Genomic DNA, 57,671 nt, shown 5'->3' on the forward strand with positions numbered 1-57,671 from the left:
TTGAGGGTTTTTGTTTGTCTGGGGTTTATCACTCTGCCGGGCTCACCTCATTACAAGGTAGCGGAATTAGCGCCAGAGACCCCCAGGGTTTAGTGAAACGCCCCCATCCCTGCCAGTCTGCTGCCCGCTCGCAGGTGGAAGCTGCGCAGCACTGGCAGGCTTCCGTCCGGCTGACGTGGCGCATCCCACCCCGTCTCCGAGACATCCTCAAAGTCTGCAGCGGTTACCGGCGTTGGCAATGTCCAGGAGTTGTGTGCCATATCCAGTCCTTCGGTGTTAACGGTCAAGCGTCCCTTGTAGGCGATGTTGTTGAACAGGTTACCGAGAGGGATCAGCGAACCATCCGGGGCGATACCTGCCATGTTGTAGTTCACGCCATTTGCAAAAGCCGTGTTGTTGATGAAGTCCAGTGCCAGGGTATGGTGATTGGCATAGAAACCAGCGGACTTATTGTCGAAGGCAACGGAATTACGGACGATATGCTTCACGCCGTCAGGCACATACTTGCCACCGTATCCGCCCGCTTTGATGCCATTACCATTGCCGGCTTCAAGTTTTGTGCGCGTGCCAGGCAGGTAACCTTGCTGCCATGCCCATGAGCTTTCGATGGTCACTGGCGAAAAGGCATTGATCAGGTCAAAGCCGTCGTCGGAATTGGCCCACGCTCTGCAACCGCGGAATACATTACCTGGATGGCCTGCCTTGATATGTGCACCGAAGCCGTCTGCACTCTGACCTGCGCCGTTTGAGGTGTAAGGATCGTAGTTGTGGTGGGAATCTGTATTCAGCACCAAGTTATAACCGCCGTTCTGAATGAACAGGCCTGGTCCCATGTTGTGATGCAGATTGAGTTGCTCGAAGATATTGTGGCTGCCGCTGTTCCAGATGCCCCATGACTCGTGGTTGAGATGGTTTTCGGGCTGTTGCGGTACGCCGGTCACCTCCAGTCCCTTCAGGTGTAGCCAGCTCCCGGTAACGTTGAAGCCTTTGACGCGACAATCGTCTTTCATGGCCGAGAAATCGAAAACCGGTGTTTCGCCCGGATAGGCCCAGTAGCGTATGGGTTTGTTTTCGCTGCCGCTATTGTTCAGGGTGATGGCATTCACGGTATCTGTACGGCTAGCGCAGCGGTTGATGCCGGCTGTGTAGGCATAGAGGCCGCCGCGAAAGTACACCGTGTCGCCGGCTTTTGCGGCTTGCTGCGCGCGCATGATGGTGCGCAACGGTGAGGCTTTGGTACCCGCAGCGTGATCATCGCCATTGGGGGCCACGTAGTAGTCAGTTGCCTGCGCTGTTGCAGCAACGACCAGCAAGACCGTCAGCGATATCGTTCTCATGGGGTCACTCCAAGCCTGCCTGGTGTAATCGTATGCGTGTTTGCTGCCCCTTATTATGAATTCGATGAATAAAGAGTCTGCTCGCCGAGGCCTGCAACAGGGCCTCACTCAATTCAAAGACAATAAAAAAGGCCGCATTCTCATGCGGCCTTCTGTTCACAGCAATCAGCCTTTAAGAGGCCAGTTCCGGGACCTCTGGTTTCACATCGTCACGACGCTGAATGTATTTCCAGTCCGCTTCATCAATGTAAATACCATTGGGTCCGCTGCCGCCTTCCAGGTCGATGGCAACGTGAGCCGAGACCTGTGGCTTCACACTGGCCAGAATTGGAACGAAGCCCAGTTGCAGGCTGGTTTCCAGCAGGGCTGCCTGGTTCTTCTCGTCGATGTCTGCGGCTTCATCGAGGTAGTAAGGCAAACGCACCCGACCGGCCTGGTCGCGATCCATCAAGTGCAACAGCAGGTACATGTTGGTCAATGCCTTGATGGTCATCGTGGTGCCGTTGGAGGCCGCGCCATCGATATCGGTGTGGATAACCGGTTGTCCATTGACCTTGGTGATTTCGAATGCCAGCTCGAACAGGTCCTTCAAGCCCAACTGGTTGTGGTTGGCAGCCACAAGCCGGGCCAGATATTCCTTGGCTTCTTCGTTCTTGTTGTCCTGCTCTGCGCTCTGGCTCAGGTCGAAGACCGACAGCGTCTCGCCTTCTTCGTACTGCCCGGCGCTGTGGATGATCTGGTCGATGTGCTTGAGCGCTTCCTTGTTAGGGGCGAGCACGATACGGAAGCTTGCCAGGTTCGAGACCTGACGCTTGTTGATCTCGCGGTTGAACAGCGCCAGTTGATGCTCAAGGCTGTCGTAGTCGCTACGGATGTTGCGCAGGGTACGCGCGATATCCGTGACCGCAGCGCGACGAGCCTTGCCCAGCGTAAGCGCTTCGTCGGTACGGTGTGCGTAGGCATTGATCAATAGCTGCAGGCGACGCTCCATGTCGTCCTCGCTGTCGAACTTGGCCACACCCTTGAGGCGAACCTGTGCGTACAGCGCCTCAATCTGTCCATCGCTGCGCAACAGACCCTGCCAGCTGTCCTGGTAGTCGTTGAGCAGCGGCAACAGGTTATCCATGGAATCGTCGATCGGGTCCATGAACGGTGTGCCGAATGGCAGGTCTGCTGGCAGCAACTGACGGCGACGTAGCGCGTCGTCCAGTGTGCGTTGCTTGGATTCCATATCGCCGATCTGACGTGCGATCAATTGCAGCTTGGCGGACAGTTGCTGCACGCGCTCGGTGAACGCGTCGCTGGAGCGTTTCAGTTCATCCTGAGCGGCTTCCATCTGCGCCAGCTCTTCCAGCTTGGTGGATTCCTCCGCGCTCAAGGTCTGGCAGCGGCGGAAGTCTTCAAGCGCTTTTTGCGCATCCAGCACTTGTTGATAAAGCGCTTCGGTCTGGGTCTTGCTCGCCGAACGGTCGGCAGCGACAGCCTGCTGGGTTTTCAGTTGTTTGAGTTCTTTCTCCAGTCGCTCTTTCTGATCGCGCAACGCGGCGCGATCGGCCAGCGCCTGCAGGGCAGGAGGCTCGATGCTCGACAGGTTGATGGTCAGCCCCGGTACTGAAAACTGATCGCCCTTGAAGCCATCCAGAATGGTCTCCAGCGACTTGACCCACGCATCGCCATCATCCAGCGCAATGCCTTGCTCACCCAACGGCAGGCTGAACAGCGCGCTGTTGAACAGACGCATCAGACGTTCGACGTCCGGCTGGGAAAACTCTTCACGCAGACGGGCATAGCTGTTGTTGTCCGCATGATCAAGCTGTTGCTTGACCGACTTGAGGCGTTTTTCCAGATCGCGCAGGCGCTCGTCCAGGTCTTCGGCGCTGAACTGCCGGGACTGGGCCAGCGCACCGGCCAGCTCATCGTGAGCGTCCTTGGCGGCGAGCAGCTGTTGCTCCAGCACCTTGACGTCATCGACCAGCGCAAAACGATTCTTCAGTACCGACAGCTCGCCGACCCAGCGCTGGATGCTGCTGATCTCGCGCTCCAGGCGCATCAATTCCTGAGTGCTGCTGCGCTGATCGTTCTGCATCTCATCCTGCTGGGCACGGTAATGCTCAGCCTGAATGACCAGCTCTTCCTTGCGCGCACCGGAGTAATCCGACCAGGTGCCGAGCAGCGAATCAAGGATCGGTGACAGACGATGCAGCTTGCCGCGCAACACATCGCGCTGTTTTACGCCAGCGGCCAGCGCCTCGACCAGAGGGCCGGCCAGCACCAGCGAGTTGTAGTCCTGTTCCATACGCCGCACATCGCGGAAGGCTTCTTCACAGGCGGCAATATAGTCGACGCTGCCCGAACGCAGGCTGTGCTCGAAAGCATCCAGAAACAGCTGCTTGAGTTTGGCGGCGGTGATTTCACGCATGTGCAGCAGGTTGATGAACAGTGCGCGGAAGGTCTTGAGGCTCTGCTCGCTGGTGGAGCGCAAAGGGATCAAGGTCAGGTCCAGCGGAATCGACGTGTGGCCGCCGACCAGCAGACGGCGCAGTTCGTCAGGTTTCAGCTCGTAGGCTTTCAGGCCCTGGCTTTCCAGGTTGCTGAACAGCTCTTTCTGACGCAGGCAGGTGTCGTTCTTCTGGTAATGACCCAGATCCAGCTCGCCGGCATAGGCGAAGAACTGATGGCCGAAGCCGCCGCCCGGACCGCGACCCACGACGCCGATGACATGCGGGCCGTGAGGCAGGGAGACTTCCACCAGAATGTAGCTGGTGTCGGAGGCGAAGTAGAAGCGCCGCGATTGCTCCAGGCTGTATTTGCCGAAGCTCATGTCCGACATGCGCGCCAGAATCGGGAACTGCAGGGCGTTGATCGAGGCGCTTTTGCCGAGGTTGTTCGCGCCATATACCGACAGCGGATTTTCCAGCGGGAACAGGCCGAGACTGTAACCGGCAGTGTTCAACAGGGCAAAGCGGCGGATGCCATAACGTTCCTGGCTCATGTGTCCATCTCCTGTCGTTGCTCATCGGCGATTGCCCGGGCCAGCGCCTCTTCCTCGGTCTCTTCGCCGAATTCAGCCAGGTCCAGCGGGTCATCGGTTTCCAGCAGCTTTTCGTCGCTGTCGTCATCGATGAGCACGGGCGTCGGCAGGGGCAGGGCGCTATGCAGGCTGGCTGCCAGATCGCGGTCCTGTTGCACCGACAGGCACACATCGAGAAAACGGTACATCGGTGGCAGGAAACGGTAGATACCCACTTCCTCACTGGCAAAGCCCAACTGCGTCATGCGCCGCATGATCTTTTCTTCAAGCTCTTCCGGGGTCTGTACTTCAGCCTGGAGAAACAGGTCGCGGTACTTTTCCAGCATCGAAGGCAGCTCGTCGCGGCCCAGGCTGCCACCGTCGAGCACCGACATGGGGTCACGGCCCTGATCTGCCAGATGTTCAACGAGGATGAAGGTGAACAGCGCCAGGCGCTGGGCGGTCTTGTTGACCTGCGCGGCAGCCAGTTCAGGCACGAAGTAATAAAAGCCACGCGTGTCGCAGACCAGCTCGAAGCCCAGTGCCTTGAACAGCGTGCGGTACTGGTCCTGGCAGTTGGAGAGCTGAGCGTACAGCTCCGGGTCGCGGCGGCTGATGTGATAGCCCTTGAACAGCTCGCGAAAGATCGGCGCGAGCTGGGACATTTCGGATAGATCAAGATGCATGAACGGTGCTCTCGGAATGCTCGGCCTGCTCGTCTTTTGCAGCGAGCAGGGCAAAGGAGCGCAGGCTGACGCGGTGCTCCCGGGTGAAATATTCGCGACGCTCGAGGCGTTCACGGGCGAAGCGCTTGTCTCGCGACAGGCGCGAGAACCAGTAGAGCAGCTCGTCGGTCTCGCCGGTCGGCTCCTGCTCCAGCAACCAGACCATGAGGTCAGGCATCGGCAAGGCGTCTTCACAGCGTTCGAGCATCTCCTTGACCGTACGCGGTGCGCGTGGCGCCTGGCCCTTGCGGGTGCCGCTGGCCTTGGGGAATCTCGCGGGTTTGGGTTCGAAGCGCGCCAGGGCATACACGTAGGCCTCGACCTGGCTGGCACTGCCCAGGAACGTGCTTTGCGGACGGGTGAACATCGGCATGGCAGCCTGAGGCACTGCATCCAGCCCTTTGCGGCGAATCGCAGACAAGGCCAGCGCCGCGCCGCGGGTCACCGCGTTATGGCGACGCGCTTCTTCACGCAGTGGCAGCAGCAGTTCGCGCGCATGGCGCAAGGTCAGCTGGGCGCTGGTCTGCATTTCCAGAATGCGCGCGTGGGTACGCAGCAGCATATCGTCGTCGACCAAGTGACCGAGACGTTGTTGCTCGGTCAGCAGGCGCAGCAGGACGTTTTCGACCTTGCGCACGCCCTGCTCGAACGCACCGTCTGCGTTGACCAGTTGAATCATCGGCTCGACGTATTCGTCCCACGTCGCCAGCACTTCGGCATAACGCTGGCGCAACGGGATCTGCCGGTCACTGGTCTTGGCCCGGTCGGCTACGGCGACCAGCGCCTGCTCGTCGTTGGCGAGCTTCTTGAGTACGTCGCGCACGCGCATGTCCAGCAGGCGCAGCTGTCTGGCCAGGTCGTTGGCGTCGCGAACCTCGAACGCGTCCTGAATGTAGCCGGCCAGTCGCTCCAGGTGGCGCAGGTAGGCTTCGATTTCCAGGCACAGGCCCAGACGGTGCTCGCGGCGCAGGTACGACAGGAAGTCATGGATCTGTGCGTTGAGCTCGAAACGGTTCGGGCTTTTCGCGACGGGCACCAGAATGTCCAGACGGATCCACACGTCCAGCAGATTGGTGATGTCTTGCGGAGTGCTGTCCTGCTGCTGAGCGCCCAGTTGCAGGCGCAGCTCGCTCAGGCTCAACGTACCCTGGTCGAAATGTTCGCATAAGGGCTCAAGGAGCGCCCAGTGCTCGGCAAGGGCGCGCAGAACGCGCTTGGGTTCGATCATCGTTAGGCCGACTGTTGGCAAGTGAAAAGCGGCAATTGTACTGCATCAGCCGACTGATATTTCACCTGCGGGCGATATGCTGCAGCGCAAAAAGGCGAACAACGCTAGAATTGCGCGCTTAACTTATCCACAGGTGGCTGACCCTTGCTCAACGAGTCCCGTCGCCGCGCTTATTTGACCGCCATGCAGGTGGTCAACTGGCTGCCGCGCACAGAACTGCCATTCGCCGCGCCGTCGCGTCCGCAACTGCTTGTGCCGTTGCCGCCGCCGGTCGAGGTGCAACGTGTCGCGCCTGCTGCTTCGCCAGCGGAGCACACTGCGCCTGCCGAAACGTCGAACGTCGAGCCGATTGCCCGGCAGCCCGAGCGCCCGAGGGTCGAGGTGCCGCGCCCCTCACTGGCCAGCACGCGCACAGCCACCCCGGCCGCCGAAGAGGCCGAGCCGGCGCCGCCCAAGGCGCCGGTGGTACCGCCACCGCGCTTTGCCCTGCAATTGTTGCGCGCCGGACGCTGCCTGTTACTGGTCGAACTGACCACGGGGCAGCCGTTTCAGAGCCGTGATCCTTCCTACCTGCTGCTCAAGGACATGTTGCGCGCCGCCGGTCTGCCCGACAGTCCGCAGATCATTGGCGAGCCCGTGCGCTGGCCGTTGCTGGTCCGCGGCCAGATGGACCAGGGCCCGGAAGCTGCGCGTGATTTCGTGCAGGGCTTCGTCGGCGCGCGGCTCGAGGACGAGCCCTGCGCCTGCCTGTGGCTGATCGGTCTGCCGTCGATGAAGTACGCCGGTGAAGCCGATGCCGAGTCTTACCACCGTGAACTGCAGATTGAAGGTCTGGGCACGGCCTGGGCGCTGCCAGGTCTTGAATTACTGATGGACGAGCCTGAGCGCAAGGCGGATGTCTGGAAAGCCATGCGTCGGCTGATGACGCGCTGGAAATCGATCGATGAGTGATGCCGTAACCTTCCGCCGCATGACCGAAGCCGACATGGACGCGGTGCTGAAAATCGAATATGCCGCGTTCAGTCATCCCTGGACACGCGGCATCTTTCTCGACGGGCTCAAGTCCTACGAGATCTGGCTGATGTTCGAGGGCGCGCAGCAGGTCGGGCACGGCGTCATTCAGGTCATCATCGACGAAGCGCACCTGCTCAACATTACGGTCAAACCTGAAAACCAGGGTCGCGGTCTAGGCCTGTTACTGCTCGACCACCTGATGAAGCGCGCTTACCAGCTCAATGCACGGGAATGCTTTCTGGAGCTGCGTGACAGCAACCGCCCAGCCTATCGTCTGTATGAAAACTACGGTTTCAACGAGATAGGCCGGCGTCGTGACTACTACCCGGCATCCGACGGCGGCCGTGAAGATGCAGTAGTGATGGCCTGCACGCTGCTGGACTGAGTGTCCGGATCAGCGCTGGTTGCCGTCCAGCGGGTCGATGAGTGCCAATTCTTCCTCATCCAGCCCGTTGCCACCGCCAATGTCATCTTCATCGACTACGGTCAGGTCCAGGTCCGCCGGGTCGCCATCGCCCTGTTCGGACGGTGAACGGGCACCGTCTTCACGGATCAGGGTTTCCGGAGACAGATCATCGTCAGTCGGATGGTGATCATCAGTGGATGCCCCCGTCAGGCCTGCCTCACGCACGCGCTGATCGGGAATTTCATGTTGCAGCTCGCCTTCAGGGATAAGATCGCCGATACGGCCCGGTTCTTCCTCGTCGAAATCGAGTGTCTCCATGGAGCCCATGCGGTCTTCGTTATCGTCGATGGGTTCCGGTTCGGTAGCACCGAACGGACGGCGTGAATCATTCATGGGAAATCCTCATTTCAGGTGGTCGTAAAAAGTGGACCGGCCATGACTTTGAAGATTCCTTTTTGTTGACCGACGAGCCTTGGTGAATTTTGCCAGTAGTGGCAAACAGGCGTGACTTGAAGGATTCGACTCCAGTCCAAGGCTGGGCATCATTATCGAGGCGTCAAAGCATGAACGAGCTACAAGACCTGATTGATAACAATGCACGTTGGGCCGATGCGATAAAGCAGGAAGACCCTGAGTTCTTCGCCAAACTGGCCCGCCAGCAAACCCCTGAGTTCCTGTGGATCGGTTGCTCCGATGCACGCGTGCCGGCCAACGAGATCGTCGGCATGCTGCCGGGTGATCTGTTCGTTCACCGCAACGTGGCCAACGTCGTGCTGCACACCGACCTGAACTGCCTGTCAGTGATCCAGTACGCAGTGGATGTGTTGAAGGTCAAACACATTCTGGTCACAGGCCACTACGGTTGCGGTGGCGTGCGGGCGTCCATGCAGGACCGCCAGTTCGGCCTGATCGACGGCTGGTTGCGCACGATTCGTGACCTGTATTACGAAAACCGCGAGTTGCTGGCCAAGCTGCCGACCGAGGAAGAGCGCGTCGACCGCCTGTGTGAATTGAACGTGATCCAGCAAGTGGCCAATGTCGGTCACACCAGCATTGTGCAGAACGCCTGGCACCGTGGGCAGAGCCTGTCTGTGCATGGCTGCATCTACGGCATCAAGGATGGCCGCTGGAAAAGCCTCGACGTGACCATCAGCGGTTTCGAGCAACTGCCGCCGCAATACCGTCTGCGTCCGCAGGACTGACAGCCGCTCATCGCCAGCCAGCCTGTTGTTGCAGGCTGGCTGGCGAGTTTCGGCCCATCACAGCACGAAACGCTGCACCATCAGGTTCAGATCAGTCGCCAGCATCGACAGTGCGTTACTCGCGACAGTGGTCTGCTGCGCGCCCGATGCGGTCTGGCTGGACAGGTCGCGAATACTGCTCAGGTTGCGGTCCACTTCGGTTGCCACCTGGGCCTGCTGCTCGGCGGCACTGGCAATCAGCAGGTTGCGGTCGTTGATGGTGGCGGTTGAATGAATGATCACTTGCAAGGCTTCGCTGGTCGAGGCGGCCTGTTCCATTGTCAGGCTGGCCTGGGTCGCCGTGTGGCGCAGCGAGCTGGCGGTTTGCTGAGTGCTTTGCTGTACGCCGCTGATCAGCCCTTCGATTTCCGCGGTGGAGGCACTGGTGCGCTGCGCCAGTGAGCGGACCTCATCGGCCACCACGGCAAAGCCGCGCCCGGCTTCGCCTGCACGAGCCGCTTCGATAGCCGCGTTCAGCGCCAGTAAATTGGTCTGATTGGCAATTGCGCGAATCACATCGAGGATGCTGCTGATGCTCTGTGTACGCTCGGCCAGCCCTTGCGCCTGATGCGACGAGTCCAGCACGTTTTCGGTCAGTTCCTTGATCGACAGAATGGTTGCCGACAGCTTGTCCTGCCCTTGTGCTGCCGCCTGGGTCGACGCCTCCGATTCGGTCACGGTATTGCTGGCGTTGCCTGCCACCTCGATGGCCGCCTGACTCATCTGATTGACCGCGACAGCGGCCTGCTCGATTTCAGTGTTCTGCAGCTGCAGATTGAGCGCACTGGCTTCGGCAATGCTGCCCATCTCCTGAACCGACTGCGACAACTGCGTCGCCGCTGCGTAGATCTGGTCAATCGTGCTGTGCAGGTTGGTGCGCATGCGCCCGAGGGTGATCAGCAATTGCGCGGTTTCGTCCTTGCCGTCCGGTATCGGGTGCTCGCTCAGGTCGCCATCGGCAATGGTGCTGGCGATGTGTAGAGCCTGCCGCACCGGATGGATGATGCTGACGCTCAGGCGCCAGGCCAGCAACAGGGTCAGCGCCAGAACCAGGCCGATGGCGCTCAGCGCGATGATCCGCGTTTGCTCGTAGCTGGCGCTTGCGGCCTCTACAGCGGTGGCCGCACTCTGTTTGTTCAGTTCCCGCAACAGTTGCACCTGCATGTCCATCAGGTCGCCTTGCAGCGAGAGCATGGTGTTGGCCAGCATCCTGGCCTCGTCCAGCTTGTTCTGCTCGATCAGCGCGATCTGATCCTGCAAGCCGGGCATGAAAGCCTTGTAGGCATCCTGCAACGCAACAATCGAGTCATGCTCAGTGCCCGACTGAACGCGCGCGAGGTATTCCGAGAAGCCTTTCTCGACCTCGTTCCTGAGTTGTTCGACATTGATCTTGCTGTTGATGACGGCACCCGGATCGTCGGCGTTGGCGATCAGACGGGTGGTTTCGCTGCGCAGTTTGACCAGGCCGATGGCGATGGCATCGGCGGTGGCGATACTGGGCAGGGCGCCGCTCTCGACCGCCTCGCCCTGGGTACGAATAGCCTGCATCTGCAACAGGCAGAACGCGCCCAGCGCGACCATCAGCAGAGAGGTGACGGCGAAGCAGATCACCAGGCGCAGCGTGATTTTGAAGCGGCGCAAGAGTGTTGTCGTTGTGGCTTGCCGACGTAGGAAACGAGGCATCAATCTTTTCACGGCACACAACCCCTATAAACACACGGACCTTCTCGGAGAGCCGTTTATAGGGCAATTGTGTGATGTCTTTATGACATCTAATGAATGATGGGTGGGCAGCCGACGATTCATGGCTGAGGGGGAGCAACTTCCTCCATCAGTTCATCCAGAAAGCGCTTGACCCGGTGGTGCCGGACTTTCGCCAGCTGTGCGCCGGTATCGGTCTGAAAACCGTCGACCAGGTGCAGCAGCTTGGTGTGGAAGTGGTCGACAGCGAAATTTATGTCGTCGTAGGGGCGCTGGCTGGCATACGGATCATTCGGGTCGTACAGCGCTCTGCCGAGCCGCCCTGATACGTAGAAGGTGCGGGCTACACCGATCATGCCCAGCGAGTCGAGACGGTCGGCGTCCTGCAGTATTCTAGCCTCGAGGGTCAAGGGCGTGATCGCCGCCGAGAAGCTGTGCGCTTCGATGGCGTGGGCGACTGAGGCGATGCTCTGCTCGTCCCAACCCATTTCGGTCAACAACTCGCTGGCCCGCGTCGCCGCCAGTCGCGATGCGCTGGCGCGAAACGGCGAGTCTTTCTCGACCGAAACACAGTCATGCAGCAGCGTTGCCGCAATCAGGATGCGGGCATCGCCGCCTTCACAGTCACGAATGGCGCAGACGTTCTTCCAGACACGCAGCAAGTGCGAGACATCGTGCGAGTCGTCGATTCTCTCTGCGTGGGTGTGGGGTATCAGCAGGTTGGCCAGATCCTCAAAGGGGGTGAAGCTGGCGGCGGTCATGCGGTGGTCCTCGGGCGTCTGGTCAGGCCTCAGCATTACAGACAATGCCGCCTGATAAAACCCTGTCACTGATCAAGAATATGGCTGATCTGGCCGGCAAGCAGCCCCGCACCCCGTGCGTTGAGGTGGTTGAAGTCCTTGTAGTACGAATGCAGGTCGCCGATCAGGCATTGTCTGTCCTTGCAGAAGGCGTCATCCAGCGTGATCAGGCTGATGTGTTGCGATTGGCTGGCACGCAGGAACAGCTGGCGGGTGAAACGCTGCAACAGGTCGTGTTTTTCCACCGGCACCGACAGTTCGCTGACCCGCTGCAAGGCCTGCGCATCGTCTTCCGAAGCGTCCCGCGCCAAGCGGTAATAGAGACTTTCAGGGTTGATCATTTGCTGCGGCACCTGCGCGACGATGAACACCTCGGCGCCGATACTGCGGTAGGCCTCGATCGTGTGTTCGAGGGCCTGGCTGAATACCTTGCGCGAGGTTTCGCGGCTTTTCTGCGGATCGGCGCGTGAGGTCAGGAAATATTTGCTCATCGTCCTTTCGCTGTAATCGTCACCGGTATAGAGCGTCCAGCGCGCCACCAGCACGACCTTTTTGATCCGCTGCCGCTTCACGTAGTCGAATTCCCGAGCGGCCAGCGCTTCGCAGACCCCGGCAGCGTAGTTGCCGTTGGCCACGTCCACGCCGAGCAAGGGCAGGCAGCCGCCCAGGCCGATATGCGCGAGGGTTCTGCCCTGATCCCGGGCGGCAGCGTCGAACGTCGATAACAGCGCTTCGGCATGGCTGTCGCCGAACAGCGCCATGTCCGGTACTGCCTCCTTGTCAGCAAGGCCGAACAGGCAAAAATCGACGTTGCCGCTCTTGCCGTCCAGGGGCTGGTCGCATTTGTCGCGTATCAACGGGTCGGCGAATGCCTGATGCAGCTCCGGGTCGACAGCGAAGCGCTGGGGAAAGCCGTTATTCACATAGCCGACCAGCCCCAGCGCGACAAACAGCGTTGAGGCAGCCCCTGCTGTGGTGAAAATCTGACGACGATTGAAGGTGCCGGCCTTGCGAAAAGGCTGCTCGACGAAACGCCAGCTCAGCCAGGCCAGCGCCAAAGACACAAGGGTAAGCGCCAGCATGAGTGGCAGGCCTGGCTCATTCAGGTTGTACTGGCGGGCAAAGGCAAAGACCGGCTGATGCCACAGGTAGGCGCTGTAACTGAGCATGCCGATCGCGACGGGCGCACGTGAGCTCAGGGCGCTCCCCACCCAGGTCTTGCCATGGGCGAAGACGATGATCAACACCGCACCCAGCACGGGCACCAGCGCGTTGAGGCCGGGGAAGGGCGTGCTGCTGTCGAAACCGACCACGGCATAACCGATCAGCGAAATCCCCAGTAAAGTCGCCGCCTGATCGACAACGCTCGCGCGCCCGATGCTGCGCGGTCGCCAGGCAAAGTAGAAGGCGATGAACGAGCCCGCCAGCAATTCCCAGGCACGTGCCGGCAGCAGATAAAACGCGTTGCTGGTGTCTTGATGGGCGCCCAGTTGCGCCAGCGCCAGGCTGGCCAGGGCGACGAACATCAGCAGCACGATCAGCCGCTTGCGGCCCAGGCCCCAGGCCAGCATCAAGAGCAGTGGGAAGAACAGGTAGTACTGTTCCTCCACCGCGAGCGTCCAGGTATGCAGCAGAGGTTTGAGTTCTGCCGTGGCGTCGAAATAGCCGCTTTCCAGCCAGAACAGCACGTTGGATGAAAAGGTCGGCACCGCCACCAGACTCTTGGCGAAGTATTTCAGGTCAGACGGATCGAGCGTCAACCACGCGACAGGCAAGCAGATCAGCATCATCACGAACAGCGCCGGCAGGATGCGCCGCGCGCGTCGTTCGTAAAAGTTGATCAGCGAGAACCGGCCTCTGATCTTCTCCGCGATGATGATCGAAGTGATCAGATAGCCGGAGATCACGAAAAAGATATCGACGCCCACGAATCCGCCGCTGAACAGCGGCAAGCCCGCGTGGAACAGAATGACCGGAATGACCGCGAGCGCGCGCAGACCATCGATCTCGGGTCGATAGCCGAGTGCCGGGTTGTGAGGGATGCCCATGTGATGTGCTCATGCAGTAAGTGGCAAGAGACGGTAAATGCACGCTGCAATAGCTACCGCCAACGCGAGGCGCAGGGGTCGTGTAGGGAGAAGACGAAGGGAGGTTGCCGGACAGAGAGTGCTGTATTTTTTAGTTCAGGTCTTCGCTTCTGTCCAATGACTGAAGCAGGTTTATGACGACAGATCAGTCTCTTCCCACCTGAAACGGGAAAAGCCCTTTATAATGCATGGTTTTACCCCTCCTCGATGCGAGAACCATTGTGAGCTTACCGTCCTGCCCGAAATGCAATTCCGAATACACCTACGAAGACGGCAGCCTGCTGATCTGCCCGGAATGCGCCCATGAATGGTCTGCCGACGCCGCTGGCGCCGATGCGTCCGACGACGTGAAAGTCATCAAGGACTCAACGGGCAACGTGCTGCAGGACGGCGACACCATCACGGTGATCAAGGACTTGAAAGTCAAAGGCTCCTCGCTGGTGGTCAAGGTCGGCACCAAGGTCAAGAACATCCGCCTGGTCGATGGCGACCATGACATCGATTGCAAGATCGATGGCATCGGCGCGATGAAGCTGAAGTCGGAGTTCGTCCGCAAGGTTTGATTCTGCCGGGCAATGGCTTTAGCCTGAACGCCTCGCCGGTCCTTCGACTGGCGGGGCGTTCATGTTTCCGGGCGCGCCAGGGCTGTTTTTCCTGAACAGGTGAATACCGTGCCGAACACCCCCGCCCCGTATCTGAAACCCGATGAATGTGTCGTGCTGTTCGATGGGGTCTGCAAGCTGTGCAATGGCGTGGTGAAGTTTCTGATTCGCCATGATCCGCATCGGCGTCTGCGCTTGGCCGCCGTGCAGTCGGAACAAGGTCAGGCATTGCTGAAGTGGGCCGGGCTGCCGCTCGACGATTTTCATACCATCGCGGTTATCGTCAACAATCGGGTGTTCGTGCGCTCGGATGCCTTTCTGCACATCATGGGCCTTTTGCCTGCGCCGTGGCCGCTGCTCAAAGTGCTGGGGATTTTCCCGCGCTTTCTACGCGACTGGGCCTACAACCGTATCGCGCTCAACCGATATTGCCTGTTCGGGCGCTATGATCACTGCCTGTTGCCATCACCCGAGCACCGGCAGCGCTTCCTTGACGGCTGACGACCGGCGGTCATTTGTAAAGTCTGTCAGGTACGCACGGGTTGTGATCCACTCTTGTGGTCCGTAGAATTCGTGTCATCTTGCTTCACTCCCCATATCCACAATAATCCACTTTGCACACTGCGCCCGATTCAGAAGGTCGAGCGGAGCGTTTTTGCGTTGGTTTTTCAGTGGGGCGAGCCGCGGTTTTGCATACAGGTGTCAGGCGTGCGTGTGCACGCGTGGCGGTCGGCCTTCGGGTCGGAACATTTTCAGGGCGTTGTGATTCTTGATAACTTCACCTCCAAACGAGCAGGCAGGTAGCTGGCTTGGCGTATTCGCGCTGGCCTTGGCGGCCTTCATTTTCAATACCACCGAGTTCGTGCCGATCGGTCTGCTGAGTAACATCGGCCAGAGCTTCGAAATGACCCCGGCCCAGGTCGGGCTGATGCTCACGATCTATGCCTGGGTCGTGTCGCTGATGTCGTTGCCGATGATGCTGGCGACGCGCAACATCGAGCGCCGCAAGCTGCTGATGTTCGTGTTCGGGCTGTTTGTGGTCAGCCACGTCCTTTCCGCGATCGCCCCCAGCTTTGCGATCCTGCTGGTGAGCCGGGTCGGTATCGCGTTTGCACATGCGGTGTTCTGGTCGGTCACGGCGTCGCTGGCCGTGCGTATCGCACCGCCCGGCAAGCAGGTTCAGGCGCTGGGCCTGCTGGCGACCGGTACGTCGCTGGCGATGGTGCTGGGTATTCCGCTGGGCCGCGTGCTGGGTGAAGCACTGGGCTGGCGGACCACCTTTCTGGGCATCGCCGGCATCGCTGCGCTGGTAGTCTTCCTGCTGGTTCGCGCGCTGCCTTTGCTGCCCAGCCAGAACTCCGGCTCATTGCGCAGCCTGCCGATCCTGTTCAAGCGCCCGCGGCTGATGGCGATCTACCTGCTGACCGCCATCGTGGTCACCGCGCATTTCACCGCCTACAGCTATATCGAGCCGTTCACCCAGACCGTGTCCCGGCTCAGCGGCGAAATGACCACGATCCTGCTGCTGGTCTTTGGCGGTGCCGGGATCATGGGTTCGATCATCTTCAGCCTGTTCAGCGACCGCTTCCCCAACGGGCTGTTGATCACCGCCATTGGCACGCTGACCCTGTGCCTGCTGATGCTGTTGCCGCTCTCAGGGGATGCCGTGACGCTTGGCACGCTGACCATTATCTGGGGCATGGCGATCATGTGCTTCGGCCTGACCTTACAGGCGCGCGTGCTGTCGCTGGCACCCGATGCGACCGATGTGGCGATGGCGCTGTTCTCGGGCATCTTCAATATCGGTATCGGCGGCGGCGCGCTGCTCGGCAGCGTGGTCAGCAGCCATCTCGGGGTTGCCAATGTCGGCATCGTCGGCGGCCTGCTGGCCCTCGGCGGGCTGGGGTTGTGCTGCTATACAACGCATCACTTCGGCAAGGTGCGGCCTGCTGCCGAGATGCAGGCCGAGAGCAAATAGGGCACGCATAAAAAAGCTCGCTGACGCGCAATGCGTTCAGCGAGCTTTTTGGTCTGGCTTGCAGGTCAGGCTTTAAGCCGACCCAGCCACTCCAGCGACGTTCTCCAGATACAAATACCCAGGAAATACGCCGACATCGCCAGCCACAGCCCCATAACCACCGGGCCGTTGTGCGGGTGGTTGATGATCAGCAGTGCGCTGGACAGCAACCATACGGTGGTCACCGCGATATTGAGCGGCATGAAGCGGCGCACGCGGAACGGGTGCAGGAACTTCATGCGGGTCATGGTCAGCAGCGCCAGGGCGATGATAGTGATGAACGTCAGCCATGGGGCCGGTGACAGAATGTAGAGGCACAGTGCAACGACGTTCCAGGCGGCGGGGAAGCCCTGAAAGTAGTTGTCCTTGCTTTTCATGTCGACGTTGCAGAAACAGAACAGCGACGAAACCAGAATGACCGAAACACTCAGCAGCAGCGTGTAATCCGGCACCGGTATATAGCGGTAGATGAACAGTGCCGGGATGAACACGTAGGTCAGGTAGTCGATGACCAGATCCAGTACCGAGCCGTCGAAGTGCGGCAGTACCGACGTGGTGTTGACCTTGCGAGCCAGTGAGCCATCGACTCCATCCACGATCAGGGCCGCGCCCAGCCACAACAGGCAGGCTTTGGGTTCGTTGTTGAACAAGGCAATGGTCGCCAGGAACGCAAGGACTACGCCGGTGGCGGTGAAGCCATGTGCCCCCCATGCGTTGAGTCTGGCTATGCGTTGATTGGTTATCACGGGGGCGCTCTCCAGGAAGTAATGCTTGCCAGGGTGTGCCGCAAACCTGACCGGTAGCAACTATCGACCCGGCAATTGCCGATAAGTTTAGCGGTGACTATCCCTTGTTTCCCGGTTGTTTTCCAGAAAGCCACGCTCTTCGTCTGATCGCGGGTCTCTGTATTCTTCCGGTTCGACGAAACAGGTAGGCGCGTCACCGTTGGCATTGAGTTGGTTGATCAGGGTCGGTTGGCCCTGTTCATTGAACAGTACCTGCCCGACACCTGCCGAGTTCCATAAGCGTTCACCGGCCTTGCTGTGCTCGGGCGTGCGCGGAACAACCTTCATCAGGCGGCGCTTGGTGAACCAGTTAAGAGGTGAGCGGGGAGAGTATAACCAGCGATTCAGCCGATCAAAAGTGTCGAGTAGACGACGGGGGAATTCATTCTTGATGCCACTGCTGGTGATCTGCCAGATGTGAGGCCCGCCGCTGCGCTGGCGAATCAGGATTTCGTAGACGAACGAGTAATGCACATCGCCCGACAGGATCACGTAATTGCCCGGGGTTCTGGAGTGGCGAAAGATGTTCAGAATCACGTTGGCAGCACCACGGTGCGCCATCCAGTTCTCCGCATCGACCAGCAACGGATAGCCGCACCAACTGAAGATACGTTGTATCGCCTCGATCAATTTGACGCCGAACACGGGGGCAGGCGAGACGATAATCGCTGATTTATGGTCGATCAGCTCCTGTTGCAGTTCACTGAGCGCTTCCCAGTCCAGCAGGCCGGACGGGTGATTGAAGTTCGACTCGCTGCGCCAGCGCCGGGTTCGGGTATCCAGTACCACCAGTGCCGGGTGGGTCGGCAGCACGTAATGCCATTGCTGAAACTTCAACAACTGATCAATCAACTGGTCCTGGGCCTGGCTGTCCAGCCAGTTGTCGTTCGACACGGCCTCGGTGCTCAGTGCATGAGCCTGTTTGACCAGTCCGTTTAGCGCATCCGGGTTATTGCCCCAGCCCTGGCACAGCAGATAGGCGAGCAGGGCGTTACCGATGATGCGCTTGGAGAAGGGATGGCCGTACGCGGTTTGCTCCCAGTTCGCCGACAGGTTCCAGTCATCGGTGATGTCGTGGTCATCGAAAATCATCATGCACGGCAGATGCGCCATCGCCCGTGCTACGCCGCCCAGGCCCTCGGCAAACGCCTCGACCAGATGCTGCTCCCTGGCGTAGCGCTCGACTTCCCCGTCTTCCAGTTGCGGCCTGCCGGGTTCGATCAGGGTCCAGGGCGTGGGTGACCAGACCAGCAGGTACATCGCCATGACTTCCGCCAGGGTGACCAGATGGTTATCCGCTGTGCTGCTGGTGAATACCGGTTTGCTGGTGCCGCCGAAGAAGCGCTCGCGCAGTGTGTCGTTGCTTTTCAGGGCCGGCAGCAGGTCGGCACGCTGGTAATAGCTGGCCGGATGCGCATAGAGACGAGGGCTGTCATCGACGATGGCACCGTCGAGTCGCTCGTCGAACAACCCCAGCCGTTCGATCAAGACATGGATGGCGCGCAGCATTGGCCCGGCGACATCGTCGGCGTAAATCTGATCGCCGCTCATCATCAACAGCGCAGGGCGTTGCAGCGGCTCCTTGATGTCGGCCAGCAGGCGGTCCACGCAAAGCAGACCTTCGGCCGCGCTGTGGTGCGGCTTGCGGCACGAGCCATGCAGCAGGTGATCAATGCTGCTGCGCACCACGAAGTTCGGGTAGCGGTGGCCCTCGTACAGCAAGTGCGGCGCCCACTCGGCAATACCGCCTTCGTCCTCCACAAGCAGGTCGTAATCGATCCAGGTGTCGCACGGCAGTTCGGCTTCCAGTTGCAGGTCGATCAGGTGAATGAACGCATGGCGCCCAATTGCGATGACCTGACATTGCCGGTCGTCGAGTACGTAATCGTTGAAGCCCGCAGTGGAGTCATCAGTAGCGGCATGACGCAGGCGCACGGTCAGGCGCAATGGACGAGACCCCACCAGCCACAACACCAGGCGGCTGGCTTCCTGACGGCGCAACAGCGGGCCGGCAAGGATGGACGGCAGCGAAGTGAGTTGATCAAAGGAAGAAGCTGACATCCTGACTCATGGCTCTGTGGGATATAGGCGGGGATGGTAACGCAACAGGCCTGGAAAGTTCTTGTTACACCACGCGAACGCGTGTTTCCGGACATTGCAGACCATGCAAAACGGTGCGCTCAGCCTCATTCATATGAAGACTTTGTTAACCGCCTGCAGAGTGCTCTGAAAATGCCGATATACACCTATGCAGAGGGCATCAGAATTCCATAAAGTTTTATGGCGTTATGCCATATTTGCTCATGAGGGTTCCCGCTATGAAATGGTTTTACAACGCAAGGTTATCCGCCAAGTTGTTTATGGCTTTTGCTCTGTGCGCGCTTTTCACCCTCGGGGTGGGCGTAATAGGCAGTCGCGGCATCAGTGCCCTGTCCGGCAGCCTTGATAACGTATTTACCAACAGCCTGCTGTCGGTTACAAAAACCGGCGAGGTCAAGGCCTCGGTCATTGCTCAGAACCGTGATCTCTATCGTTTACTGGCCGCCATGGCAGGCAATGCGCCGCAAAGCGCCAAGGACGATATTCTCGCGAGCATGACCGTTAACAGGACTCAGGCTGAAAAAAGCTACGCGACCTACCGGGCTACGCCGCTTGAAGATGACGAGCGCGCTGCCGGTGATCAGATGGACAGAGACTGGCCTGGCTATCAGGCACTCATCGAGCAGGCCAAAGGCACTGCCCTGTCCGGGGATATTGCGGGCGCGAGAGCGATCATCGACGGTGATGTTCGCAGCGGTTACCTGAAGGTCATGGATCAGCTGACCACCATCGTCAATTCCAATAATCGTCAGGCAGGGGAGGCCGCTGTAGCTTCCGACCAGACACAGGACGCTGCGCAACGAAATCTGTACATCGGCATAGGTTTGTCATTCTTTGCCGCGTTTGTGATGGGCCTGTTCATAAGTCGTGCCATCAGCACGCCAATCAACACTGCGGTGACCAATGCCCGGCGAATTGCCAGCGGTGACCTGACGCTGCCGATTGCCAGTCAATATCACGATGAAGCAGGCATGATGCTGGTTGCCCTGAGCGATATGCAGGACAACCTGAAAAGCACGATCGGGCAAATATCCAGCGCTGCCGACCAGTTGGCCTCGGCTGCTGAAGAGCTGAATGCCGTGACTGAAGAAAGCAGTCGCGGTCTGATACGTCAGAACGATGAGATTCAGCAGGCCGCTACGGCGGTGAACGAGATGACCGCTGCGGTCGAAGAGGTCGCGCGTAACGCCATGTCGACGTCGGAAGCGTCCCGACAGACCAGCACCGACGCGGCTGCCGGTCGTGATCAGGCCCGTGATGCGGTGAATGCGATCAATACCGTCAGTGCCGAGATCAGCAGTTCGACCACCATGGTCGAAGAACTCGCCGGGCGCGTCCGTGAGATCGGGCAAGTACTAGACGTGATCCGTGGGATCGCCGAGCAGACCAACCTGCTGGCCCTTAACGCTGCCATCGAGGCCGCACGTGCAGGCGAGCAGGGGCGCGGTTTTGCTGTAGTGGCGGACGAAGTGCGGGCGCTGGCCGCTCGAACCCAGGCGTCCACCGGCGAAATCGAAACCATGATCGGCAGTGTCCAGGCCAGTGCCGATCAGGCCGTGCGGGCCATGGGCAACAGTCGCACCCTGGCCAGCAACACACAAACCCTGGCTCAGGCCACAGGGCAGTCGCTGGAGCGCATTGCGCAGAGCGTCGCCGAGATCAACGACCGCAACATGTTGATTGCGACAGCCTCCGAAGAGCAGTCCCACGTTGCGCGCGAGGTGGATCGCAACCTGGTCAACATTCAGGACCTCTCCGCCCAGACCGCCGCAGGTGCGCACCAGACCAGTGCTTCAAGCCAGGAGCTGTCGCGTCTGGCCATTTCCTTCAACAATCTGGTGGGCAAGTTCAAGGTCTGACGCAAGTCTCAGGCCGTTGTGTTCGGCAGGCGCTTCTGGAAAAAGAAGCGCTTGTTGCCGGGCGGATAGTCGTCAATCTGGCCGAACTCGGTGTAACCGTGGCGGCGATAGAAATCGGGGGCCTGGAAGTCGAAGGTATCCAGCCAGATTCCCGTGCAGCCCTTTTCAACCGCCAGATCCTCGGCCATCTGCATCAGACGCGAGCCCATGCCTTGCCCACGGGCCTGTTCCGGCACGACCAGCAGTTCGATGAACAGCCACTCATAAAGAATGCGAGCGTGCAGGCCGCCGAGGATTTCCCGGGTTTGATCATCGCGAATGAACATCGCCACTTTCTCGGACTTGCCGTCGCCCGCCTGCTCGGCGTTGAAACGTTTCAGTGGTTCCAGAATCGCCAGACGATCCTCTTCCGTAGGGTTGGTGCTGACGTCAATGTGAATGCTCATGCGATGGCTCCCAGCCTGGGTGTGCGCCGAGATTAAAGTGGCAGGGGCGCGGCGTAAAGCAGGATCCTGCGGTGTTTCATTTCACGCAAAGCACACGCAATTACGTCCGGCGCGCTTGGCCGCGTAGAGAGCATTGTCAGCCGCACCAATCAGGTTCTCGGCACTGGTCAGAGGCGCTGTCGCACAGGCCACGCCGAGGCTGATGGTGACCAGCGCGTTTTCGCCCAGCACCGGATGCGGCAACTTGAGCTCGGCAACCGCGCTCTGCAGGGCCCCGGCCACTTCTCGGGCCTGCACGGCATCGCCGATCATCAGCACCAGCACCTCTTCGCCGCCGAACCGGAACGCCACAGCACCATGGTCATGCGCGCTTTGCTGGACTTTCTGACAGAGCAATCTGAGGCAGGTATCCCCTTGCGGATGCCCGTAGTTGTCGTTGTAGGATTTGAAGTGGTCGATATCCAGCAGGATGATGGCCACGTTCGCCGGCGTATTGCGAGCGTGCTCCCAGACGGAGGTCATCACTTCGTCCTGGTAGTGTCGATTGAACAGCCGGGTCAGCCCGTCGGTACGCGCGAACTCCATCAATTGCACTTGAAGCAGGCGTCCGCGAAGCGCAAACAGGTAGCTCATACGGCCTGCCCGCTCCAGAAAGTAGGAGGCCATCAGCAGCAGTGCCACTGTCGAGACGAACAAAACGGCGTTGGCCTGCCAGATCACGAAGTCGGCAAAGTCGGCGATGTAAGTGGTCACCAGCTGGATGATCAGCATGCACGACATGGCGACAGCGGCATGGCGCAACGGCAATTGCTGGATCATGGTGCAGTAGACCATGATCAACAGCATGCCGAGTTGATAAAAGATTTGATAAGGGCTGTCGCTGTGAATCATGACCAACAGCGGCATGAGCGAGCACGCTACCGTGGCGAATGCAGCGATCGTTTCCATCGCCCAGCGCGTGGAAACCCGTTGAGCCAGCATCAACAGCACGATAAACATCGGCGTCATCAGGCACAGACGGCCCACGGCTACATAGAAAAATACATCCCGCAGTATCAACCAGTCGCTGATCAGGAACAGGTTGTAGATCAGACTGCCGCCAATCCCTACCGCCGTCAGGAACTCGCGCCGCGGTAGCCGGGTTTCGTCCTGATAGCGTTGCTCAAGAACACGGCTGAAGCGTAACGAGCCAACACCTGAAGCGATCGTCTGCTCGACCTCGGCAAGGAGTTGCGCATCTTCAAGATTGGGACGTTCAAGGGCAGAAACGAGCATGTGACACCGGTACATTAACATCGAGAGACGTAGGACATCATGAGTGATGTCTTAGTGCTATCAATGTATCGTGCCGCCAGTCCAAAGTCGACCGATGGTGGCTAACGGCGTGGCCTGGGTGACAAATGGCCGCGTGCTGTCATCACTGAAAACATCTCGCAGCAATGCGCGAGATGGCCTTTAGACGGGCGTTTTTTCTGTCGCAAACGCCCTGTAATTCAATCTGCCACCATCAGACGAAATGTCTTAAACCCGTCTACGCTTGTGTCGATATATACGTACAACCTCACTATGGGTGCCGTCATGTTCAACGCTCGCTTGAAAAAGGAATTACAGGCACAAAAGGCCGAGTTATCCATGTACCGGCAGATGCAGAAAGGGATGGATGCGCAAATGGTCTGTCTGACTCTGGACGCCAGCTACCACATCGTCCACGCCAATGAAAACTTTCTCAGCGCGCTTGGCTACTCGCTCGAGCAAGTGCTGGGCAAGGATCTCGACCACTTGGTGCCTACTTACGTCAAACAGCTGGATTGCTATCGCAGTCTCAAAGTGGCGGTGCAAAAGGGCGAGTCGGTCATCGACAGGTACCGTTTTCTGCATGCCGATGGCCGGCTGGTGTGGATTCGCGCCCTCTGGCAGCCGGTGCTGGATGAGCAGGGCAGGCTGATGACGTTGCAATGCTACGGATCGGACATCACCCAGATTGTCGAAACGGCTGCCGAGAACTCTGCGTTTATTCAGGCATTGTTGCGCTCGACCGCCGTGATCGAGTTCGATCTCAGCGGCCAGGTATTGACCGCCAACGATCAGTTCCTGCGTGGCATGGGTTATAACCTGGCGCAGATCAAGGGTAAGCATCACAGCATGTTCTGTGATTCGGCAGAAACCTCTCAGGCGTCTTACCGGGAATTCTGGGCGATGCTCAATCGTGGCGAGTTCGTAGCCGGACGCTTCAAGCGTATCGACAGCAGCGGGCGTGAGGTCTGGCTGGAAGCAACCTACAACCCGGTCCACGATGCTCAGGGCAAACTCTACAAGGTGGTCAAGTTCGCCACGATGGTGACCGACCAGGTGGCCCGCGAAGAAGAAGTCAGTCAGGCCGCCAGCGTGGCGTTTGAAATCTCCCAGCAGACCGACGTCAGCGCTCAGCGCGGCGCGGATGTGGTGCAGAACACTGTAAAGACCATGCGCAAGATCTCCGAAGAGATGCAGTCGGCCTCCTCGGGCATCGAAGCGCTGGGCAAACAGTCATTGCTGATCAATTCCATCGTGCAAACCATTGGTGGCATTGCCCAGCAAACCAACCTGCTGGCACTCAACGCCGCCATCGAAGCTGCGCGTGCCGGTGAGCAGGGCAGGGGTTTTGCCGTAGTGGCTGACGAAGTCCGCCAACTGGCAGGCCGCACCAGCGCCGCAACCGAAGAAATCGTCAGCGTCGTGCAGCAAAATCAGTCGCTGGCCGATGAGGCGGTACGCGGCATGGCCAACAGCCGCACCCAGGCGGAGCAGGGCCTGGTGCTGGCCAACGAGGCCGGCGCCGTGATCGTCGAGATTCAGGAGGGGGCCAAACAGGTGGTGGGCGCCGTGGGGCGGTTTGCCAATCAGTTGAAGTAGTTGGGAAATGGCCGGTCCTTGCAGTCTGGCCATTCCCCGCTCCTATCCTGTGCCCTATATCAAGCGGGAACTACTTGCCGGACAAACGGGATTTTCTGCAGGAGGTAAACCATCGCTCCGCTCGCTGTAAGAATCGCAATCGAGGTAAGGGGAATCGCAAGCCACGGTGTGGTGAAGTTATAGCTGATGCCATTGATGTCGAACCAGAACATGACCAGGACGTGGACCAGGTACACGCCGAAATTCAACTTGCCTGCCCAGATCAGAAAAGAACGAATTCTCCCGCTTTTCAGAAACACCCGATTGAACAAGGCACGTAACAGGATGAACGAACTCAATGCTGCCAAGACGACAAAAGGCGACGAGTACACATAAAACGTTTCATCCGCATGGCCTACGGAAATCGAGTATTGCCACGTAAGCAGGGCGGTTGCCGAGACACAAACAGCCCAGGTTACAGCAGCCAGCGACACGAGTGCGTCCGAGCTTTTCACTCGGTGATAAATCAGCCCTCCCGCGACGATGTACCCTGCGTACAGAGGCAGAAAGCCCCAATCCACACCCAGATAGCCTTTCTGGTTAAGAACGTAAAACAAGGGCACGATGCTGCTACCGATGAACCATCCTGCCATGGCCAGTACTGTCGAGCTGGTATTTTCAATTTTGAAAAAACCAATAAGGACCGGCAGAAACAGATAGGCCCCGATCAGTGTGTAGAGATACCAGAAGTGCGCTACCACAGGGCCTCTGAGGATCCTTAACACCCAGTCATCGAAGGGCGTGCCCGTGTACTGAAACCAGGCCAGGTAGACGATCGACCATACGAAGAGTGGCAGGGTGACTCGCCAGATTCTTTTCAGGCTGGTTCTCGCGCTGGTTTCCTTGGTCAGCAGCAGGGCGCCACTGACCATGAAGAACAACGGAACAGCGGCTCTCGAAATGCTTTCATAGAAGTTCACGGCCCACCAGTTGAGGCCCATGGACAAGAATCCCTTGGCAGAGACATGAATCAATATCACCATGAAAATGGCCGTGAAACGAACACCGTCCAGTGATAGATCGCGCTCTCTCTGCACATCCGTTGTGACTGAAATCATGCAACCGCTCCCTGGGCCGAGCAGACTCTCGACGCACGCTATTATGAGGGTTAGTCCCGTTGTTTTTTTCCGGGGAGAACAGTAATACATTGTCGATACAATAGCCCGCTATTATCACCGTGGCAGTGCGTTAGATAAAAATAAGGTGCTGTTGCACGACAAGGTTCGAGGTGTCAGTTATCGGTATGTTTTTATAAGTGTACCGTCAGTTACTGTTTTGGCCGTGCCGGTGGGCGCCATCTTGAACCCGAGGTGAGTCAATAACTGCAGTGACCTGACTCATGTGATCGTCTCTTAAGAGCATGTGACGACTCATTTGGTCAGGACGCGACGGGAAAAGAGTGTTCGCTCTTTAACGTGGAAGCCTGCGCAAGCCAAGTGAGTAGCAGCAGTTCATCTCAGCTAACCGCAACAGCCCCCGCCTTGCCAGCCTCCACCACAAAACCCTTGAGCGTCGACACGCTGGCAGCAGGATCCAGCACATCCGACACCACTTGAAAGCGGGTCTGCATCTGTTGCTCGCTCAGGTCGACTGCCACATAGCCGCGTTGACGGCTGTCGAAGAACTTCACATGTGGGTTGAGGCCGAGAATGCTGTTGAAGGCGTCGAACGGTGGTCCGCTGGAGGTTACCGAAGTGCCGACGAATTCGGTGGCGACGATGGCTGAGTCCGGATTGCCGGCGTCGGCGTGCAGGTCGGTGGTCCAGAACGAATGGATATCGCCACCCCAGAACACCGGGTTGCGGGTCTGGTGGCGTTGCAGGGAGGCCAGCACGCGCTCGCGGGTGGTCATGTAGCCGTCCCAGCCGTCGGTCCAGTGGCCCTGCGCCTGGGTCTTGAGATCTCGCTGTTCCAGTGGCGCGACCAGCAAATCCTGGGCAATGACATTCCACTGGCCGGGAGATTCGGCGAAGCTGCGGTCCAGCCAGGTTTCCTGTTTCCAGCCGAGCATGGTGCGTTTCGGGTCACGCAGATCCGGGCAGTCGCTGGGCGCGACATGACCTCGACGGCTGCCGTTGGCCTGGATGCAGGGTTGCTCGGAGCGGTACTGTCGACCGTCCAGCACGTGAAAACGTGCCAGACGCCCATAGTCCAGGTTACGGTAGATACGCATTTCCTGTCCTTTGGGCAGACTGCTGGCGCGCAACGGCATGTGTTCGTAAAACGCCTGATAGGCGGCGGCCCTGCGGCGCAGAAAGCTGTCCACCGGCACGTTGGGGTCCTGTGACCACTGGGCGGCGTAGTCATTTTGCACTTCGTGGTCGTCCCAGGTGGCGACGCTCGGCGCACAGGCATGCAGCGCTTGCAGGTCGGGGTCGGTCTTGTACTGCGCGTATCGGTTGCGATAGCCCGCCAGGTCCATAGGGTCAGGTGTAGCGTGGTGACGCGGGAACCGAGTGTTTTCCGGGGACACGTTCATTTCATAGATGTAGTCGCCAAGAAAAAACACCAGGTCCGGGCGCTCTGCCGCCAGGTGTCGATAGGCGCTGAAGTATCCGGCCTCCCAGTGTGAACACGACACGAAGCCGAACCGCGCCGAGACCATCGCGCTTGCCAGCGGTGCAGTGCAGGCCTGACCGACAGCGCTTTGCGCCCCCAGGCTCTCGAACTGATACCAATACGGACGCCCAGGCTGCAAGCCGCTTACTTCGACATGCACCGAATGGGCAAGGCGTGGGTGGGCGGTGGCCTGTCCTGTGCGGACTACGTGAACCATGGCCGCATCGCTGGCGATCTTCCAGCGCACCTCGACAGGTTTGTTCAGCCCGCCATCACCCGAGGGCGTCATCACCTTGGGTGCCAGACGTGTCCATATCACGAAGCCGTCCGGCAACGGATCGCCAGATGCTACGCCAAGCGTAAATGGATAATCGACCCCCGCGCTTCGCGCAAACGGGCTGAGGATCGACAGCAACGTGGCACCGGCGACTCCGGTAATGATGCGTCGACGGTCGGGGTTGAAATCGGTCATGACGTGGCCTCCGACGATGCGTATTCCGAGCGCAACAGTCCGAACAGCAGCATGTTTTTGAACACACCGTTTTTCAGAAATGCCTCTCTGGTACAGCCCTCATACGATAGCCCGCACTTTTCCAGGACCCTGGCGCTGGCCGGGTTGTCGCTGAAGCACTGGCCGGCGATGCGGTTGAGGTTCATGTCCGTGAAGCCATGCCTCAGCAAGCCTTTAGCCGCTTCGCAGGCATAACCCCGATTTTGGTATGGCGTTCCTGTCCAGTAACCCAGATGGCCGCTGCGATGCGATATCGAAAGGCGCAGCGAGACGATCCCGGTCAATTCTCCGGTTTCCTGAAGGTGAACCCCGAGGCTCACCGTCTGACCGGCGGCGTACTGGTCATGGGTCTCGGCGATGAATGCCTGCGCATGCTCAAGGGTATAGGGGCTGGGCAGTGCAGAGGTCATGGCCGCAATCGTTGGCTCGTCGGCCAGGCGTGCGACGGTTAGCGCCTGTTCAGGCTGCAAAGCGGCGAGCAGCAGACGCGAGGTTCTGATAGTGGGCAACGGGCGACTCATCCGTATTTTCCGTCGGGTTGAATGCTCAAACGCTGGCGCGTTGTTATGGCATTTCCGTGACGGCCTCAAGAATCATTTAAGTGCCATGAGATGTACAGGTAACAGCCATGTAACAGTCATGTATCGGTCTTGTAAAACAAGCCGGTCGGTCACGTTCGGTTGCTAGATTCTCGGCCTCTAAGAAGAGAGCGAGAGGCTGGCATGAGAACGTGGGACGAACCTAAAAAGCGCAAGGCGCACATCGAACTGATCCCCATGATCGACGTGATGATGTTCCTGCTGGTCTTTTTCGTATTGGTAAGCCTGAACGTGATTCCGGCGTTGGGGATGAAAACCCAGTTGCCGAGTGCCAGCAGTTCACAGCAGCTCAAGCCGCAGAACAAATCGATCCTGACGCTGGGGCTCAACGGCGAATTACAGCTCGACGGCAAGTCGACCACGGTCGACGCCCTGGTGCCTGCCTTGAAGGCGCTGGAAAAACCCGACAGCAAAACCACGATCATCGTTAACAGTGACAAGGGCGTGGAAGTCGCCCGTCTGGTCGAGATCATGGACACCCTGCGTCTGGGTGGTTTCACGTCAGTCTCCATCGCCACGCGCAAATCCTGACCATGTATTTCCTGTTTCGTGTACGTCAGTGGCTCGGCGGCTTGCCCGCGCTGGTGGCGCTCATCGCAATTGTGATCGGTGTGCAGACCCGTCCGCTGAAAATGGAGCCGGTCTACGACGAATCTGCCGTGGAACTGGCGCTGATCGAGCCCGAGCCCGAGCAGCCCGCGCCCCAGCCATTGACGCAGCCTGAACCGCCACCGGTACAGCCTGACGAGCCGCCACCTCCGCCACCTCTAGTCGAAAGCGAAGAGGCCGAACCGGAGCCACCGCCACCGCCACCGCCACCGCCCAAGCCCGTTCCCAAGCCAAAACCCAAGCCGGAGATCAAGCCAGAACCCCGGCCTAAGCCCTTGCCCAAACCGGCAGTGGCAAAACCCGTCGAGCCGGTTCAGGCACCCAGCAAGCCGATCGCCAGCGCCCCGGTTGCGCCGCCGTCACCGCCTGCGCCACCCGCAGCGCCGAAGGTCGACACCCAGGGTATGGAAGGTGGCTACCTCAAAGGACTGCGCAGCGAACTGGACGGTTACAAACAATACCCGACCGGCCGCCAGGCCTCACTGGAGCGCCCGAGTGGCGAGGTTGTGGTGTGGTTATTGGTCGACCGCCAGGGGCGGGTGCTGGACTCCGGCATTCAGACCCAGGCCTCCAGCATGCTGCTCAACCGCGCAGCCGCCAACAGTCTGCGACGCATCAAGCAGGTCAAGCCGTTTCCCGAGCAAGCCTTTGGTGGACGCAGCGAACAGCGCTTCACCGCCACCTTCAACTACAGCGTGCAATAGTACTGACAAGGAACAAAGTGATGAAGTTTTCCAGAATTCACCTTGCGTTGGTCGCCGCGGGCATGAGTCACGGCATGGTTATGGCCGACTCGAGTGCCAGTGATGTCGGCACCATTGGTGTGCAAGGCAAGGCGACGGTTGGGGGTGGCTACATGGTGCAGGAGGAGAGCATCAAGGCGCGTTCCACTGTCACCAAAGAAGCGCTCGACAAGCAGACCGCAACAGGTAACGCCATCGACAAGCTCAAGTACACACCGGGCCTGAATATCTCCAGCGAAGACGCCACCGGTCTTTCTGGCTTCAGGTTCACCATGCGCGGGCTCAACTCCGATCAGGTTGGCATGTCGGTGGACGGTATGCCGATCAACGACTCCGGCAACTACGCGCTGTACTCCAACCTGCTGGGGGATCCGGAAAACATCGATCAGATTTTCGTGACTCAAGGCTCTGCCGAAAGTGACGGCCCGCACATCGGTTCCAGCGGCGGCAACATCGGTATCGTCACCATACGGCCCACCAAGGAAACCGGCGCGTTCGTCAAGCAGGTGGTGGGCAGCAACGGCACTTACAAGACCTTCGCGCGACTCAACACCGGAGAAATCAACGGGCTGAGCAACTGGCTGTCGATGTCTCACACCGAGGGTCAGAAATGGCGCGGCGATGGCGCGGTGCGTGCCGACAAGGTGGAGTGGAACAGCTTCTTCGACATGGGCTCGGGCAATACCGCCAACCTGATCCTCAAGTACCACGAGCAGGACAACAACAGCTACAGCCAGCTCACCAAGAGTCAGTTCCAGCAGAACGGGCGCAAGTTTGACCCTTATCCTTCGACGCCAGCGCTGGGCAGCAACGGCAAATTGTCCAGCTACTACGAGCTGGCGCAGAACCCGTTCCAGACGTTCACCGGCGTGCTCAATACCCAATTCAAACTGGCCGACAACCTGTCTCTTTCCGTCATCCCCTATTATTTCTGGGGTAATGGCAGCGGCGTGAACAGTTCTTCCTATGCGCTCAACCGCGGCTCGAATCAGAACGGTGTATTCGACCTGAGCAACCTGCCGACGGCGGCGGCCTATAACGCAGACGGGTCATCGACCACTGGCGTGTATTACCGGCCTTCGCGCACCCAGACCTGGCGTCCGGGCATCACCACCAAGTTGAACTGGGACGTCAACGACGAGCACAGCGTACAGGTCGGCTACTGGTATGAACGCGCGCGCCAGTCGCAGACTCAGCCCTTCATCCGCCTGAAGAGCAATGGCAAGCCTGAAAGCATCCAGCCGGATTCGGACTACATGGTCGATGCCAACGGCAACGAGATCCAGGGCCGTGACCGCTATACCGTAACGCCTGCACAAAAAGTCTGGGCTCAGGACACCTGGTATTTCGCCCCGGACTGGACGCTGGTCGGCGGCCTGGCCTTCATGAACGTCGAACGCGAAGGCACCAACCACGGCAGCCTGACCGAGCGGCCGGAAAAACGCGACCAGACCTACAACAAGCTGTTGCCGAACGTCGGCCTCAAATACCAGCTGGATGAGCGCGACCAGTTGTTCTACAGCCTGTCGCGCAACATGCGCGTGCCGCAGAACTACGTCCTCTATGACCCGGGCACCGGCTCCATCGACAGCAAGCCGGAAACCAGCTGGAACCACGAACTGGGCTGGCGCTACACCGAACAGGACATGACGCTGGCGGCCACACTGTTTTACCTGCAGTTCAAGGACCGTCAGGTGTCATCAAAAGACATCAATGGCGACTTTGCCGACATCAACGCCGGTGCAGTCGACAACAGCGGGCTGGAACTGGAATGGAGTGGCCTGCTGCCGCACCATTTCAATTACTACACCTCGTACACCTACACCCGCGCCAAACAGAAAGATGACCTGACCGTCTTCAATAACGGCACCGCCATCGAACTGCCGACCAGTGGCAAGCAGTTTACCAACGTGCCGAAAAACATGCTGGCCGCCAACATCGGCTACGACGACGGCAGTTATTACGGGACCTTTGGCGCCAAGCTCACCAGCAAGCTGTATGGCGACCTGACCAACGACGAAAGCATTCCGGGGCGCACCATCTTCAATCTGGGCGCAGGGATCTACCTTCCGGTGGACAAGAAAATCGTCAAGGACGCCACCTTGCGTCTGAACGTCGACAACCTGTTCGACAAGGAATACCTGGACGGCGTGTACACCACCAAAACCAACGCGGGCACTTACAGCGGTTTCCGCGATGGCGACCCGGCTTACATCGTCGGGGTCGAGCGTACCGTTACCGTTTCTCTTGAAGCCAATTTCTAATCTTCATTGACCAGAGGTCCGTGCCATGGACATGAATCAGCTTCACGACATCACGTTCTATGTGATGTACGCCGCCATCGCGATAGCGATCTTTGTCGCGATCGAACGAGGCATCTACTTCGCTTACGTGCGTCGCCAGTCGCGGGCGCTGCAAACGGCACTCGGTGCTTCGGTACACAGTGAAAAGGATCTGCCGGAGACGCTGACACGCCGGACCAGCCTGCCACTGGAAATGGTCCTGCCGGTGCTTGCGCAAAAAAATGCGCAGGGCTCGCGCAGGGATCTGGATGACGTCATCGAAACCCAGTACCTGAGCACTCGCGCACCGCTGGCCCGCAGCCTCTGGCTGATCGAAACCATCACCACCGCTGCGCCATTGTTGGGCTTGTTGGGGACGATTCTGGGCATCATCGACACCTTCAAGGCCCTGGCCAGTGCCGGGGTGTCCGATCCCGGGCAGATTTCCGCCGGTATCGGTACAGCGCTGTTCGCGACCGGGCTGGGTATTGCCATTGCCTTGTTCTGCGTGGTCTTTCACAACTACTTTCAGGACAGCCTGGAACGCATCAACGACCAACTCAAGATCCTGCTGATCCGCGCTTCCAGCGGAGCACGTGTGCATGACGAGGCCGAGCATCCGGCTGTTTCGGCTCAACCGAAATACCGGACGGCTTGATCCAAATAACGGCGTGTGCCTCTGGCATGCGCCATCTTGTCTGTGTCTGGCGATGAGGCTCGCAATGCTCTTTTACCCTTCGTATCGTCGACTGTCCCTGAGCTACCGCGCCGTGATCGCAGCCTTACTGCTGGGCAGTTCGTGCGCGCAAGCAGACTTCGCCATCCCGGGTTTCGAACTGGTACACACCGTGCCGGTCGGGTCTGACCTGCAGACGCCTGACCTGCGAGCACCCGGCGAGGTCTGGCGCGAGCTGTTTGACGGGGCTCGCCAGCGTATCGACATCGAACAGTTCTATGTCGCAGATCACGCAGGTTCGGTCATGGACAAGGTGCTTGAAAGCCTGACGGCAGCCGGGCAGCGCGGAGTGAAAATCCGGTTTCTGCTGGAAGAAAAAGGCCTGAAACTTTCCGACCCGCAGACCCTTGAACGACTGCGCGCGATCCCCAACCTCACCTTGCGCGTACTGCCCTACGCAAAACTCACGGGCAGCGGCATCATTCACGCCAAATTCCTGATCGTGGATGGCCGACAGGCGTTCATCGGCAGTCAGAACTTCGATTGGCGCTCACTGGAGCACATTCACGAAACCGGCCTGCGCATCGACGAGTCGACCGTCGTGGGCCAGACGCAGGCCATATTCGATCAGGACTGGCTTGCCCAGGCTGCCATTACCGAGGGCAAACCGGTTCCGGTGCCGCGCCCGGTCGATAGCACATCGCCCAACGGCAACTACCTGATCGCCAGTCCGCAGCGCTATAACCCGCCAGGGGTCGTCGACTCCCAGGCCGAACTGCCCCGTTTGCTGGCGCAAGCCGAAAGCGAGGTTCGTGTCCAGTTGCTGGACTACGCGCCCCTGTCCTACGGGGCCGACAAAACCCGGCCTTACTATGCGGTCATCGATAATGCCCTGCGCAGCGCAGCCGCCCGCGGCGTGTCGATCAAACTCATGGTGTCCGACTGGAACACCGGCATGCCCGAAGTCGCCTACCTCAAGAGTCTGGCCCTGGTGCCCAACGTGCAGGTGCGCATCGTCACATTGCCGATGGCGGCTCAGGGTTTTATCCCCTATGCACGCGTGATCCACAGCAAGACCATGGATATTGATGATCAGGTGGCCTGGGTAGGCACCAGCAACTGGCTGGGCGGCTACCTCGACAACTCGCGCAATCTGGAAGTGGTGATGCACGACGACTCGATGGCCAAACGCATCGGCCAACTGCACGAGCAGCTTTGGGATGGGCCGTACGCCAAGCCCATCGACATCAATCGCGACTACCCGGAGCCGCATCCGGGTAAGCCTTGACAGTAAGCAGATGGGTAGCCGAAAGGGCAGGGCAGCGTTAGTGAGGGGGCTGAAATGAGCTTGATCGTCCGTGCCATGGCAGACAGTGACTGGTCTTCGCTGGCTGTTATGTTTGAACAACCGGTATTCCGTTGGTGGACGCTTCGTATGCCGCACCAGTCAACCAACGACGTAAAAAAGCTTGTCGAAAGTCGAAGTGCTTCTGGGCTGTCCCTCGTTGCCGAGTGCGATGGCATGGTTGTCGGCTGCGCCATGCTCTATCGTTTTCAGGGGCGCAGGCAGCATGTAGCTGATTTCTGGATGGGGGTTGCAGACAGTCATCATCGCCAGGGTATTGGTGACTTGTTATTGAACGAGCTCACCGCCACTGCCTCTCGATGGATGAATTTAAAGCGCCTGGAGCTTACTGTTTTCGTTGATAACAAGCCTGCTATCGCACTGTACGAAAAGAATGGCTTTGTCATAGAGGGCACGCACAGAAAATTCGCCTATCGAGATGGCGAGTACATAGACGCTTTCAGCATGGCAGCAGTCTACTGACGTATTTCAAAAGACCCTCGGAATGCAGCCTGTTTGTTATCAGGTACGAAGTCGGGGCCGTGCAGCACCGGCCCAACGCGTACCACTCATGAGCGCTGACTTGCTCGACTCCATCTTTCTCTTACGCCGCGTCTCCACATCATCCAGGTCGACTTTTCAGACAAACCCTAGGCCCCTCTGCCCGCTTCGGCCACAATGACACCTTTCACCCACCAGCCTGCTGCGGGCTGTAAAAGGATTGGTGCTACTGATGATGCTCTCTTTCAAGCCATGGTTGCGGGGCCTGGCGCTGGTTTTGCCACTGGCTGCGTTACTGACCGCGTGTGACAAGTCCGACAAATCTGACAAGCCGGTGACGCCGTCTGCGCCGCCGCACACCACGTACAGCCAGGCTGGCTGGGACGCGCTGCCTGCGGTGTCCGACGCGGATTTGCAGGCCGGTTTTGCCTCTTGGCGCAGTGCGTGTGTGCGTTTGAAATCTGATGCGGTGTGGGGGCCAACGTGTGCGGCGGCTGCGAGTCTTGCGGCTGCGCCGGATGCTGCGCAGATACGCACCTTTTTGCAGGAGCAGTTGCAGGTCTACAGCCTGCGCGCCGACGGGGGCAGTGCCGATGGTTTGATCACCGGCTACTACGAGCCTGTTTATTCGGGCAGCCTGACGCAGACCGCCACGGCCAATGTGCCGGTGTATGGCATTCCGGACGATCTGATCGTGGTTAATCTGGACAGTATTTACCCAGAGCTCAAAGGCAAGCGTCTGCGCGGTCGGCTTGAGGGACGGGTGCTCAAGCCTTACGACGACGCTGCGACGATCAGTGCGCAAGGCTTGAATGCGCCGGTGATTGCCTGGCTGACCGACCCGATGGATCTGCAGTTCCTGCAGATTCAGGGCTCGGGGCGCGTGAGTCTGGAGGATGGCTCGCAGCTGCGTCTGGGCTACGCCGATCAGAACGGTCGTCCGTATCGCGCGATTGGTCGCTGGCTGGTAGAGCAGGGGCAGCTGAAGAAGGAAGACGTGACCATGGGTAGCATCGCGGCCTGGGCCAAGGCGCATCCGGAGCGGATCAGCGAGCTACTGGCGAGCAATCCCAGCTACGTGTTTTTCGCCCGTAACCCCGACAGCAACGAAGGCCCGCGCGGCTCGCTGAATGTGCCGCTGACCCCCGGCTACAGCGTGGCCATCGATCGCAAGGTGATTCCGCTCGGCAGCCTGCTCTGGCTCTCCACGACGCGGCCGGATGGCAGCAGCGTGGTGCGTCCGGTTGCTGCCCAGGACACGGGCGGTGCGATTGCCGGTGAAGTACGCGCCGACCTGTTCTGGGGGACCGGCGATGAGGCGGGCAAGCTGGCTGGCGACATGAAGCAGAAAGGCAATATCTGGCTGTTGTGGCCCAAAGGCATGCCGTTGCCTCAGTCCGCAGAACCAGCCCCTGCAGCAAACTCGGCTTCAACCAGTCACTGAAATCCCTTCACCTCGATAGCTACCGTCCTGCTCAATGGATAGGTAGCTATCTTCTTCATGCCCCGTTGTCCTTCAAAACATGCCTGAAGCAGCCATGTGCACGGTTTTCCAACGCCAGAAATGTGTCATCAAAAGAACAATTTACCGTTCATCGGTAAATTGTGGACGTCATATAGCGGTTTTCTTGACACTGTCATAATGACATTACACATTGGTATTAATGCTTTTACACAGGGATCGTGCATAGCGGCCCCTAGAGGTCATTCAGGATGAATCGAGCTGATGATGTGGCCAATCTGTTCCAGCGTTTTGGTGCGAGCTCCGAGGGTTATCTGGAGGTCGACGACAGCCTGGATTATCAGGAAACGCCCACAGCCGGTAGGTCTCCCGCTGCGCCGTCACGCATGACCGATCAACCGCTGCCCGAGCAGACTTGCGCGGCGCAACCGGCCGAAATGCCCGATACGGCACCTGACCTCCTGATGACCCCGACAACCAAGCGTGCCGCCTCCGGTGCCTTGGCGAATCTGCTCGCCGAGGCTGCCCAGGCACGCCAGGCTGAAGCGCAGGCACGTAACAACGAAGCCCTGACTCAATCGCTGCTCAAGGGCCAGCCACCGAGAACATCGGCGCGCGTGATCGCAGTGGTGTCGGCCAAGGGCGGTGTGGGTAAAAGTACGCTCAGCGCGGCATTGGCCAGCCTGGTCAGAGTGCCAGGCGCGCAGACGCTGGCGATCGACCTCGATCCGCAAAACGCCTTGCAGCACCACCTCAATGCCAGCCCGGATGTCGCCGGCCTCGGCGTTGCCAGCCTGAGCGGCGAAAACTGGCGCGCGTTGCTGCTGACCGGCTCCTGCGATACACAGGTTTTGCCGTATGGCACGCTGCCGCTCGATGAGCGCCGCTCCCTTGAGCACTTTCAGGAAAACGATCCGCACTGGCTGGTCCGTCAGATCGCCCGCATGGAGCTGGATGTCCGTGATGTGGTGATTCTCGATGTGCCATGCGGTGACCTGCGCATGTTGCAGCAGGCGCTGAATGCCGCCAGCCAGGTACTGGTGGTGCTGACCGCCGATGCGGCGTGTTACGCGACGCTGGATCAGATGCAGGGCTGGCTCGAGCCGGTTCTGGCCGGGCCGCAAGCGCCAGCCTGTGATTACGTCATCAACCGGTTCGACGCTTCGCGCACCTTCAGTCGCGACATGCACGACGTCCTGGCTCGACGTCTGGGCGAGCGGCTGCTGGGCGTCATTCGCAATGATTATGCGCTCGCAGAAGCGCTGGCTTACGGCCACAACGCGGTCCAGGTGCCGAGTGCCTCTCCCGGCACTCAGGACCTGCGCGTGCTGAGTAATGTGCTGATTGCCCGACTGCTGACTCAGGACGTAGAAGAGAACCGATTGTCATGACCAACCTGTCGCTCGACGCGTCCGTACCCCGGACGCGCTCATCATTGTGGCTGCATGCTTTGCTGGCATGGTTCGGCGGTCTGTCTACGACCCTGCGGCGCGCCTTGAAAAGCGTGGCGATTGTGGTCGGCCTGCTGCTGATGGCGCTGGTCGTCACCGTGCCACTGGACCTCTATGCACAGTGCTTTTTTGCCCTGGCATGCTTCGCCGCGATGCTGGTGATTCGCCGGATACCGGGGCGTATATCGGTACTGACGCTGGTGACCCTGTCGTTGCTGGCTTCGTTTCGCTACATGTACTGGCGCCTGACCTCGACCCTAGATTTCGACAACTGGCTGGACAGCCTTTTGGGCTACGGCCTGATCATCGCCGAGTTCTACACGCTGATCGTCATCGTGCTGGGTTACGTGCAGACGGCCTGGCCGTTGCAGCGCAAGCCGGTGATCATGCCGAGCGATTCCAGCCAGTGGCCGACCGTCGATGTGTTCATTCCGTCGTACAACGAGGCGCTGAGCATCGTCAAACTGACCATCTTTGCCGCGCAGTCCATCGACTGGCCACGCGACAAGCTGCGGGTCTATGTGCTCGATGATGGTCGTCGCGAGGATTTTCGCGAGTTCTGCGAACAGATCGGCGTCGGCTACCTGACCCGCGGCGACAATCGACATGCCAAGGCGGGCAATCTGAACGAAGCGCTCAAGGCCACGAATGGCGAGTACATCGCCATGTTCGATGCCGACCACGTGCCGACCCGCTCCTTTCTGCAGGTCGCGATGGGCTGGTTTCTCAAGGACCCGAAACTGGCGATGCTGCAGACGCCGCACTTTTTCTTCTCGCCCGATCCGTTCGAAAAGAACCTCGATACATTCCGCAGCGTGCCCAACGAGGGCGAGCTGTTTTACGGTCTGCTGCAGGACGGCAACGACCTGTGGAACGCGACCTTCTTCTGCGGCTCCTGTGCAGTACTGCGTCGCTCGTCGTTGCTGGACATCGGTGGTGTGGCCACTGAAACCGTGACCGAGGATGCGCACACTGCGCTGAAGCTGAATCGGGCTGGCTACAACACGGCGTACCTGGCGATTCCCCAGGCGGCGGGGCTGGCGACGGAAAGCCTGTCGCGTCACGTTGCCCAGCGTATTCGCTGGGCGCGGGGCATGGCGCAGATCTTTCGCACCGACAACCCGCTATTGGGCAAAGGCCTCTCGCTGGGCCAGCGGCTGTGCTACGCCAACTCCATGCTGCACTTCTTTTACGGCCTGCCGCGTCTGGTGTTCCTCACCGCGCCACTGGCGTACCTGCTGTTCGGTGCCGAAGTCATGCACGCCTCGGCGCTGATGATCACCGCCTATGTGTTGCCGCACCTGGCCCACGCCAGCCTGACCAACTCGCGGATTCAGGGCCGCTTCCGCCATTCGTTCTGGAACGAGGTCTACGAGGCGGTGCTGGCCTGGTACATCATGGGCCCGGTGCTGATGGCGCTGGTCAACCCGAAATTCGGTGGCTTCAACGTGACCGACAAGGGCGGCGTGGTCGAGGAGAAATTCTTCGACTGGACGCTGGCGCGGCCTTACATCGTGCTGCTGACGCTGAACGCAGTGGTCTTCGTGTTGGGCATCTACAGCCTCTACCAGTTGGGCTGGAATAACGATGCGATCACCCTGACCATCGTCATCAACATGGCCTGGACGATCTACAACATCATCATTACCAGCGCTGCGATTGCGGTGGCCAGCGAGATCCGTCAGGTGCGCACTGAGCCGCGGGTCCAGGCCAGACTGCCGATTCGCGTTACCCGTGCTGACGGCGTGGTATTCGACGCCGTGACTCAGGACTTTTCGCAGACCGGCCTTGGGCTGGTGCTGCCCGCCGACTCGGGCATCGACAGTGGCGACAGCATCACGGTGTCGCTGTATCGCGGTACGCAGACCAGTCATTTCCCCGCCACGGTGATGTTCTGCCGCGACGGCTATCTGGGCACTCGCTTCGATGATCTTTCGCTGCGTCAGCAGAGCGAACTGGTACGCCTGACCTTTGGCCGTGCCGACACCTGGGCGTCGACCTGGGGGCACGGCAAGCCGGACACCCCGCTGTCTGCGCTACGCGAAGTCAGCCATGTCGGTGTTCGTGGCGTCGTCGAGTTGCTCAAGGCCACCCGCAAGGATTTCAGCCGGTTACTGCCAACACGTAAAAAAACCTCCCCACCTCCCGCACTTTGATGGATTGAGTAGTCATGACTAAACGGTATTTTTTCGGTGCCGAGCGGTTCGCCGTTCGCCGCTCATGGGCCCTGTTGGCTTGTGCGTTGTCCGTGCTCTCCACGGGGGCGGGTGCAAGCGCTGCTGAAACGGCGGTTGCCAACGAGGGTTACAGCGTGACGCTGCAACAGCTGGGGCGCAATTACCCGATGAACCTGCGCGGTGTGGAAGCCACCGACAGCGTCAACTTCAACGTGCGTGCCGATCAGGTGGTGACCGGCGCAAGCCTGTCGCTGAGCTACAGCTATTCGCCGGCGTTACTGGCGGACCTGTCGCAGATCAACGTCATGATCAACGACGAAGTGGCCGCGACCCTTCCGCTGCCCAAGGACGGCGCCGGCAAGCCACAGACGCAGGTGATCGAGATCCCGCCGCAGATGATCACCGAGTTCAACCGCCTGAGCCTGCAGTTCATCGGCCACTACACGATGAGCTGCGAAGACCCCAAGCATTCCAGCCTCTGGGCGCGGATCAACAACGACACGCGGCTGGACATCCGGGTCACGCCCTTCGCGCTGCCCAATGACCTGGCGATTCTGCCGCTGCCGTTCTTCGACCGCCGCGATGACCGTAATGTGAACCTGCCGGTGGTGATGGGCGCAGCACCCGATAACGCGACTTTGGAGGCGGCAGGCGCGCTGGCGTCCTGGATCGGCGCGGCCAAGACCCGCTCGCGTATGGCCAGCTTCCCGGCGCACTTCAATGAGCTGCCGGCCAAGGGCAATGCGCTGGTATTGCTCAAGGGCGACGGTCCGTTGCAGCTCGGCGCATTGATGATGCCAGCGCCGAAAGGCCCGACCCTGACGATGGTGACCCATCCCAACGACCCGAACAGCAAGCTGTTGGTGATCACCGGGCGTGACTCGGCGGAGCTCAAGCGGGCAGTCAATGCGCTGGTAGTTGGCGGTCAGAGCCTGGTCGGCAGCAGCGCATTGATCGAGCGTGTCGACATGCTTGCACCGCGCAAACCATACGACGCGCCGAACTGGCTGCCCAGTGATCGACCAATCAAACTGGGCGAGCTGATGCCTGCCAACAAACTCAACGTCTCCGGATACGATCCGGGTGACATCACCGTGCCGTTGAACCTGCCGCCGGACCTGTTCAGCTGGCGTGAAGACGGCGTGCCGTTGACTCTCAAATACCGCTACACACCGCAGGAGCGCTCGAACAATTCGTCGATCATGGTCAGCCTCAACGACACGCTGATCAAGGCCGAGCCGCTGCCGTCGATCGAGAACCTGAACAACTCGATCGTCTCGCGACTGACGGGCGGCGATGACACGATCAGCCGTGAAGCGCATGTGTACCTGCCGCTCAACTCCGCGGCCCTGCAATCGCGCCTGCAACTGCGTTACATGTTCGACTACCTCAAGCAGGGCGAATGTGGCGACATCATCATCGATAACATGCGCGGCAGCATCGATCCGGAATCGACGCTGGATTTCAGCGGTTACGACCACTTCATGGCTATGCCGAACCTGGGCGTGTTCAAGGATTCAGGGTTTCCGTTCACACGCCTGGCTGACCTGTCGCAGACCGCTGTGGTGCTGGCTGATCAGCCGAGTGCCGAAGACGTCAGCGCTTACCTGAGCGTGCTGGGCCGTTTCGGCGAGTCGACCGGTTACCCGGCGACCGGTGTGTCGGTGATCAAGGCGGCGCAGATCGCCAGTGCCGCCGACAAGGACATTCTGGTCATGTCCTCGGGCAGTGATCAGCCTTTGCTCAAACAGTGGGCCGACCGTTTGCCGATCTCCGGCAATGCTCAGCAACAGGGCTTCGAGCTTTCCGATCTGGCCTTCCGCCTGCGTGACTGGATGAGCCCGGACCCGGATGAAAACCAGCGTCGGGCGCGGGTCGCCATGGCGTTCTCCAGCGACGTGCGCAGCACCTTCCTGACCGGTTTCGAATCGCCGCTGCACAAGGGACGTAGCGTCGTGCTGATCTCCAGCGGTCAGCCAGGCGGCATGAGCGACGTCGCCCGTGCGCTGAGCAGCAGCGACAAGGTACAGGGCAGCCTGGTGGTGGTGCGCGGCGATTCGGTCGAGGCGCTGGTTGCCGAGCAGAAGTACTACGTCGGTGACCTTGGGCCGCTCAAATACGTGCAGTGGCTGATGTCGCGCAACGTGCTGTGGCTGCTGCTGGTGTTGGCCGTGGGTGTGGTGCTGGTGACCGGAGTTGCCTACCTGACCCTGCGCTCGCTCGCCAAGCGCCGTCTGGAGCAGGAATAAGCCATGCCGCTTCGTGCACTTAAACTGCGCCGCGCCTCCGGCTGGCTGGTCGGCCTGCTGGCGTCGGCGACCCTGACGCCGGTGCTGGCGAACAGCGCGTGCGACGCTGCGACCTGGCCGTTCTGGCAGGACTATGCCACGCGCTACGTACAGGCCGACGGCCGGATGCTGGAGTCGAGCCTGAAGGTCAACCACAGCACCTCCGAAGGTCAGTCCTACGGCATGCTCTTTGCGCTGGTGGCCAATGACCGCGCGCGCTTCGATGCGCTGTGGACGTGGACCGCCGCGAACATGGCGGGTGCTGACCTGAAGACGCGTCTGCCAGGCTGGCTGTGGGGGCAGGGCGAGGATGGCAACTGGACGCTTCAGGACGCCAACTCCGCGTCCGATGCCGACCTGTGGATCATCTACGCGTTGCTCGAAGCTGCACGCGTCTGGCAGCACCCGGCCTATCGCGACGATGCGCTGGCCCTGCTCAAGAACGTGGAGTCGCGGCTGGTGGTCAATCTGCCGGGGCTCGGCAAAATGCTCCTGCCCGGCCCCGAAGGTTTCGTGCAGCCGGACCATCTATGGCGCTTGAACGCCAGCTACCTGCCCATTCCGCTGTTGCGGCGTCTGGCGAAAGAAACACCCGCCGGTCCCTGGAAGGAAATCGCCGACAACACCGCCAAGCTGATCGACGCATCGAGCCCCAAGGGGTTCATCGCCGATTGGGTCGGCTACCGCGGGACTTCTCCGAAAAGCGGTCTGTTCGTGGTCGATCCGGGCACAGGCGAACTGGGCAGCTATGACGCGATTCGCGTCTACCTCTGGGCGGGCATGACACCTGCGTCCGATCCGTTGGCAGCACGCCTGCTGGCCCGGCTCGACGGTATGTCGAGCAGCACCGCGTCCAGCGGCACGCCACCGGAAAAAGTCCAGGTGGTCAGCGGTACACGCGAGGGCCAGGGGCCTTTCGGTTATTCGGCGGCGCTGTTGCCGTACTTCCACGCCAAGGGTCAGACCTGGCTGGCTGAACAACAACAGCGCAGGGTCGAAGCCGGGGTCAGCCAGGCGCTGGCCCGTGACCCGAAAGACCGCACTGAACCAGCCTATTACAACCTCATGCTCAGCCTGTTTGCCTTGGGCTGGGTCGAAAAACGCTATCAGTTCCGTGAAGACGGAACGCTCAAATTATCCTGGGAGACGTCATGCCCGCGCGCCGCCACACGTTAGTCATCGGGTTGGTTGCCGCGATCGCAGCCAGCGTTTCTCAAGCCCAGGCCGCCACCGCCGAGTCGCAGTTGATCGAGCAGGGCCAGTACTGGCAGGCTCGCTCGAACCCGGTGCGGGCCGCCGAGGTCTGGCAGAAGGTGCTGCAGATCGAACCCAATCAGATCGACGCGCTGTATGGCATGGGCCTGATCGGCGTCAAACAGAACAAGCCGCAGCAGGCGCAGGCGTACCTGGCTCGTCTGCAGGCCCTGTCGCCAGTGCCGTGGCAGGCGGTGCAGCTGGAGCAGGATATCGCCCTCGGCCAGCCGCAGAATCAGGCCTTGCTGGATGAGGCCCGACGCCTGGCCGATGCCGGTGAGCGCGACAAGGCGACCGGGGTCTTTCGCCAACTGTTCAACGGCCGTTTGCCCGAAGGCAAGGTCGGGCGCGAGTACTACACCAACCTGGGTTTCAACAGCGCGGACTGGCCCGAAGCGCGCAAGGGCTTCGAACGCCTGATGCGGCAGAACCCGGACGACTCGATTCTGGCGCTGTTTTTTGCCAAGCATCTGGCCCGTCGCGAAGACACCCGGGCCGAGGGGATCGCTGCGCTGGCGCGGCTGAGTACGCACACGGACATCGCCGGGGATGCCGATCAGAGCTGGCGCATGGCGCTGGTCTGGATAGGCCCGCCTACGGCGGCGCAAGTGCCGCTGTTCGAGGCGTTCCTCAAGGCCCATCCCAATGATCAGGACATTCGTGATCAACTCAACAAGGGGCGTCAGCAGCAAGCCGGTGGTGGTGGTGCTTCGGGCTGGCAGCAGGATCCGCTGGTGGCGCGTGGGCTGAAGGCGCTGGAGCGAAATGATCATGCCGCAGCCGAACAAGCATTTGCCGCGCGCCTGAAAACCAAGGCCGACGATGCCGATGCGCTGGGTGGGTTGGGCGTGGTCCGTCAGCAACAGAATCGACTGGCCGAAGCCGAGCAGTTGCTGACCCGCGCGACTCGCCAGCCCGGCGGTGCACGCTGGAAAGGCGCCCTCGAGAGTGTGCAGCTCTGGACATCGCTGCAACAGGCCCGCGACCTGCAGGCCAAGGGGCAGACCTCCAAGGCTCAAGAGTTGCTGGCTCAGGTGCAGCGGCAGAACCCGAACAGCATCGATGTGCGTTTGACTCAGGCCGATCTGCAGGCCCAGGCCGGTCAACTCGACGCGGCCCAGGCGGGCTATCGTCAGGTGCTGGCGACCCAGCGCGGCAATCCGCAAGCCGTGCGCGGGCTGATCAACGTGTTGGCGCAAAGCGGCCAGGCCGATGAAGCGCTGCGCCTGCTCGATACCCTGTCGCCTGCCGAACAGGCTGCGCTGGGTGACAGCGGTCGTTTCAAGGCGTTACGTGCCACGCAGACGGCACGGCTGGCCGAGCAACGTGGCGATCTGCGCGCCGCTCAGGCGGCCCTGAAGGATGCGGTAAAAAATGATCCGGACAGTGTCTGGACCCGTTTCGACCTGGCGCGTCTGTACCTCAAGACCGACGAGGCGCCCAAGGCTCGCGTACTGATCGACGAGCTGCTCAAGTCTCGGCCTAACGACATCGACGCGCTCTACACCAGTGCGCTGCTGTCGGTGGAGATGGGCCAGTGGCAAGAAGCCCAGGCCACCTTTGCGCGCATTCCTGTCGACCAGCGCACCCCGGACATGAAGGCGCTTGCCGACGAAGTGAACATGACCGTGCAGATCAACCTGGCCATCGGTATCGCCCGGCGCGGTCAGCGTCAGGAGGCGCTGGCGCTGCTCGATCGCCTGCAACCGGTTGCCAGCGGCAGCCCGGAACGTCAGCTCACGCTGGCCAGCGCCTACATCGACGCCGGCGAGCCGGAGCGTGGTCGGGAAATGGCCCGCGCCGCCATCGCTCAGGCACCTGCGCAGTCACCTGATCTGCTGCTGCAATACGCCAGTCTGTTGCTCGCAGCGGGGGATGACGTGCAGGTCAATGCGCTCCTGCGCACTGTGCAGGGGCAACCCATGGGCGTGCAGACCCGTAAACGTTTCGACGACCTGCTGTATCGCTACCGCATTCGTCAGGCCGATCTGCTGCGTGAAGGCGGTGATCTGGCCGGCGCATACGACACGTTGGCCCCGGCCCTGGCCCAGCGTCCGGACGACATTCAGGCGGTGTCGGCCTTCGCCCGGATGTACACCGCCAGCGGTGACAGCGCCAAGGCTTTCGAACTCTACAAGCCGTTGTTGCAGCGTAAGCCCAATGATCCGCAAGTACTCCTGGGGGCTGCCGATGCAGCCGTGAAAGCCCATGATTATGGCTTTGCCGAAAAGGCCCTGAGCCAGTTCCGCACCCTGCAGCGTAACGACCCGCAGAGCCTCACCGAGGCAGCGCGCATCTACCAGAGTATGGGCCAGACCGGTGCAGCCACCGAGTTGCTGCGCAAGGCTGTGGCCATCGAACAGAGCGAAAAACAGCGTCTGATGGCTACGCAGGGCGGGGCGGGTGTTACCTCGTCCAATCCGTTCGCGGCGAGCGGTTCACGCGGTCTGGCCGCAGCGTCGGCGATCCCGGCACCGGCGCAGGTGTCGCTCAGCGGCGGCGCGGCAACGGACTTGCCGGCCACGCGCGGCACCGCTTATCCCGGTCAGGGCGCTGCACAGCAACCGTTGTCTGGCGGACGTGCGCAAAGCGTGCGTGACAATCCGTTTCTGGCCGCCGCCGACCGCGATCAGGCCAGCAGCGCACAGCAGGCGCTCAATCGTATTCTCGAACAGCGCAGCGGCTTCGTCCGCCAGGGCCTCGCGGTGCGCAGCAATAACAGCGAGTCCGGCCTGAGCAAGCTCACCGTGGTCGAGACGCCGCTGGAGATCAACATGCCGGTCGGCGATAACCGCGTAGCCGTGCGCGTCACGCCGGTGTCGCTGAATGCCGGCAGTGTGAAGTCCGATGCGGGCGCGCGCTTTGGCGGTGGAACGGCCGGCGCAGCAGGCTCGCAGAGCGACAAGGGCGTCGGTCTGGCGGTCGCCTTTGAACGCCCCGAAGAGGGCCTAAAAGCCGATATCGGCACCACGCCCGTGGGCTTCAAATACAGCACGGTCGCAGGCGGCGTAAGCGTCGACCGGCCGCTGGGCGACAACCCTGATCTGCGTTACGGCCTCAACGTGTCACGGCGTCCGGTGACAGACAGCGTGACCTCGTTTGCCGGTTCCACCGACGAGCGCAGCGGTCTTTCCTGGGGCGGCGTGACCGCCAACGGCGGCCGCGGGCAGATCAGCTATGACGATCAGACCATTGGCGGCTATGGCTACGGTTCCTGGCACAAGCTGGTCGGCACCAACGTCAAGTCCAACACCCGTGGCGAAGTGGGTGGCGGTGTCTACTGGTACTTGCGCAATGCCGAGGACAGCAAGCTGACCGCGGGCCTGAGCCTGATGGGCATGAGTTACGCCAACGACCAGAGTTACTTCACTTACGGTCATGGTGGCTATTTCAGCCCGCAGAACTTCTATGCCATCGGCGTGCCGGTGATGTGGGCGCAGCGTACCGAGCGCTTCAGCTATCAGGTCAAGAGTTCGGTCGGCGTCCAGCACATCAAGCAGGACGGCGCCGCATTCTTCCCCGACGACAGCGCTCTGCAAGCGGCTTCCGGCCAGCGTTACTCAGGGCAGAGCAAGACCGGGTTGGGCTACAACCTCAGCGCGGCGGGCGAATACAAGCTCGATTCCAGTCTGTTCCTGGGCGCCAACCTGGGCCTGGACAACGCCCGCGACTATCGCCAGTTCAGCGGGGCGCTGTACCTGCGCTACATGTTCGAGGACGTGACTGGCCCCATGGAGCTGCCGGTCAGCCCTTACCGTTCACCTTATTCCAACTGATTTCTGGAGAAATTCGATGCCTTCCGTTCTTGCCGGTATGACCCTTCTGGTCCTGGGAGAAAGCCACATGAGTCTGGCCGACCACCTGATGGAGCCGCTGCATGACAACCTGACCCGTCAGGGTGCGATCGTGCATTCGATTGGCGCCTGCGGGGCCAGTGCCGGTGACTGGCTGATCAGCAAGAAAGTCGATTGCGGCGCCGAACAGAAAGGCGATGGCAAGATCGTCATCAAGGGCCGAGACGCGACCACCACGCCGATTGGCGAACTGATCGCTGCCGACAAGCCCGACCTGGTGGTCATCGTGATTGGTGACACCATGGCTTCGTACGACAAGCCTTCGTTTCCCAAGGCCTGGGCGTGGCAGAGCGTGACCGGCCTGACCAAGGCCATCGCCGCCACCGGCACCAAGTGTGCGTGGGTCGGCCCGGCGTGGGGCAAGGCCGGCGGCATGTACCAGAAGAACGATGCGCGGACCCAGTTGATGTCGCAGTTCCTGGCCACCAACGTAGCACCCTGCACCTATATCGACTCGCTGAGCTTTTCCACGCCAGGCCAGTGGATCACCACCGACGGTCAGCACTTTACCGTGGCCGGTTACAAATCCTGGGGCACCGCGATTGGTGATGCACTGGGCAAACTGCCGGTCAGCAGCGTCAGCGCAGCAGGAGCCAGGCAATGATCGCCTTGCGCCTGATGGCCGCCAGTGCGGCTGCCGTATTGCTGGGCGTGCAAGCGCAGGCGGCCGACATCGCCCTGTATCCCACCGGCCCTGCGCAGGACTCGGCGTTCATTCGCTTCGTCAATGCCGCCAACGCGCCGCTGCAAGTGATCGCCCGTGAAGGCCAGGCGCCGTTGCAACTGGACAGCGCAAAACCGGTTTCACTGTTTTTCCCGGTGCAGGCCAGCAGCTCGATAAAAGGCACGCTGGTCAGCGGCGATAAAAAGCTGCCGATGGACGTCAGCGTCGAACCCGGCGAGTTCGCCACCGTCGTACTGACTGCGCAGGCCGACGGTGGCCTCAAGCCGGTGACCGTCCGCGAACAACCCGATGATTTCAACGGTTTGAAAGCCTCGCTGGCGTTCTTCAGCCTGGATGCCGGGTGCAGTGAGGCGAGCCTGCGTCCTGCCGGTCGTAGCGCCGACCTGTTCAAAGCGGTTCCTACGGGCACCCAGCAACGTCGTTCGATCAACCCGGTCAGCCTTTCTGTGCAACTGGTTTGCGCCAACGCCGCTGTCGGCGCGCCGCTGGACCTGGGCGAGCTCAAGGCCGGCGAGCGCTACAGCGTGTTGCTGGTGCCTTCCGCCACAGGCCCGCGCCTGCTGTCGGCCACGGACACGTTGTCCAACTGATCAGGCTCTGTCGTCGTCATGGTATTTGCCTCGCTCGAGTTTCTGATGGTGTTCCTGCCCGCTTTTTTGCTGGCCTACACGGCGAGCCCCGCGGCGTGGCGCAATGTCGTCCTGTTGATCGGCAGCTGGTTGTTCTACGGCTGGCTGAGCCCGCTGTTTCTGGCGCTGCACATGCTGCTGACCGTGGTGGCCTGGGTCGGCGGTCTGCTGGTCGACCGGGCGCGGCAAGGCTCGAAAGGGCGAGTGCGGCTGCTGGTGGCGTTGATCGTGTTCAACACCGCTGTGCTGTGTTGGTACAAGTACGCCAACATCGTCGCCGGCACCTGGAATGAGCTGATCACCTGGTATGGCGCGATGCCGCTCGATTGGCAGCGTGTGGCGCTGCCGGCCGGGCTGTCGTTCATCGTCTTGCAGGCGATTTCCTATCTGGTGGACGTACACCGGCATACCGTGCCGGTCGAGCGCAGCTTCATCAATTATGCGACCTACATTTCGATGTTCGGCCACTCCATTGCCGGGCCGATCATTCGCTACGACTGGGTGCGCCGTGAACTGGTGCAGCGTTACTTCACCCGGCAGAACTTCGCCCTGGGCGCGCGGCGCTTCATGATCGGCATGAGCATGAAGGTGCTGGTGGCCGATACCCTGTCGCCGCTGGTCGATGTGGCCTTTCACTTGCCGGCCCCGTCGCTGATCGATGCGTGGCTTGGCTGCCTGGCGTACTCGCTGCAACTGTTCTTCGATTTCGCCGGTTACAGCGCCATGGCCATCGGCCTGGGACTGATGCTCGGCTTTCACTTTCCGGAAAACTTCAACCGGCCTTATCTGGCCCGCAGTATTCAGGATTTCTGGCGACGCTGGCACCTGTCGCTGTCCAGTTGGCTGCGCGACTACCTGTACATCGCGCTGGGCGGTAATCGGCACGGCGTCTGGAACACCTACCGCAACCTGTTCCTGACCATGGCCATCGCCGGTCTGTGGCACGGCGGTGACAGCTGGAATTACCTGCTCTGGGGCGCGGCACATGGCGTGGCGTTGTGCGTCGATCGCGCCTGGTCGCGCTCGAATCTGCCTGCTGTTCCAAGACCGCTGGCGCACCTGCTGACGTTGCTGTTTGTGTGCCTGGCGTGGACGCTGTTTCGCGCCCCGGACTTTGCCACCGCGATGAACATGTACGCCGGGCAGTTCGGCCTGCACGGCCTGGGCCTGGGCGATGCGCTGGCCGTGACCTTGCGCCCGGCACACGGTATGGCCGCGTTATTGGGCGTGGCCTGTGTGCTCGCACCGCTGCTGCAGGCTCGCTGTGAGCAGCGTTTTGGCAACCGGACGCTATTCGTCTATGGCGCCGCGCTGTGGCCGGTGGCCGGATTTCTGCTGTCGTTCGCGCTGATTGCCAGCCGCGAAACGGTTCCGTTTCTGTACTTCCAATTCTGAGGCCGGCGCCCATGACTACTCCGTCTGCTGTACCGCCTCCACCCAGTGAACTGGCCGTGCGCACCTGTGGTGTGGCGGGCATTACCCTGGCGCTGCTCCTCGGCGTCGGCTTGCTCGCCTCAGGCATGCTGCTGGTCAGCGGCAAGGTCGAGCTGCTGCCCAAGCCGCTGACCCTCGACGCAGCGCTGCACGGCGAGGTGACTCACCAACTGGCCAAACAGCTGTCCGGGACTTTTCTGGCCCGGCATGCGGCCGATATCGAGCGCGGCGCGAGCTGGTTGCTATTCCACGACACCGGCCCACGTGTCCGCCAGGGGTGTCCGGGCTGGTTGTTCCTGACCGATGAGTTCAGGCTCAACCGCGACGCGCAGGCCAATGCGCAGCGCAAGGCCCTGGCGGTGATCGCTGTGCAGCGCAGCCTCAAAAAACGCGGCATCGAATTGTTGGTCGCCGTGGTGCCGGACAAGAGCCGCATTGCCGCAACCCGATTGTGCGGTCTCTATCGGCCTGACGTATTGCAGACCCGTGTCCAGCATTGGACCCAAGACCTGCAAGCGGCAGGCGTCGATGCCCTGGACCTGACCGCGCCCCTGCAACCGCTGGGCGAAGCAGCTTACCTGCGCACCGATACGCACTGGAGCGAGAGTGGTGCCAACAGCGCCGCCAGAGCCATCGGTTTGCAGGTGCAAAAAGCCGGCATTCAGGCCACTCCGCAGCGTCAATTCCAGATTCAGACGTTACCCATTGCCGAACGCCCCGGCGATCTGGTACGCCTCGCCGGGCTCGACTGGTTGCCATCGTCATTACAACCTGCGCCGCAAAGCGTAGCCGCCACGCAGATCACCGAGCTTGCCAGTGAATCAGCGGCGGGCGGCGATAACCTTGACGACCTGTTCGGCGACAGCAACCTGCCCAACGTCGCGCTGATCGGCACGTCGTTCTCGCGCAATTCGGGTTTTGTCGGGTTTTTACAGCGCGAACTCGGCGCCCCGATTGGCAACTTCGCCAGGGACGGCGGCGAGTTCTCGGGCGCTGCCAACGTCTACTTCGACAACCCGGCCTTCCGCCAGACGCCGCCCAAACTGCTCATATGGGAAATCCCCGAGCGGGATCTGCAGACGCCTTATGTGGTTATCGAGCCTGTCGAGCGCAGTGCCACAGCAACACCGGGAACCACGGCCGTGAAATAAGGCCGGGATTATTTGAGACGCGGATCGACCACAAACTCCAGCTCTTTCGCCGTCGCCACAACGGCCCTGAACTCCGGGTGCTGGACGTTGAGCAGGTAGTTGGACTCGCGTGGGATGATCACGCTGGGCACCGCCAGTGCCAGGCTTTGAGCGGAGGCCAGCCAGTCGTCGCCGAACGAGGCGGTTGCCGGTGGCGCGGGCTCTTCGCGCCAGTCGCGGGGCAGGGTGTCAGGGCGCGCATTGAGGACGTGCTCCTCGGCAATCTGCAGTTCAAGCATCGTGTAGTGCTGAGCCACAGTGGCGTTGTTCAGGTGCACCAGCACTTCCAGCAGGGCCAGTGACTCGCTGCCCGCGCAGTACACGCAGGCGTTGCCCTTGCTGTTCCAGCGTCCGCCATAGAGCTTGGCGCCTTCACCGTCGAAGGCCTGCGCCAGCCATTTGCGCTTGACCAGTCGATAGACCGCTATCACGCCACGACCCCGTGTTCCAGGCGGCCGATCAGGTCGAGCACTGCCTGAGCCTCCGCCGAGGTCGCGAGCATTTCCAGCGGCCTGCGATTGCCCAGCCCGTAGACCGGGTTGGCCAGCCACAGACGAGTCGCTTCGGCGTCGTTTTCGAACAGGTCCAGCGCCGCCTTGTACGCCGCTGCCAGGCGGAACAGCCGATCGCTTTCCTCGGCATTGAAGCGGCGCACCTTGAGGCGTCGCTGTAAGGTTGCCGGCGCGATGCCCAGATGCTCGGCCAGGGTCGAGCGGTTCAGGTCGGTGTAATGCGCCAGACGTTCGAAGACTTCATACGGCAAGCCGTCATGCAGCGCCGAGTAAAGCCGCGCACCTCGTGCGGGGATACCCAGGTGTTGCCAGAAATCGTCCTGCCGGGGCAGGGCCGGATGGTAGTCGCTTATGGGCAAAGACATGGCACACCTGCCTATCGAATGATTGCTATTGAATCTATCAATTGATAATAGGCACGTTTCAGACGTCGCGATAGTGATTCACGGCAACTAATAGCGAATAAAACTACAGAAACTCCAAAAATCACCGACTTAAGCTATAGGTTTAGTTTGGATGCTGCTGATCTCGCGTTATAGGCTCGAAGTCAGTCGCTTCCGATGGTGCCGCCAAACGTATACGTGCTGTCCGCCGCGGTCAGCCTGATTTTCCTGCAGTGAGAACCACACGATGTCCACGCTTGCGCTATTGATATGCGATGACTCGAACATGGCGCGAAAGCAGCTGTTGCGCGCGCTACCTGAAGACTGGGATGTGTCGGTCACGCTGGCCACCCAGGGGCAGGAAGGCCTGGAAGCGATTCGTAAAGGTCAGGGCCAGGTGGTCCTGCTCGACCTGACCATGCCGGTGATGGACGGTTACCAGACGCTGACGGCGATTCGTGCCGAAAACCTCGACGCCAAGGTGATTGTGGTGTCGGGCGACGTGCAGGACGAAGCCGTCCGTCGGGTCATGGAGCTGGGCGCGCTGGCGTTTCTGAAAAAACCTGCCGACCCGGACGAACTGAAAAGTACACTGGAGCGCCTTGGGCTGCTGGGCAAGCCTGCGGTGTCGCCGGTTGCACTGCCAGCCCTCAACAACAAGGGCGGGGTGATCAGCTTTCAGGATGCCTTCCGCGAAACCGTCAACGTCGCCATGGGCCGTGCAGCGGCGTTGCTGGCCAAGGTGCTGGGCGTGTTCGTGCAGTTGCCGGTGCCCAACGTCAATATGCTTGAAGTCGGCGAGTTGCACATGGCGCTGGCCGATGCTCACAGCGATCAGCGTTTGACCGCAGTGTGTCAGGGCTACATCGGTGGCGGTATCTCTGGTGAGGCGCTGCTGATTTTTCATGATTCGGAGATCTCCGGAATCTCGCAGCTGATGGGCGGCGATCACTCCGACAGTTCCGACATGGAGATGCTGCTCGACCTGTCCACGATCCTGATCGGCGCCTGCCTGAGCGGGATTGCCGAACAGATCGACATTGCCTTTTCGCAAGGCCATCCACAGTTGCTGGGTGCGCAGGGCGGTATCGACGAACTTATCCGCATCAATCAACAGCGCTGGAAAAAGACCCTGGCGGTCGAAATCAGTTACAGCGTGGAAGGCCACAATCTGCATTTCGATCTGCTGATGCTGTTCACCGAAGATTCGGTCGAGCTGCTTACCAAAAAACTCGCCTACATGATGAGCTGACCCATGAGCAACGCTATTGAAATCAACGAGCTTCATTGGTTGCTGGCCGTCACGCAGAACATTGACGTAGGCATCGTGGTGCTGGACCTGAACTACCGCGTGACGGTCTGGAATACCTTCATGGAAAACCGCTCCGGCGTGGTGCCCTACGTGGCAGTCGACAAGACCTTTTTCGAGATTTTTCCGGAGGTCAACGCGAAGTGGTTCAGCAAGAAAATCGACAATGTCGTGACCCTCGGCACACCGGCGTTCACAATCTGGGAGCAGCGGCCGTATCTGGTGCGCTTCAAGAACTATCAGCCGATCACCGGGCAGGAGGAGTTCATGTATCAGAACACCACACTGTTCCCGCTGCGTTCGACCACCGGGGCGATCAGCCATGTGTGTCTGGTGATCTATGACGTCACCGACGTCGCGGCCAACCGCAATCAGTTGCTGGCGGCCAACGACAAGCTGCAGCAACTGTCGGGCTCAGCGAAAAGCTGACCCGCGCCCGGGCTTGGCGATGAATGAAACCGGCACTGCGGGCTTGATCCCGCTCGTGCTAGGATCGCGATTTTTCCGCTGACGCTCAGGGACATCATGCGACCTCAAGCCACCCTCACTGTTTTGCCTGTCGAGCGCCCGCTGGTCGGGCGTGTCAGCCCGCCGGGCTCCAAGTCGATCACCAACCGGGCATTGTTGCTGGCCGGGCTGGCCAAAGGCACCAGCCGCCTGACCGGCGCGCTGAAGAGTGACGACACGCGCGTGATGTCCGAAGCCTTGCGTCTGATGGGCGTGCAGGTCGACGAGCCGGATGACAGCACCTTCGTGGTCACCAGCAGCGGGCACTGGCAGGCGCCTCAGCAGGCGCTGTTCCTCGGCAACGCAGGGACGGCGACACGCTTTCTGACCGCGGCACTGGCCAACTTCGAAGGCGACTTCGTGGTCGATGGCGACGAATACATGCGCAAGCGCCCGATCGGCCCGCTGGCCGATGCCTTGCAGCGCATGGGCGTGGAGGTCAGCGCACCCAGCGGTTGCCCGCCGGTGGCGATCAAGGGCAAGGGCGGTCTTGAGGCCGGTCGTATCGAAATCGACGGCAACCTGTCCAGCCAATACGTGTCGGCACTGCTGATGGCCGGTGCCTGTGGCAAGGGGCCTGTGGAAGTTGCATTGACAGGCAGCGAGATCGGCGCACGTGGTTACCTCGACCTCACGCTGGTGGCCATGCAGGCGTTCGGTGCCGAGGTTCAGGCCATCGGCGACGCCGCCTGGAAAGTCTCGGCTACAGGTTATCGCGCTACGGATTTCCACATCGAGCCGGATGCCTCGGCGGCCACCTACCTGTGGGCTGCGCAAGCGCTGACCGAGGGCGCTATCGACCTGGGCGTGGCCAGCGACGCGTTCACGCAACCCGATGCGCTGGCCAGCCAGATCATCGCCAGCTTCCCGAACATGCCGGCCGTGATCGACGGTTCGCAGATGCAGGACGCGATTCCGACGCTGGCCGTACTGGCCGCCTTCAATCGTCAACCGGTGCGCTTTGTCGGCATCGCCAACCTGCGGGTCAAGGAGTGCGATCGCATCTCGGCACTGTCCCACGGCCTGTGCGCTATCGCACCCGGCCTGGCGGTCGAAGAGGGTGACGATCTGATCGTCAACGCCAACCCGGCGCTGGCAGGCACTACGGTCGACGCATTGATCGACACCCACTCCGACCATCGTATCGCCATGTGCTTTGCGCTGGCGGGCCTGAAGATCGCCGGCATCCGCATTCTCGACCCTGATTGCGTCGGCAAGACCTACCCAGGCTACTGGGATGCACTGTCTTCGCTGGGTGTGAACATTCAGCGCTGACAGGCATGGGCGCAGCCGTTTTTCAAATCCCGAAAAACGGCTGCATCATCCGCGCCAGCAGTCCCTGAAAACGCAGCTTCGATTCAGTGGCCAGCACGCAAATGCATTCCCGGTCAGGGTAGGCGATGGGCTGGTGATGGATATGGCTGTCCAGGTCGGCCACATCGTTGAGTCCGAACTCTCCCTGCACGTCGTAATACGCGCCCTTGAGGACCATGGTCATCTCGCCGCTTTCGTGGCTGTGGACCGGCATGCTCACGCCGGGGGCGATTTTCAGCAGCATCAGGTTGCCCTGTTCGATGCCTTCGGCGCGTACTCGTTGTACGCCGGGGATCAGGGTCTTCCATTTCAGCGTGCTCAGGTGTCGACCAAAATGCGCCTGCATGCAGACCGGCATCAGGTCAGGGTCCTGATTGGCCGCCGGCATCGAGTGCAGGGCGGGTACAAGTCCCGCTTGCTGCTCGTCAAGCCGCGCCAGCATGGCCGATCTGCCCTTGAGCGGCACCACACTGCTGGTGTGCTGCTGCATCAACACACCGCCAATCGCCTCGGCCTGCCTGAGCCGCGCCCGGCACTCGGCGCAGCGTTCCAGATGCGCGGCAGTGACTAACGAGATGACCTGCGACAGCGCCCCTGCGGCATAACTGACCAGCGTGGCGTCGTCCGGATGATGTTGTGGACCCATCATGATTCCTCTATCCGCGAGCGCAATTTTTGAAACGCCAGGCGCAGGCAGGACTTCACCGTACCGAGCGGCATACCCAGGCGTTCGGAAATCTCCCGGTGGCTGAGCGCTTCGAAATACGACATTCGCAACACTCGGGCCTGATCGGCGGGCAGGTTCTGGATGGCGATGTTGAGTTGTTGCTCCTGGCGCTGGCTGTAATCGAGTGTTCGATCTACCGGAGCCTCCAGACGTTCGAGTTGTTCCAGTGAGTTCTGCACCTGCACCCAGCCACGGTCCTTGCGCACACTGTCGATGTACAGGTTGCGTGCGATGCGAAACAACCATGTCCCCAGGCTGGCCTTGGCCGGGTCGAACGAGTCGGCCTTGTGCCACAGTTTGAGCAGCACCTCCTGCACCAACTCTTCGGCCTGACCTTCTGGCACGTTCAGCCCGGTGAGGTAGCGCAACAGGCGCGGAGCGAAGTGATCGTAAATGCGCATGAAGCTGTCGCGGTCCCTCTGGCGGGCCACGGCGGTGACTTCATCGATCCAAAGTCGGGTGATTGTCGATTCGCTGTGAGAGGGGGACAAGTGACAGAAGGTCCTGAGACTGGCAGTTATGCGCATGATCCACCTTCTGATCACTATTGTGTGGGTTTGGTTCGCGATGCAGAGGTGTTACGTAACGGGGTGGGGAGTGGATCACAGGGGGGCTGTTGCGAAGGATGTGGCAGATGTTGCGTTTATGGATGGCGTTACTGGCTTACCCAGTCTTCTACTCGCAGCCCCTCGACGCGTCGGAATTCACGCTGATTATTAGTGATCACCACCAGGCCTAGAGAGCGGGCGTGTCCTGCAATCATTTGATCGTACGGGCCGATCGGTGTGCCTGATCTAGCCAGTTCGGCTCTGATCATGCCGGTATGAGCCGCAGCGTCGCTGTCGTAAGGGAGCACTTCAAGACGCGCTGTGAAACCCTCTACAACGGCAAGGTTTCTTTCGGGGCTCAAAGGCTTTTCTGCGCCGTAGACAAGCTCCATCAACGTGATCGCGCTGATACATAGCTGTCCGTGATGGAGGTTGGAGGCTTCACGTAACGAAGTGGGCTTGTTCTTTATAGTGAAAATGCAAATATTGGTGTCAAGCATGTACTTGAGCATCAGAGCGATTCGCGCTGCTGTTCGGCTGGTTGTCCGCGCTCTGCCATGAAATCATCACTGACATTTTCACCATCGAACCAGCTGTTCCACATTTCACCGACGGGGGAAATAATGCGGGTTCTGCCCACGGCTACGACATCGACACGTTTCACGTCGTCGGGCAAGGCCACCGCTTTTGGCAGTCGGACAGCCTGGCTTCGATTGCTTTTGAAGACCTTGGATTGTTCTATGAGTGATTCATCCTTGGCTGATGTATCGGATGAATAAGAATGTGTTTTTTTGGGGATATGTCAACGGGATATCCCGGCCCGTTCTGTAACTTGAAATGAGGCACCAGGACACTTATTCATGACCCCCGCTTCAGGTCCTTGTAACGAAGACTGAACTCCAGCGTCACTGATTCCCCTTGCCGCAACAGCTTCAACCCCGGCCGTCCTGGCAAATGATGGGCGTTGACCGGGTGGCTGACCGGCTCGAAACAAAAGAAATCCAGCCCCGGTGGGCAGAACACCAGAAAGTAATCGCTGCCGGTGGCCTGGCAGTGCAATTCATAGCCCAGATCCGGCTGGCTGATGATGCTCTGGCCATCCCAGCCGGTGAAACCGTTGTCCAGCCGTGCTTCGGGCAGCCTGTTGCTGTGCTGGAAGTCCCATTCGGCGGGCAGATCCTGCAACTCATTCGGCAAACCTGCCTCGTCGCACAGCCAGACCTGCGCAGCTTTGGCCTGCAAGCGTGTGTAAGGCGTGCGTGGCAGGTAAGGGTGCAAGCCCAGGCCGTGCCACATGGCGCGGCTGTCCAGATGAGTGGTGGTCAGTTCGATACTCAGTTTGCCGTCGTGCAGGGTGTAGCGCAGGTGCGCGCGGTAGGCGAATGGCGTCTGGCTGTCGAGTTGCAGGCAGACCTGCTCAGCGCTCTGTTCGATGACGGTCCATGCCTGCTGCCAGGCGCTGCCATGAATCGGCAGCGGGTCGTTGGCGCTGTTCGGCTCCAGGGCCAGCCAGCCGTCTGGTGTCTCGAAACCGCCGTTGCCGATCCGGTTCGACCACGGCGCCAGCGGGTAGCAGGCCAGCCGACGGGGCGTCTCGGCCGCCAGAGCCTGTTCGTCGCTGGCGCGCAGCAGGGGTTGCCCGCTGGCCAGGACGATCCAGTTGACGATACTGCCGCCGATGTCGGGGGCCAGTGTCAGACGGGTCAGGCCATCTTCAAGGGTCAGTACGTTCGTGGACATGCTTCAAAGCCTTTCTGGATGATTGGGAGTCAGGCGACTGGGCGCGACGCCAGGTCAGCAGCACGATACCGCTGACGACGATCAGCCCGCCGA

The 57,671-nt window shown here is 60.4% G+C and carries 50 protein-coding genes (1 of these 50 running past the window's edge); 27 read left to right on the top strand and 23 right to left on the bottom strand.

All coding sequences use genetic code 11. The features are described from left to right. Positions 1 to 89: 89 nt before the first annotated feature. The 4 genes from GE543_RS03660 to mksB all read right to left on the bottom strand — a co-directional run bounded on the left by GE543_RS03660 (position 90) and on the right by mksB (position 6,300). Positions 90 to 1,337 carry a right-handed parallel beta-helix repeat-containing protein gene (locus GE543_RS03660; protein ID WP_153220782.1) on the bottom strand — a complete coding sequence of 416 codons (1,248 nt, stop codon included), beginning with the start codon at positions 1,335 to 1,337 and terminating at the stop codon, positions 90 to 92. Positions 1,338 to 1,509: 172 nt separating this feature from the next. Next, a complete protein-coding gene (mksF, locus tag GE543_RS03665) occupies positions 1,510 to 4,329 on the bottom strand; it encodes an Mks condensin complex protein MksF (RefSeq protein WP_153220784.1) in 2,820 nt (939 codons plus the stop codon). Next, a complete protein-coding gene (gene mksE, locus GE543_RS03670) occupies positions 4,326 to 5,033 on the bottom strand; it encodes an Mks condensin complex protein MksE (protein WP_153220786.1) in 708 nt (235 codons plus the stop codon). The genes mksF and mksE overlap by 4 nt, the downstream gene beginning before the upstream one ends. Next, on the bottom strand, positions 5,023 to 6,300 hold the full coding sequence (gene mksB, locus GE543_RS03675; RefSeq protein ID WP_003404706.1) for an Mks condensin complex protein MksB: 1,278 nt from the start codon (positions 6,298 to 6,300) through the stop codon (positions 5,023 to 5,025). The genes mksE and mksB overlap by 11 nt, the downstream gene beginning before the upstream one ends. A 144-nt stretch (positions 6,301 to 6,444) precedes the next feature. On the opposite strand from mksB, the gene GE543_RS03680 reads away from it, so the two are divergent. Then, positions 6,445 to 7,251, top strand: coding sequence for an energy transducer TonB (locus GE543_RS03680; protein ID WP_096115884.1), 807 nt, complete (start codon positions 6,445 to 6,447; stop codon positions 7,249 to 7,251). Then, a complete protein-coding gene (gene rimI / locus GE543_RS03685) occupies positions 7,244 to 7,699 on the top strand; it encodes a ribosomal protein S18-alanine N-acetyltransferase (protein ID WP_003345934.1) in 456 nt (151 codons plus the stop codon). Before GE543_RS03680 ends, rimI begins: the two co-directional genes overlap by 8 nt. 9 nt (positions 7,700 to 7,708) lie before the next feature. Here rimI and GE543_RS03690 read toward each other — a convergent pair whose 3' ends face one another. Next, positions 7,709 to 8,113 carry a serine kinase/phosphatase gene (locus GE543_RS03690; protein ID WP_153220788.1) on the bottom strand — a complete coding sequence of 135 codons (405 nt, stop codon included), beginning with the start codon at positions 8,111 to 8,113 and terminating at the stop codon, positions 7,709 to 7,711. Positions 8,114 to 8,283: 170 nt separating this feature from the next. Here GE543_RS03690 and can point away from each other — a divergent pair, with 170 nt between their 5' ends. Further along, complete coding sequence (gene can, locus GE543_RS03695) at positions 8,284 to 8,922, top strand: carbonate dehydratase (protein WP_003345939.1); 639 nt, start codon at positions 8,284 to 8,286, stop codon at positions 8,920 to 8,922. 57 nt (positions 8,923 to 8,979) lie between these two features. Here can and GE543_RS03700 read toward each other — a convergent pair whose 3' ends face one another. From GE543_RS03700 to GE543_RS03710, 3 genes are all read right to left on the bottom strand, one after another. After that, on the bottom strand, positions 8,980 to 10,644 hold the full coding sequence (locus tag GE543_RS03700; RefSeq protein ID WP_046236347.1) for a methyl-accepting chemotaxis protein: 1,665 nt from the start codon (positions 10,642 to 10,644) through the stop codon (positions 8,980 to 8,982). Between the two features lie 119 nt (positions 10,645 to 10,763). Then, on the bottom strand, positions 10,764 to 11,423 hold the full coding sequence (locus GE543_RS03705) for an HD domain-containing protein (protein WP_003408463.1): 660 nt from the start codon (positions 11,421 to 11,423) through the stop codon (positions 10,764 to 10,766). A 65-nt stretch (positions 11,424 to 11,488) separates the two neighbouring features. Beyond that, positions 11,489 to 13,510, bottom strand: a complete 2,022-nt coding sequence (locus tag GE543_RS03710; RefSeq protein ID WP_003408466.1) for an acyltransferase family protein — start codon at positions 13,508 to 13,510, stop codon at positions 11,489 to 11,491. 257 nt (positions 13,511 to 13,767) lie between these two features. On the opposite strand from GE543_RS03710, the gene GE543_RS03715 reads away from it, so the two are divergent. From GE543_RS03715 to GE543_RS03725, 3 genes are all read left to right on the top strand, one after another. Beyond that, positions 13,768 to 14,112 carry a zinc ribbon domain-containing protein YjdM gene (locus GE543_RS03715; RefSeq protein ID WP_032656664.1) on the top strand — a complete coding sequence of 115 codons (345 nt, stop codon included), beginning with the start codon at positions 13,768 to 13,770 and terminating at the stop codon, positions 14,110 to 14,112. 108 nt (positions 14,113 to 14,220) lie between these two features. Beyond that, positions 14,221 to 14,652: a thiol-disulfide oxidoreductase DCC family protein gene (locus GE543_RS03720; RefSeq protein ID WP_371927086.1), complete on the top strand. Its 432-nt coding sequence runs from the start codon at positions 14,221 to 14,223 to the stop codon at positions 14,650 to 14,652. A gap of 268 nt (positions 14,653 to 14,920) precedes the next feature. Next, positions 14,921 to 16,129 carry a sugar transporter gene (locus GE543_RS03725; protein ID WP_003408474.1) on the top strand — a complete coding sequence of 403 codons (1,209 nt, stop codon included), beginning with the start codon at positions 14,921 to 14,923 and terminating at the stop codon, positions 16,127 to 16,129. 65 nt (positions 16,130 to 16,194) lie between these two features. Here the strand turns inward: GE543_RS03725 and pcsA are convergent, their stop codons facing one another. Next, the gene (pcsA, locus tag GE543_RS03730) at positions 16,195 to 16,914 is read right to left on the bottom strand and encodes a phosphatidylcholine synthase (RefSeq protein WP_003404730.1); all 720 of its coding nucleotides are present in this window, start codon (positions 16,912 to 16,914) and stop codon (positions 16,195 to 16,197) included. A gap of 87 nt (positions 16,915 to 17,001) precedes the next feature. Next, positions 17,002 to 19,014, bottom strand: a complete 2,013-nt coding sequence (locus GE543_RS03735; protein WP_153220790.1) for an alkaline phosphatase D family protein — start codon at positions 19,012 to 19,014, stop codon at positions 17,002 to 17,004. 257 nt (positions 19,015 to 19,271) lie between these two features. On the opposite strand from GE543_RS03735, the gene GE543_RS03740 reads away from it, so the two are divergent. Then, complete coding sequence (locus GE543_RS03740) at positions 19,272 to 20,912, top strand: methyl-accepting chemotaxis protein (RefSeq protein WP_153220792.1); 1,641 nt, start codon at positions 19,272 to 19,274, stop codon at positions 20,910 to 20,912. 8 nt (positions 20,913 to 20,920) lie between these two features. On the opposite strand, the gene GE543_RS03745 is transcribed toward GE543_RS03740, so the two are convergent. Then, positions 20,921 to 21,358, bottom strand: coding sequence for an N-acetyltransferase (locus tag GE543_RS03745; protein WP_046236354.1), 438 nt, complete (start codon positions 21,356 to 21,358; stop codon positions 20,921 to 20,923). An 81-nt stretch (positions 21,359 to 21,439) separates the two neighbouring features. Then, positions 21,440 to 22,633: a diguanylate cyclase gene (locus GE543_RS03750; protein ID WP_003414932.1), complete on the bottom strand. Its 1,194-nt coding sequence runs from the start codon at positions 22,631 to 22,633 to the stop codon at positions 21,440 to 21,442. 303 nt (positions 22,634 to 22,936) lie between these two features. Between GE543_RS03750 and GE543_RS03755 the strand changes: the two genes are divergently transcribed. Next, positions 22,937 to 24,250: a PAS domain-containing methyl-accepting chemotaxis protein gene (locus GE543_RS03755; protein ID WP_024649237.1), complete on the top strand. Its 1,314-nt coding sequence runs from the start codon at positions 22,937 to 22,939 to the stop codon at positions 24,248 to 24,250. Positions 24,251 to 24,309: 59 nt separating this feature from the next. Here GE543_RS03755 and GE543_RS03760 read toward each other — a convergent pair whose 3' ends face one another. From GE543_RS03760 to GE543_RS03770, 3 genes are all read right to left on the bottom strand, one after another. Then, positions 24,310 to 25,347, bottom strand: a complete 1,038-nt coding sequence (locus GE543_RS03760; RefSeq protein WP_178118539.1) for an acyltransferase — start codon at positions 25,345 to 25,347, stop codon at positions 24,310 to 24,312. 398 nt (positions 25,348 to 25,745) lie between these two features. After that, a complete protein-coding gene (locus GE543_RS03765; RefSeq protein WP_153220796.1) occupies positions 25,746 to 27,320 on the bottom strand; it encodes an alkaline phosphatase in 1,575 nt (524 codons plus the stop codon). Continuing rightward, positions 27,317 to 27,880 (bottom strand): GNAT family N-acetyltransferase, encoded by a 564-nt coding sequence (locus GE543_RS03770; protein WP_003414935.1) that lies wholly within the window; start codon positions 27,878 to 27,880, stop codon positions 27,317 to 27,319. Before GE543_RS03770 ends, GE543_RS03765 begins: the two co-directional genes overlap by 4 nt. Positions 27,881 to 28,081: 201 nt before the next feature. Here GE543_RS03770 and GE543_RS03775 point away from each other — a divergent pair, with 201 nt between their 5' ends. From GE543_RS03775 to GE543_RS03850, 16 genes are all read left to right on the top strand, one after another. Next, the gene (locus GE543_RS03775) at positions 28,082 to 28,489 is read left to right on the top strand and encodes a biopolymer transporter ExbD (protein WP_046236358.1); all 408 of its coding nucleotides are present in this window, start codon (positions 28,082 to 28,084) and stop codon (positions 28,487 to 28,489) included. A gap of 2 nt (positions 28,490 to 28,491) precedes the next feature. Beyond that, positions 28,492 to 29,271, top strand: a complete 780-nt coding sequence (locus GE543_RS03780; protein WP_046236359.1) for an energy transducer TonB — start codon at positions 28,492 to 28,494, stop codon at positions 29,269 to 29,271. A 20-nt stretch (positions 29,272 to 29,291) separates the two neighbouring features. Further along, on the top strand, positions 29,292 to 31,574 hold the full coding sequence (locus GE543_RS03785; protein ID WP_046271268.1) for a TonB-dependent receptor: 2,283 nt from the start codon (positions 29,292 to 29,294) through the stop codon (positions 31,572 to 31,574). A 25-nt stretch (positions 31,575 to 31,599) separates the two neighbouring features. Next, on the top strand, positions 31,600 to 32,250 hold the full coding sequence (locus tag GE543_RS03790) for a MotA/TolQ/ExbB proton channel family protein (RefSeq protein WP_003404753.1): 651 nt from the start codon (positions 31,600 to 31,602) through the stop codon (positions 32,248 to 32,250). A gap of 64 nt (positions 32,251 to 32,314) precedes the next feature. Beyond that, positions 32,315 to 33,556, top strand: coding sequence for a phospholipase D-like domain-containing protein (locus GE543_RS03795; protein WP_153220798.1), 1,242 nt, complete (start codon positions 32,315 to 32,317; stop codon positions 33,554 to 33,556). A gap of 54 nt (positions 33,557 to 33,610) precedes the next feature. Then, the gene (locus GE543_RS03800; RefSeq protein WP_003345975.1) at positions 33,611 to 34,096 is read left to right on the top strand and encodes a GNAT family N-acetyltransferase; all 486 of its coding nucleotides are present in this window, start codon (positions 33,611 to 33,613) and stop codon (positions 34,094 to 34,096) included. Between the two features lie 250 nt (positions 34,097 to 34,346). Continuing rightward, complete coding sequence (locus GE543_RS03805; protein ID WP_153220800.1) at positions 34,347 to 35,558, top strand: murein transglycosylase A; 1,212 nt, start codon at positions 34,347 to 34,349, stop codon at positions 35,556 to 35,558. Between the two features lie 269 nt (positions 35,559 to 35,827). Then, on the top strand, positions 35,828 to 36,967 hold the full coding sequence (gene bcsQ / locus GE543_RS03810) for a cellulose biosynthesis protein BcsQ (RefSeq protein WP_153220802.1): 1,140 nt from the start codon (positions 35,828 to 35,830) through the stop codon (positions 36,965 to 36,967). After that, on the top strand, positions 36,964 to 39,183 hold the full coding sequence (gene bcsA, locus GE543_RS03815; protein WP_153220804.1) for a UDP-forming cellulose synthase catalytic subunit: 2,220 nt from the start codon (positions 36,964 to 36,966) through the stop codon (positions 39,181 to 39,183). Before bcsQ ends, bcsA begins: the two co-directional genes overlap by 4 nt. A 14-nt stretch (positions 39,184 to 39,197) precedes the next feature. Further along, entirely contained in the window at positions 39,198 to 41,453 is a 2,256-nt protein-coding gene (gene bcsB / locus GE543_RS03820; protein ID WP_153220806.1) for a cellulose biosynthesis cyclic di-GMP-binding regulatory protein BcsB, read from the top strand. Between the two features lie 3 nt (positions 41,454 to 41,456). After that, complete coding sequence (gene bcsZ / locus GE543_RS03825; RefSeq protein WP_003408510.1) at positions 41,457 to 42,668, top strand: cellulose synthase complex periplasmic endoglucanase BcsZ; 1,212 nt, start codon at positions 41,457 to 41,459, stop codon at positions 42,666 to 42,668. After that, positions 42,644 to 46,522: a cellulose biosynthesis protein BcsC gene (locus GE543_RS03830; RefSeq protein ID WP_178118540.1), complete on the top strand. Its 3,879-nt coding sequence runs from the start codon at positions 42,644 to 42,646 to the stop codon at positions 46,520 to 46,522. Before bcsZ ends, GE543_RS03830 begins: the two co-directional genes overlap by 25 nt. A 16-nt stretch (positions 46,523 to 46,538) precedes the next feature. Further along, complete coding sequence (locus tag GE543_RS03835; protein ID WP_153220808.1) at positions 46,539 to 47,204, top strand: SGNH/GDSL hydrolase family protein; 666 nt, start codon at positions 46,539 to 46,541, stop codon at positions 47,202 to 47,204. Beyond that, positions 47,201 to 47,875, top strand: coding sequence for an alginate O-acetyltransferase AlgF (locus GE543_RS03840; protein WP_153220810.1), 675 nt, complete (start codon positions 47,201 to 47,203; stop codon positions 47,873 to 47,875). Before GE543_RS03835 ends, GE543_RS03840 begins: the two co-directional genes overlap by 4 nt. 18 nt (positions 47,876 to 47,893) lie before the next feature. Beyond that, positions 47,894 to 49,309 (top strand): MBOAT family protein, encoded by a 1,416-nt coding sequence (locus tag GE543_RS03845; protein ID WP_153220812.1) that lies wholly within the window; start codon positions 47,894 to 47,896, stop codon positions 49,307 to 49,309. An 11-nt stretch (positions 49,310 to 49,320) separates the two neighbouring features. Then, positions 49,321 to 50,499 (top strand): cell division protein FtsQ, encoded by a 1,179-nt coding sequence (locus GE543_RS03850; RefSeq protein ID WP_153220814.1) that lies wholly within the window; start codon positions 49,321 to 49,323, stop codon positions 50,497 to 50,499. Between the two features lie 8 nt (positions 50,500 to 50,507). On the opposite strand, the gene GE543_RS03855 is transcribed toward GE543_RS03850, so the two are convergent. Further along, positions 50,508 to 50,969 (bottom strand): RES family NAD+ phosphorylase, encoded by a 462-nt coding sequence (locus GE543_RS03855; protein ID WP_003408520.1) that lies wholly within the window; start codon positions 50,967 to 50,969, stop codon positions 50,508 to 50,510. After that, positions 50,966 to 51,415 (bottom strand): antitoxin Xre/MbcA/ParS toxin-binding domain-containing protein, encoded by a 450-nt coding sequence (locus GE543_RS03860; protein WP_100072358.1) that lies wholly within the window; start codon positions 51,413 to 51,415, stop codon positions 50,966 to 50,968. The genes GE543_RS03855 and GE543_RS03860 overlap by 4 nt, the downstream gene beginning before the upstream one ends. 265 nt (positions 51,416 to 51,680) lie before the next feature. On the opposite strand from GE543_RS03860, the gene GE543_RS03865 reads away from it, so the two are divergent. From GE543_RS03865 to GE543_RS03875, 3 genes are all read left to right on the top strand, one after another. Next, positions 51,681 to 52,685: a response regulator gene (locus GE543_RS03865; protein WP_153220816.1), complete on the top strand. Its 1,005-nt coding sequence runs from the start codon at positions 51,681 to 51,683 to the stop codon at positions 52,683 to 52,685. Positions 52,686 to 52,688: 3 nt separating this feature from the next. Beyond that, on the top strand, positions 52,689 to 53,171 hold the full coding sequence (locus GE543_RS03870; RefSeq protein ID WP_003345989.1) for a PAS domain-containing protein: 483 nt from the start codon (positions 52,689 to 52,691) through the stop codon (positions 53,169 to 53,171). 96 nt (positions 53,172 to 53,267) lie between these two features. Then, on the top strand, positions 53,268 to 54,524 hold the full coding sequence (locus GE543_RS03875) for a 3-phosphoshikimate 1-carboxyvinyltransferase (RefSeq protein WP_153220818.1): 1,257 nt from the start codon (positions 53,268 to 53,270) through the stop codon (positions 54,522 to 54,524). Between the two features lie 22 nt (positions 54,525 to 54,546). Here GE543_RS03875 and GE543_RS03880 read toward each other — a convergent pair whose 3' ends face one another. The 6 genes from GE543_RS03880 to GE543_RS03905 form a co-directional block, all read right to left on the bottom strand. After that, positions 54,547 to 55,209, bottom strand: a complete 663-nt coding sequence (locus GE543_RS03880) for a ChrR family anti-sigma-E factor (RefSeq protein ID WP_003408532.1) — start codon at positions 55,207 to 55,209, stop codon at positions 54,547 to 54,549. Next, on the bottom strand, positions 55,209 to 55,721 hold the full coding sequence (locus tag GE543_RS03885; RefSeq protein WP_003345995.1) for a sigma-70 family RNA polymerase sigma factor: 513 nt from the start codon (positions 55,719 to 55,721) through the stop codon (positions 55,209 to 55,211). The genes GE543_RS03880 and GE543_RS03885 overlap by 1 nt, the downstream gene beginning before the upstream one ends. Before the next feature lie 224 nt (positions 55,722 to 55,945). Next, positions 55,946 to 56,350, bottom strand: coding sequence for a tRNA(fMet)-specific endonuclease VapC (gene vapC / locus GE543_RS03890; protein ID WP_003408537.1), 405 nt, complete (start codon positions 56,348 to 56,350; stop codon positions 55,946 to 55,948). Next, the gene (gene vapB / locus GE543_RS03895; protein ID WP_046270510.1) at positions 56,350 to 56,580 is read right to left on the bottom strand and encodes a type II toxin-antitoxin system VapB family antitoxin; all 231 of its coding nucleotides are present in this window, start codon (positions 56,578 to 56,580) and stop codon (positions 56,350 to 56,352) included. Before vapB ends, vapC begins: the two co-directional genes overlap by 1 nt. Before the next feature lie 116 nt (positions 56,581 to 56,696). Beyond that, on the bottom strand, positions 56,697 to 57,578 hold the full coding sequence (locus GE543_RS03900) for an aldose 1-epimerase (RefSeq protein WP_153220822.1): 882 nt from the start codon (positions 57,576 to 57,578) through the stop codon (positions 56,697 to 56,699). Then, a protein-coding gene (locus GE543_RS03905) for a DMT family transporter (protein ID WP_153220824.1) crosses the window boundary here: on the bottom strand, positions 57,553 to 57,671 show its end. It continues 853 nt past the right edge of the window; the window shows 119 of its 972 coding nt (coding positions 854–972); the start codon falls outside the window, past its right edge — the gene reads right to left on this strand; its stop codon occupies positions 57,553 to 57,555. Before GE543_RS03905 ends, GE543_RS03900 begins: the two co-directional genes overlap by 26 nt.

The sequence above is a fragment of the Pseudomonas sp. SZ57 genome (assembly GCF_009495975.1).
GTDB lineage: Bacteria > Pseudomonadota > Gammaproteobacteria > Pseudomonadales > Pseudomonadaceae > Aquipseudomonas > Aquipseudomonas syringae.

Bases quoted from the DNA above. Each gene is read 5' to 3' on its own strand.
- GE543_RS03660 (WP_153220782.1), bottom strand. From the start codon at position 1,337: ATGAGAACGATATCGCTGACGGTCTTGCTGGTCGTTGCTGCAACAGCG.
- mksF (WP_153220784.1), bottom strand. From the start codon at position 4,329: ATGAGCCAGGAACGTTATGGCATCCGCCGCTTTGCCCTGTTGAACACT.
- mksE (WP_153220786.1), bottom strand. From the start codon at position 5,033: ATGCATCTTGATCTATCCGAAATGTCCCAGCTCGCGCCGATCTTTCGC.
- mksB (WP_003404706.1), bottom strand. From the start codon at position 6,300: ATGATCGAACCCAAGCGCGTTCTGCGCGCCCTTGCCGAGCACTGGGCG.
- rimI (WP_003345934.1), top strand. From the start codon at position 7,244: ATGAGTGATGCCGTAACCTTCCGCCGCATGACCGAAGCCGACATGGAC.
- GE543_RS03690 (WP_153220788.1), bottom strand. From the start codon at position 8,113: ATGAATGATTCACGCCGTCCGTTCGGTGCTACCGAACCGGAACCCATC.
- can (WP_003345939.1), top strand. From the start codon at position 8,284: ATGAACGAGCTACAAGACCTGATTGATAACAATGCACGTTGGGCCGAT.
- GE543_RS03700 (WP_046236347.1), bottom strand. From the start codon at position 10,644: ATGCCTCGTTTCCTACGTCGGCAAGCCACAACGACAACACTCTTGCGC.
- GE543_RS03705 (WP_003408463.1), bottom strand. From the start codon at position 11,423: ATGACCGCCGCCAGCTTCACCCCCTTTGAGGATCTGGCCAACCTGCTG.
- GE543_RS03710 (WP_003408466.1), bottom strand. From the start codon at position 13,510: ATGGGCATCCCTCACAACCCGGCACTCGGCTATCGACCCGAGATCGAT.
- GE543_RS03735 (WP_153220790.1), bottom strand. From the start codon at position 19,014: ATGTCAGCTTCTTCCTTTGATCAACTCACTTCGCTGCCGTCCATCCTT.
- GE543_RS03740 (WP_153220792.1), top strand. From the start codon at position 19,272: ATGAAATGGTTTTACAACGCAAGGTTATCCGCCAAGTTGTTTATGGCT.
- GE543_RS03745 (WP_046236354.1), bottom strand. From the start codon at position 21,358: ATGAGCATTCACATTGACGTCAGCACCAACCCTACGGAAGAGGATCGT.
- GE543_RS03750 (WP_003414932.1), bottom strand. From the start codon at position 22,633: ATGCTCGTTTCTGCCCTTGAACGTCCCAATCTTGAAGATGCGCAACTC.
- GE543_RS03755 (WP_024649237.1), top strand. From the start codon at position 22,937: ATGTTCAACGCTCGCTTGAAAAAGGAATTACAGGCACAAAAGGCCGAG.
- GE543_RS03760 (WP_178118539.1), bottom strand. From the start codon at position 25,347: ATGATTTCAGTCACAACGGATGTGCAGAGAGAGCGCGATCTATCACTG.
- GE543_RS03765 (WP_153220796.1), bottom strand. From the start codon at position 27,320: ATGACCGATTTCAACCCCGACCGTCGACGCATCATTACCGGAGTCGCC.
- GE543_RS03770 (WP_003414935.1), bottom strand. From the start codon at position 27,880: ATGAGTCGCCCGTTGCCCACTATCAGAACCTCGCGTCTGCTGCTCGCC.
- GE543_RS03775 (WP_046236358.1), top strand. From the start codon at position 28,082: ATGAGAACGTGGGACGAACCTAAAAAGCGCAAGGCGCACATCGAACTG.
- GE543_RS03780 (WP_046236359.1), top strand. From the start codon at position 28,492: ATGTATTTCCTGTTTCGTGTACGTCAGTGGCTCGGCGGCTTGCCCGCG.
- GE543_RS03785 (WP_046271268.1), top strand. From the start codon at position 29,292: ATGAAGTTTTCCAGAATTCACCTTGCGTTGGTCGCCGCGGGCATGAGT.
- GE543_RS03790 (WP_003404753.1), top strand. From the start codon at position 31,600: ATGGACATGAATCAGCTTCACGACATCACGTTCTATGTGATGTACGCC.
- GE543_RS03795 (WP_153220798.1), top strand. From the start codon at position 32,315: ATGCTCTTTTACCCTTCGTATCGTCGACTGTCCCTGAGCTACCGCGCC.
- GE543_RS03800 (WP_003345975.1), top strand. From the start codon at position 33,611: ATGAGCTTGATCGTCCGTGCCATGGCAGACAGTGACTGGTCTTCGCTG.
- GE543_RS03805 (WP_153220800.1), top strand. From the start codon at position 34,347: ATGATGCTCTCTTTCAAGCCATGGTTGCGGGGCCTGGCGCTGGTTTTG.
- bcsQ (WP_153220802.1), top strand. From the start codon at position 35,828: ATGAATCGAGCTGATGATGTGGCCAATCTGTTCCAGCGTTTTGGTGCG.
- bcsA (WP_153220804.1), top strand. From the start codon at position 36,964: ATGACCAACCTGTCGCTCGACGCGTCCGTACCCCGGACGCGCTCATCA.
- bcsB (WP_153220806.1), top strand. From the start codon at position 39,198: ATGACTAAACGGTATTTTTTCGGTGCCGAGCGGTTCGCCGTTCGCCGC.
- bcsZ (WP_003408510.1), top strand. From the start codon at position 41,457: ATGCCGCTTCGTGCACTTAAACTGCGCCGCGCCTCCGGCTGGCTGGTC.
- GE543_RS03830 (WP_178118540.1), top strand. From the start codon at position 42,644: ATGCCCGCGCGCCGCCACACGTTAGTCATCGGGTTGGTTGCCGCGATC.
- GE543_RS03835 (WP_153220808.1), top strand. From the start codon at position 46,539: ATGCCTTCCGTTCTTGCCGGTATGACCCTTCTGGTCCTGGGAGAAAGC.
- GE543_RS03840 (WP_153220810.1), top strand. From the start codon at position 47,201: ATGATCGCCTTGCGCCTGATGGCCGCCAGTGCGGCTGCCGTATTGCTG.
- GE543_RS03845 (WP_153220812.1), top strand. From the start codon at position 47,894: ATGGTATTTGCCTCGCTCGAGTTTCTGATGGTGTTCCTGCCCGCTTTT.
- GE543_RS03850 (WP_153220814.1), top strand. From the start codon at position 49,321: ATGACTACTCCGTCTGCTGTACCGCCTCCACCCAGTGAACTGGCCGTG.
- GE543_RS03860 (WP_100072358.1), bottom strand. From the start codon at position 51,415: ATGTCTTTGCCCATAAGCGACTACCATCCGGCCCTGCCCCGGCAGGAC.
- GE543_RS03865 (WP_153220816.1), top strand. From the start codon at position 51,681: ATGTCCACGCTTGCGCTATTGATATGCGATGACTCGAACATGGCGCGA.
- GE543_RS03870 (WP_003345989.1), top strand. From the start codon at position 52,689: ATGAGCAACGCTATTGAAATCAACGAGCTTCATTGGTTGCTGGCCGTC.
- GE543_RS03875 (WP_153220818.1), top strand. From the start codon at position 53,268: ATGCGACCTCAAGCCACCCTCACTGTTTTGCCTGTCGAGCGCCCGCTG.
- GE543_RS03880 (WP_003408532.1), bottom strand. From the start codon at position 55,209: ATGGGTCCACAACATCATCCGGACGACGCCACGCTGGTCAGTTATGCC.
- vapC (WP_003408537.1), bottom strand. From the start codon at position 56,350: ATGCTCAAGTACATGCTTGACACCAATATTTGCATTTTCACTATAAAG.
- GE543_RS03900 (WP_153220822.1), bottom strand. From the start codon at position 57,578: ATGTCCACGAACGTACTGACCCTTGAAGATGGCCTGACCCGTCTGACA.